Source organism: Frankia sp. CeCAU1 (assembly GCF_977971845.1).
In genome coordinates, this window is record NZ_CDWWXA010000007.1 from 1 (window position 1) to 57,461 (window position 57,461).

Annotated in this window: 52 protein-coding genes, 1 tRNA gene and 1 riboswitch (1 of these 54 running past the window's edge); of the genes, 33 read left to right on the forward strand and 20 right to left on the reverse strand. The window is 71.1% G+C overall.

Translation table 11 applies throughout. From position 1 onward, the window contains the following. On the reverse strand, window positions 1-1,316 hold a 1,316-nt coding region (locus tag AC08OO_RS02480), incomplete at its 3' end, for a DUF5667 domain-containing protein (protein WP_476618193.1). Between the two features lie 90 nt (window positions 1,317-1,406). After that, the gene (pknB, locus tag AC08OO_RS02485) at window positions 1,407-3,533 is read right to left on the reverse strand and encodes a Stk1 family PASTA domain-containing Ser/Thr kinase (RefSeq protein WP_476608807.1); all 2,127 of its coding nucleotides are present in this window, start codon (window positions 3,531-3,533) and stop codon (window positions 1,407-1,409) included. A 257-nt stretch (window positions 3,534-3,790) separates the two neighbouring features. Continuing rightward, a riboswitch (TPP riboswitch) is annotated at window positions 3,791-3,904 on the forward strand. Between pknB and AC08OO_RS02490 the strand changes: the two genes are divergently transcribed. From AC08OO_RS02490 to AC08OO_RS02545, 12 genes are all read left to right on the forward strand, one after another. After that, complete coding sequence (locus AC08OO_RS02490; protein WP_476608806.1) at window positions 3,900-4,901, forward strand: thiazole synthase; 1,002 nt, start codon at window positions 3,900-3,902, stop codon at window positions 4,899-4,901. Its footprint overlaps the riboswitch before it by 5 nt. After that, the gene (gene thiH, locus AC08OO_RS02495) at window positions 4,898-6,064 is read left to right on the forward strand and encodes a 2-iminoacetate synthase ThiH (protein WP_476608805.1); all 1,167 of its coding nucleotides are present in this window, start codon (window positions 4,898-4,900) and stop codon (window positions 6,062-6,064) included. The genes AC08OO_RS02490 and thiH overlap by 4 nt, the downstream gene beginning before the upstream one ends. A 39-nt stretch (window positions 6,065-6,103) precedes the next feature. After that, complete coding sequence (locus AC08OO_RS02500; RefSeq protein WP_476608804.1) at window positions 6,104-7,339, forward strand: NAD(P)/FAD-dependent oxidoreductase; 1,236 nt, start codon at window positions 6,104-6,106, stop codon at window positions 7,337-7,339. Between the two features lie 243 nt (window positions 7,340-7,582). Next, window positions 7,583-9,253 (forward strand): Gfo/Idh/MocA family protein, encoded by a 1,671-nt coding sequence (locus AC08OO_RS02505; RefSeq protein ID WP_476608803.1) that lies wholly within the window; start codon window positions 7,583-7,585, stop codon window positions 9,251-9,253. A gap of 127 nt (window positions 9,254-9,380) precedes the next feature. Beyond that, entirely contained in the window at window positions 9,381-9,704 is a 324-nt protein-coding gene (locus AC08OO_RS02510; protein ID WP_476606575.1) for an Rv2175c family DNA-binding protein, read from the forward strand. A 65-nt stretch (window positions 9,705-9,769) separates the two neighbouring features. After that, a complete protein-coding gene (gene thiS / locus AC08OO_RS02515; protein ID WP_011437456.1) occupies window positions 9,770-10,027 on the forward strand; it encodes a sulfur carrier protein ThiS in 258 nt (85 codons plus the stop codon). Continuing rightward, window positions 10,008-10,721, forward strand: a complete 714-nt coding sequence (locus tag AC08OO_RS02520) for a thiamine phosphate synthase (RefSeq protein WP_476608802.1) — start codon at window positions 10,008-10,010, stop codon at window positions 10,719-10,721. Before thiS ends, AC08OO_RS02520 begins: the two co-directional genes overlap by 20 nt. A gap of 40 nt (window positions 10,722-10,761) precedes the next feature. Then, entirely contained in the window at window positions 10,762-11,142 is a 381-nt protein-coding gene (locus AC08OO_RS02525; protein WP_011437454.1) for a lycopene cyclase domain-containing protein, read from the forward strand. Further along, window positions 11,139-11,603 carry a lycopene cyclase domain-containing protein gene (locus AC08OO_RS02530; protein ID WP_476608801.1) on the forward strand — a complete coding sequence of 155 codons (465 nt, stop codon included), beginning with the start codon at window positions 11,139-11,141 and terminating at the stop codon, window positions 11,601-11,603. Before AC08OO_RS02525 ends, AC08OO_RS02530 begins: the two co-directional genes overlap by 4 nt. 163 nt (window positions 11,604-11,766) lie before the next feature. After that, the gene (locus AC08OO_RS02535) at window positions 11,767-12,774 is read left to right on the forward strand and encodes a hypothetical protein (RefSeq protein ID WP_476608800.1); all 1,008 of its coding nucleotides are present in this window, start codon (window positions 11,767-11,769) and stop codon (window positions 12,772-12,774) included. Between the two features lie 200 nt (window positions 12,775-12,974). Next, window positions 12,975-14,066: an MBL fold metallo-hydrolase gene (locus AC08OO_RS02540; protein ID WP_476608799.1), complete on the forward strand. Its 1,092-nt coding sequence runs from the start codon at window positions 12,975-12,977 to the stop codon at window positions 14,064-14,066. 47 nt (window positions 14,067-14,113) lie between these two features. Continuing rightward, window positions 14,114-14,695: a TerD family protein gene (locus tag AC08OO_RS02545; RefSeq protein WP_476608798.1), complete on the forward strand. Its 582-nt coding sequence runs from the start codon at window positions 14,114-14,116 to the stop codon at window positions 14,693-14,695. Window positions 14,696-14,722: 27 nt separating this feature from the next. On the opposite strand, the gene AC08OO_RS02550 is transcribed toward AC08OO_RS02545, so the two are convergent. Then, the gene (locus tag AC08OO_RS02550; protein WP_011437449.1) at window positions 14,723-15,040 is read right to left on the reverse strand and encodes a type II toxin-antitoxin system RelE family toxin; all 318 of its coding nucleotides are present in this window, start codon (window positions 15,038-15,040) and stop codon (window positions 14,723-14,725) included. A gap of 200 nt (window positions 15,041-15,240) precedes the next feature. Here AC08OO_RS02550 and AC08OO_RS02555 point away from each other — a divergent pair, with 200 nt between their 5' ends. Then, window positions 15,241-15,681, forward strand: coding sequence for a CoA-binding protein (locus AC08OO_RS02555; protein WP_476608797.1), 441 nt, complete (start codon window positions 15,241-15,243; stop codon window positions 15,679-15,681). On the opposite strand, the gene AC08OO_RS02560 is transcribed toward AC08OO_RS02555, so the two are convergent. Further along, window positions 15,623-17,386, reverse strand: a complete 1,764-nt coding sequence (locus AC08OO_RS02560) for a hypothetical protein (RefSeq protein ID WP_476608796.1) — start codon at window positions 17,384-17,386, stop codon at window positions 15,623-15,625. The two genes, AC08OO_RS02555 and AC08OO_RS02560, sit on opposite strands and share 59 nt — an antisense overlap. Window positions 17,387-17,404: 18 nt before the next feature. Beyond that, a complete protein-coding gene (locus tag AC08OO_RS02565) occupies window positions 17,405-18,829 on the reverse strand; it encodes a glycosyltransferase family 2 protein (protein ID WP_476608809.1) in 1,425 nt (474 codons plus the stop codon). 448 nt (window positions 18,830-19,277) lie between these two features. On the opposite strand from AC08OO_RS02565, the gene AC08OO_RS02570 reads away from it, so the two are divergent. Further along, window positions 19,278-19,616 carry a DUF5999 family protein gene (locus AC08OO_RS02570; RefSeq protein WP_476618194.1) on the forward strand — a complete coding sequence of 113 codons (339 nt, stop codon included), beginning with the start codon at window positions 19,278-19,280 and terminating at the stop codon, window positions 19,614-19,616. A 140-nt stretch (window positions 19,617-19,756) separates the two neighbouring features. Further along, entirely contained in the window at window positions 19,757-21,358 is a 1,602-nt protein-coding gene (locus AC08OO_RS02575) for a phosphatase PAP2 family protein (protein WP_476618195.1), read from the forward strand. Window positions 21,359-21,399: 41 nt separating this feature from the next. On the opposite strand, the gene AC08OO_RS02580 is transcribed toward AC08OO_RS02575, so the two are convergent. Beyond that, window positions 21,400-22,236 carry an alpha-amylase family protein gene (locus tag AC08OO_RS02580; protein WP_476606559.1) on the reverse strand — a complete coding sequence of 279 codons (837 nt, stop codon included), beginning with the start codon at window positions 22,234-22,236 and terminating at the stop codon, window positions 21,400-21,402. A gap of 1,196 nt (window positions 22,237-23,432) precedes the next feature. After that, window positions 23,433-26,270, reverse strand: a complete 2,838-nt coding sequence (aceE, locus tag AC08OO_RS02585; RefSeq protein WP_476618196.1) for a pyruvate dehydrogenase (acetyl-transferring), homodimeric type — start codon at window positions 26,268-26,270, stop codon at window positions 23,433-23,435. A 388-nt stretch (window positions 26,271-26,658) separates the two neighbouring features. On the opposite strand from aceE, the gene AC08OO_RS02590 reads away from it, so the two are divergent. Together AC08OO_RS02590 and AC08OO_RS02595 are read left to right on the forward strand one after the other, a co-directional pair. Then, window positions 26,659-27,063, forward strand: a complete 405-nt coding sequence (locus AC08OO_RS02590) for a secondary thiamine-phosphate synthase enzyme YjbQ (RefSeq protein ID WP_476618197.1) — start codon at window positions 26,659-26,661, stop codon at window positions 27,061-27,063. 219 nt (window positions 27,064-27,282) lie between these two features. Continuing rightward, a complete protein-coding gene (locus tag AC08OO_RS02595; protein WP_011437440.1) occupies window positions 27,283-27,720 on the forward strand; it encodes a DUF3052 domain-containing protein in 438 nt (145 codons plus the stop codon). 249 nt (window positions 27,721-27,969) lie between these two features. On the opposite strand, the gene AC08OO_RS02600 is transcribed toward AC08OO_RS02595, so the two are convergent. Next, window positions 27,970-28,572 (reverse strand): DUF4234 domain-containing protein, encoded by a 603-nt coding sequence (locus AC08OO_RS02600; protein WP_476618198.1) that lies wholly within the window; start codon window positions 28,570-28,572, stop codon window positions 27,970-27,972. Window positions 28,573-29,032: 460 nt separating this feature from the next. On the opposite strand from AC08OO_RS02600, the gene AC08OO_RS02605 reads away from it, so the two are divergent. From AC08OO_RS02605 to AC08OO_RS02615, 3 genes are all read left to right on the forward strand, one after another. Continuing rightward, the gene (locus tag AC08OO_RS02605; RefSeq protein WP_476607812.1) at window positions 29,033-29,491 is read left to right on the forward strand and encodes a peroxiredoxin; all 459 of its coding nucleotides are present in this window, start codon (window positions 29,033-29,035) and stop codon (window positions 29,489-29,491) included. Window positions 29,492-29,592: 101 nt separating this feature from the next. Next, a tRNA-Val gene (locus AC08OO_RS02610) sits at window positions 29,593-29,664 on the forward strand. Window positions 29,665-30,088: 424 nt separating this feature from the next. Next, on the forward strand, window positions 30,089-30,733 hold the full coding sequence (locus tag AC08OO_RS02615; protein WP_476618212.1) for a tyrosine-type recombinase/integrase: 645 nt from the start codon (window positions 30,089-30,091) through the stop codon (window positions 30,731-30,733). Between the two features lie 51 nt (window positions 30,734-30,784). Here AC08OO_RS02615 and AC08OO_RS02620 read toward each other — a convergent pair whose 3' ends face one another. After that, window positions 30,785-31,369 (reverse strand): GNAT family N-acetyltransferase, encoded by a 585-nt coding sequence (locus tag AC08OO_RS02620; RefSeq protein ID WP_011437436.1) that lies wholly within the window; start codon window positions 31,367-31,369, stop codon window positions 30,785-30,787. Next, window positions 31,369-32,700, reverse strand: coding sequence for a transcriptional regulator (locus AC08OO_RS02625; protein ID WP_476618199.1), 1,332 nt, complete (start codon window positions 32,698-32,700; stop codon window positions 31,369-31,371). The genes AC08OO_RS02620 and AC08OO_RS02625 overlap by 1 nt, the downstream gene beginning before the upstream one ends. Window positions 32,701-33,078: 378 nt before the next feature. Here AC08OO_RS02625 and AC08OO_RS02630 point away from each other — a divergent pair, with 378 nt between their 5' ends. From AC08OO_RS02630 to AC08OO_RS02645, 4 genes are all read left to right on the forward strand, one after another. Continuing rightward, a complete protein-coding gene (locus AC08OO_RS02630; RefSeq protein WP_476618200.1) occupies window positions 33,079-33,342 on the forward strand; it encodes a hypothetical protein in 264 nt (87 codons plus the stop codon). A 195-nt stretch (window positions 33,343-33,537) separates the two neighbouring features. Continuing rightward, window positions 33,538-33,750, forward strand: a complete 213-nt coding sequence (locus AC08OO_RS02635; protein WP_011437433.1) for a DUF397 domain-containing protein — start codon at window positions 33,538-33,540, stop codon at window positions 33,748-33,750. A gap of 54 nt (window positions 33,751-33,804) precedes the next feature. Beyond that, entirely contained in the window at window positions 33,805-34,695 is an 891-nt protein-coding gene (locus AC08OO_RS02640) for a radical SAM/SPASM domain-containing protein (RefSeq protein ID WP_476618201.1), read from the forward strand. 7 nt (window positions 34,696-34,702) lie between these two features. Continuing rightward, window positions 34,703-35,551, forward strand: coding sequence for a hypothetical protein (locus tag AC08OO_RS02645; RefSeq protein WP_011437430.1), 849 nt, complete (start codon window positions 34,703-34,705; stop codon window positions 35,549-35,551). A gap of 267 nt (window positions 35,552-35,818) precedes the next feature. Here the strand turns inward: AC08OO_RS02645 and AC08OO_RS02650 are convergent, their stop codons facing one another. After that, the gene (locus AC08OO_RS02650; RefSeq protein WP_476618202.1) at window positions 35,819-36,643 is read right to left on the reverse strand and encodes a hypothetical protein; all 825 of its coding nucleotides are present in this window, start codon (window positions 36,641-36,643) and stop codon (window positions 35,819-35,821) included. 471 nt (window positions 36,644-37,114) lie between these two features. Between AC08OO_RS02650 and AC08OO_RS02655 the strand changes: the two genes are divergently transcribed. After that, window positions 37,115-39,025, forward strand: a complete 1,911-nt coding sequence (locus tag AC08OO_RS02655; protein ID WP_476618203.1) for an acyl-CoA dehydrogenase family protein — start codon at window positions 37,115-37,117, stop codon at window positions 39,023-39,025. Window positions 39,026-39,112: 87 nt separating this feature from the next. Here the strand turns inward: AC08OO_RS02655 and AC08OO_RS02660 are convergent, their stop codons facing one another. After that, the gene (locus AC08OO_RS02660; RefSeq protein ID WP_011437426.1) at window positions 39,113-39,535 is read right to left on the reverse strand and encodes a MarR family winged helix-turn-helix transcriptional regulator; all 423 of its coding nucleotides are present in this window, start codon (window positions 39,533-39,535) and stop codon (window positions 39,113-39,115) included. 87 nt (window positions 39,536-39,622) lie between these two features. Between AC08OO_RS02660 and AC08OO_RS02665 the strand changes: the two genes are divergently transcribed. After that, complete coding sequence (locus tag AC08OO_RS02665) at window positions 39,623-40,429, forward strand: alpha/beta fold hydrolase (protein WP_476618204.1); 807 nt, start codon at window positions 39,623-39,625, stop codon at window positions 40,427-40,429. A 193-nt stretch (window positions 40,430-40,622) separates the two neighbouring features. Here the strand turns inward: AC08OO_RS02665 and AC08OO_RS02670 are convergent, their stop codons facing one another. Both AC08OO_RS02670 and AC08OO_RS02675 read right to left on the reverse strand, forming a co-directional pair. After that, window positions 40,623-41,039 carry a Dabb family protein gene (locus tag AC08OO_RS02670; RefSeq protein WP_476608092.1) on the reverse strand — a complete coding sequence of 139 codons (417 nt, stop codon included), beginning with the start codon at window positions 41,037-41,039 and terminating at the stop codon, window positions 40,623-40,625. Next, window positions 41,036-41,206, reverse strand: a complete 171-nt coding sequence (locus AC08OO_RS02675; protein WP_476608091.1) for a hypothetical protein — start codon at window positions 41,204-41,206, stop codon at window positions 41,036-41,038. The genes AC08OO_RS02670 and AC08OO_RS02675 overlap by 4 nt, the downstream gene beginning before the upstream one ends. 93 nt (window positions 41,207-41,299) lie before the next feature. On the opposite strand from AC08OO_RS02675, the gene AC08OO_RS02680 reads away from it, so the two are divergent. The 3 genes from AC08OO_RS02680 (at window position 41,300) to AC08OO_RS02690 (ending at window position 46,443) form a co-directional block, all read left to right on the forward strand. Further along, complete coding sequence (locus AC08OO_RS02680; protein ID WP_476618205.1) at window positions 41,300-44,008, forward strand: AAA family ATPase; 2,709 nt, start codon at window positions 41,300-41,302, stop codon at window positions 44,006-44,008. Between the two features lie 99 nt (window positions 44,009-44,107). Continuing rightward, window positions 44,108-45,409 carry a YncE family protein gene (locus AC08OO_RS02685; RefSeq protein WP_476618206.1) on the forward strand — a complete coding sequence of 434 codons (1,302 nt, stop codon included), beginning with the start codon at window positions 44,108-44,110 and terminating at the stop codon, window positions 45,407-45,409. Window positions 45,410-45,573: 164 nt separating this feature from the next. After that, window positions 45,574-46,443: a MurR/RpiR family transcriptional regulator gene (locus AC08OO_RS02690; RefSeq protein WP_476608784.1), complete on the forward strand. Its 870-nt coding sequence runs from the start codon at window positions 45,574-45,576 to the stop codon at window positions 46,441-46,443. 127 nt (window positions 46,444-46,570) lie between these two features. Here the strand turns inward: AC08OO_RS02690 and AC08OO_RS02695 are convergent, their stop codons facing one another. Continuing rightward, entirely contained in the window at window positions 46,571-47,284 is a 714-nt protein-coding gene (locus tag AC08OO_RS02695) for a VIT1/CCC1 transporter family protein (protein WP_476608783.1), read from the reverse strand. A gap of 272 nt (window positions 47,285-47,556) precedes the next feature. Between AC08OO_RS02695 and AC08OO_RS02700 the strand changes: the two genes are divergently transcribed. Both AC08OO_RS02700 and AC08OO_RS02705 read left to right on the forward strand, forming a co-directional pair. Next, window positions 47,557-48,156 (forward strand): hypothetical protein, encoded by a 600-nt coding sequence (locus AC08OO_RS02700; RefSeq protein WP_476608782.1) that lies wholly within the window; start codon window positions 47,557-47,559, stop codon window positions 48,154-48,156. Between the two features lie 490 nt (window positions 48,157-48,646). Continuing rightward, entirely contained in the window at window positions 48,647-48,982 is a 336-nt protein-coding gene (locus AC08OO_RS02705) for an indolepyruvate ferredoxin oxidoreductase subunit alpha (RefSeq protein WP_011437418.1), read from the forward strand. A gap of 269 nt (window positions 48,983-49,251) precedes the next feature. On the opposite strand, the gene AC08OO_RS02710 is transcribed toward AC08OO_RS02705, so the two are convergent. From AC08OO_RS02710 to AC08OO_RS02730, 5 genes are all read right to left on the reverse strand, one after another. Continuing rightward, complete coding sequence (locus AC08OO_RS02710; protein WP_476606031.1) at window positions 49,252-49,683, reverse strand: RrF2 family transcriptional regulator; 432 nt, start codon at window positions 49,681-49,683, stop codon at window positions 49,252-49,254. Between the two features lie 192 nt (window positions 49,684-49,875). Continuing rightward, complete coding sequence (locus AC08OO_RS02715; RefSeq protein WP_476608781.1) at window positions 49,876-50,667, reverse strand: O-methyltransferase; 792 nt, start codon at window positions 50,665-50,667, stop codon at window positions 49,876-49,878. 145 nt (window positions 50,668-50,812) lie between these two features. After that, on the reverse strand, window positions 50,813-52,528 hold the full coding sequence (locus tag AC08OO_RS02720; RefSeq protein WP_476608780.1) for a sensor histidine kinase: 1,716 nt from the start codon (window positions 52,526-52,528) through the stop codon (window positions 50,813-50,815). Between the two features lie 13 nt (window positions 52,529-52,541). After that, window positions 52,542-53,375, reverse strand: coding sequence for a response regulator transcription factor (locus tag AC08OO_RS02725; RefSeq protein WP_476608779.1), 834 nt, complete (start codon window positions 53,373-53,375; stop codon window positions 52,542-52,544). A 92-nt stretch (window positions 53,376-53,467) separates the two neighbouring features. Continuing rightward, a complete protein-coding gene (locus AC08OO_RS02730; RefSeq protein WP_476618207.1) occupies window positions 53,468-55,300 on the reverse strand; it encodes a bis-aminopropyl spermidine synthase family protein in 1,833 nt (610 codons plus the stop codon). A gap of 70 nt (window positions 55,301-55,370) precedes the next feature. Here AC08OO_RS02730 and hisD point away from each other — a divergent pair, with 70 nt between their 5' ends. Together hisD and AC08OO_RS02740 are read left to right on the forward strand one after the other, a co-directional pair. Beyond that, window positions 55,371-56,666, forward strand: coding sequence for a histidinol dehydrogenase (hisD, locus tag AC08OO_RS02735; RefSeq protein ID WP_476608777.1), 1,296 nt, complete (start codon window positions 55,371-55,373; stop codon window positions 56,664-56,666). Further along, window positions 56,663-57,461, forward strand: the 5' portion of a protein-coding gene (locus AC08OO_RS02740; RefSeq protein ID WP_476608776.1) for a histidinol-phosphate transaminase. The gene runs 395 nt beyond the window's last position; the window shows 799 of its 1,194 coding nt (coding positions 1-799); it begins with the start codon at window positions 56,663-56,665; its stop codon lies beyond the right edge, outside the window. The genes hisD and AC08OO_RS02740 overlap by 4 nt, the downstream gene beginning before the upstream one ends.

Sequence of the window (57,461 nt, forward strand, 5' to 3'; positions counted from 1 at the left end):
GCGTCACCGGTCGGCACGATCGGAGAGATCGGGCGGACGGGTGAGGGGGCCCGGACCGGCGCTGGTGCCCGCGGGCCGAGCCTGCGCCTGACGTCGTCGATGAGATCCAGAGCCGCATGCGCCGGTCCGACCGAGCCCACGGGAAGCGATCTCAGCAGGTTCTTCAGCCTGCGGGACTGCTCGGTGGTGAAGGCGTTCACCGTGGTCCAGGCGTCCGTGTCCCCGGCGGCGACCCGGGCCAGCAGTACCTGCGTGCCGGCGCGCACCTCGGCGATCCAGTCCCGCAGCAGCGCGTTGACCAGCTCGGGGTCGGGGCGGTCCCCGTTGCCGGGGCCGGGCGGGTCGCTCGGCGCGTCGGGGCCATCGGATCCGCCGGCGTCGCCGGAGACGGCGGGTGTGCGGGGACCGGGAGGCCACGTTCCCGCAGCGGGTGACACCGCAGCGGGTGACACCGCGATGGTCGGTGGTGCGGCGATGGTCGGTGGTGCGGCGATGGCCGTGGGGTTCACCACCGGCGCCCGCAGGCTCGTCTCCGGAGCGCCGGCACCGGTTTCCGGGGCGATCACCCCGCCGTCGTTCACCGTGATCGTGCGCAGTTCGCTCATCCGCGTGCCGGCCATGCCTAGCCGGGTCTTCGCCCGCTCGACCGGATCGCGGACCAGCGACACCTGGAGGTCTTCGACCTGTCGTTTGACGCCGTACAGGGTATCGCCGGGTAGCGAGTCCCCCGAGCTGACCGCGAGGGCCGCCGTGGTGACGGCGGCGGTGAGTGCTCCGGCCAGCAGCGGCCGGGCGGCCCGGGTCATCCTGCCCCGGCCGGAGACACCGGAGGCAGAGACACCGCAGGCACCGGTCCGGCGTACCCACCGCGCGTCGACCGGGTAGTTTCCCGGCGGGTCAGGATCGGCGCCTTCGGGAGACGTGCGTGCGGGACGGGTTCTCGTGGGACGGGCCTCGGTCTCGTGGCCCTTCACGGAGATGCCGGGGGAACCGGCGGCGGGGGAACGGACGGGATCGCATGCCGGGGAGCCGGTGACGGCGGCGAACAGCTGTCCGCGCAGGGCGGCGTGCCGTGCCGGATGCAGCCGCGGTGACGGCAGGTCCCGGAGGGCCGCCACGGTGTCGATCAGCCGCGCGTCGGTCTCGTCATACGGGGGGCGCTGTCCGTCCAGCAGGCCGGCGACCCGCTCGGCCCGCCGTCCACCGCCGGCCATGCCCCGCCAGGACGACTCCCGCCACCACGACGACTCCCGCCGCGGGCCGGCGGGCCACCGGCCACGACCACGACCACGACCACGACCACGCGCTGCCTTCACGCCGTCGTCTCCCCGGGGAAGCGGTCGCGGATCTTTCGCCCATCGCGCGATTCGTCGCACAATATGATCAACCTGGTGGAGGATGGCGGCTCAGCCGAGGGGGTCCCACGTTGTGTTGACGTGCACGGTACTTCCTTTTTCGATTTTGCTCCCGGCCTTGGCGGACTGCGATGTCACCCGGTCGCCCGGCCCGCCGATCCAGCCGATACGGTCAATCTTCAACCCCCGGCGTTGCAGGATGTTCTCGGCTTCCCGGTAGCTCTTCCCGATCACGTTCGGCACGGGGACCTGGATCCCGCTGCCGTCGCCCCCGGAACCGTCACCGTTGTCGAACCCGTCGGCCTCGGCTACGGTGAGGGTGACGGTGCCGCCGGGTGAGATCGGCTGCCCCACGTCGGGAGAGACCCCGAAGACCTCACCGGGCTGCACGGCGTCGTTCATGGCGTCGGTGCGCTGCACCACGAGGCCGATGTTCAGGCCGACGAGCTCGGCCTTGGCCTCCTCGAACGACTTGCCGATGATGTCGGCCGGCACCGGCTTCGCCGCGGGGCCCGTCGAAGTGATCACGATGACCTGGTCCTTCGGCTTGAGCGCGGTGCCGGCCCCGGGGTTCGTACCGATCACATGGCCCGCCGGCACCGTGTCACTGGACTGTGGGCTCAGGCCGCCGAGGGTCAGGTCCACTTCGGCCAGCCGGGCCTTGGCCTGGGTCTCGGTGAGGTTCGCCAGGTCCGGCACGCGTACCGTCGCGGGCCCGGAGCTCAGCCGCAGGGTGATGAGCGCGCCCTTGTCGACCTTCGATCCGTCCCGGGGATCCTGCTGGGCGACGTGGCCGACCGGTACCGTGGCGCTGGCGACCGGGTCGAGGTAGGTGAACTGGAAGCCGGCGTCGCGCAGCATTTTCTCGGCGTCGGATCTGCTCAGGTTCGTCAGCAGCGGGACCTCGGTCCCTCCGCCGGACAGGGAACGGAACGCGAGGATCCCGAGCAGCAGGACCAGGACGGCCACGCCACCGACGACGACCGGGATGGGCCCTCGGGAGCGTGGCGATGCGGCGGCCCGCCGCCGCCCGCGCCCGCCACCGCCCCCGAGATAGGCCGTGGCGGTCGGCGAGGGCGGGGAGGCGGATCGATAGAGCGCGCCGGTGCCTGGCCGGCCCGGCCCGGCAGCGGCGAACGCGCGCTCCGCGGCGGCCCCCGGCCCGGCGCCCCGGGAGTCGTCGTAGTCCTCAGCCTGGAACGGCTGGGTGTACCCGGGATCCTGGGTGTACCCGGGCTCCCGAGCCCCTGAAGGCCGCTCGGCCAACCCGATCCGTTCGATCTCGCCGGTGAACCCGCTCGGGTAGGCGTCCTGCGGGGGCAGGAACGGCTCGATGCGCCGCAGCTCCGCCAGCAGTGCCGCACCATCGACCGGCCGGCGCGCCGGGTCGCGGGCGGTGGCCCGGAGAACAAGACCGTCCAGCTCGGCGGGAATGCCCTCGATCATGGTGGACGGCGCCGGCACGTCGCCGTGGACCGACTGGTAGGCCACCGACATCGGGGTGGCGCCGCTGTGCGGGAGCTGCCCGGTCAGGGATTCGAAGAGCACCACACCGGCGGCGTAGACGTCGCTGCGGGTGTCCGCGACGCCGTGGGTGACCTGCTCGGGGGCGAGGTACCCGACAGTGCCCATCACCACGCCGCCGGTGAGTGCCTGGGTGGGCTGGCTCACCGGACGGGCGAGGCCGAAGTCCGCGACCTTCACCTGGCCGTCGTCACCGAGCAGGATGTTCTCGGGCTTGATGTCGCGGTGGATGATGCCGGCGGCATGCGCGGCGGCGAGGGCCTCGATCACGGGCTCGATGATCTCGATGGCCTCGGTGACCGGGAGCCGACCCCGGGCGCCCAGGTGCTGGCGCAGCGACCGGCCGCGCACCAGCTCCATCACCAGGTAGTTGACCAGACCGGCGGGGATGTGGTCGGAACCCTGGTCGAGGATGGAGACGACGCGCGGGGTGTTGAGCCGTGCCACGGCCTTGGCCTCGCGATGGAAACGGGCGACGAACTCCGGGTCGTGATTGAGAGTGGGATGCATGACCTTGAGGGCGACGAGCCGGTCCAGCCGGTTGTCGTGCGCGACGTACACCGTCGCCATCCCACCGACGGCGAGCCGTTCCTGCGCCGTGTAGCGGCCGTCGAGAAGCCGACCTACGACGGGGTCGGCCACGGTGGCATCCACGAGGGAGAGTTTACGATCGTTGTCGAAGGATGCCGCTACCGAGCTCCGCGAGGTTAACCCGGATACGTCGTTCGAGCGAGAAGTACCTCGTCGCGCAGCATGGTGTCCACCGGGTGAAACCCGGGTGCCCACATTGAATCGGTTCTCAAGGTCGCGATGATCGTCGACGGGCGTGGATCAGTGTCGCAGATCGGCGTCGCAGACCGGCGTCGCGGCGGGACACCCGAAGCCGCGGTCAGGAAGCAGCGGTTACACTGTCGATTGCTCCGGGGAGCCCACGGACGTGGGCTGAGAGGCTGGCCAGTATCCCGTCGGCGACCCGTATACCCGATCGCGGTCATGCGCGCGTGGGGAGGATGAAAGATCGTGTCGCAGCACCCCCTACGTCCTGCCGGCTCCCGTCCCGGCGATTCTCCCCCCGCGGGTTCCTGTCCCGATGGCCTCGCGGGTGAAGGTGCCGCCGTCGGCGGCGGGGGTGGTGGTGAGGCCGGACCCGGTGCCGCGGGGGCGGACGATCTCGTCATCGCCGGGCGGGCCTACGGCAGCCGGCTGCTGATCGGCACCGGGAAGTTCGCGAGTCACCAGGTGATGCGGGACAGCCTCGTCGCATCCGGTGCCACCATCGTCACCGTGGCGCTGCGCCGGGTCGACATCGGCCGGATCGGTGACGGCGACGTTCTCGACTTCATCCCGCCGTCGATGACCCTGCTGCCCAACACCTCGGGCGCGGTGGACGCGGCCGAGGCGCTGCGGCTGGCCCGCCTCGGGCGGGCGGCGACGGGCACCGGTCTGGTCAAGCTGGAGGTCACCCCGGATCCGCGCACCCTGGCGCCGGATCCGCTGGAGACCCTGCGCGCCGCCGAGCTCATGGTGGCCGACGGCTTCACGGTCCTGCCCTACTGTTCGGCCGACCCGGTGCTGGCCCGCCGGCTGGAGGAGGTCGGCTGCGCCACCGTGATGCCGCTGGGCAGCTGGATCGGCTCGAACCGCGGGCTGCGCACCCGGGACGCGATCGAGGCAATCGTGGCGAGCGCCGGGGTGCCGGTGGTCGTGGACGCCGGGCTCGGGGTGCCCTCGGACGCGGCCGAGGCGATGGAGATCGGCGCGGCCGCGGTGCTGGTCAACACCGCTATCGCGGTGGCCGCCGATCCGGCGCGCATGGCGCGGGCCTTCGCGCTCGCCACCGCCGCCGGCCGGTTGGGTTTCCTGGCCGGCCGCGGGGCCGCCGGCCCGGCCACGGTGGCGTCCGCCTCCTCCCCGCTCACCGGGTTCCTCGGCGCCCACCCGTCACCGGCGTCCCACCCGTCACCGGCGTCGCCCGTGCCATCGGCGTCCCCGGCGGCGGTGGTGGGCGAGGCGTCCAGGTGAGCGCCCCGCCAGGGGAGTTCGCGCGCGAACTTGCCGGTCACGACCTGGCCGGGCTGTCCGCGATGTCGAGGCGGGCCACGTCCGCCGAGGTGGACACGGTGCTGCGGCGGGTTCGGCCCGGATCCGGTGGGTCGGCCACCCCCCGGATCGGCCTCGCGGAGCTGGCGATCCTGCTCTCACCCGCGGCCACCGCCCGGTTGGAGGAGCTGGCGATTGCCGCCCGGGAGGCGACCCTGCTCCGGTTCGGTCGGGCGGTCCGGCTGTTTGCCCCGATGTACGTGTCGAACGCCTGCCTGTCGTCCTGCACCTACTGCGGCTTCGCCAAGGGCCTGCCGGTGGTGCGCCGCACGCTGGACCTCGAGGAGGTGGTGGCGGAGGGACGCCTGCTGGCCGACCGGGGGTTCCGTCATCTGCTGCTCGTCTCCGGCGAGCATCGCGTCGAGGTATCGGCCGACTACCTCGTCGCGGTGGTCGAGCAGCTACGGCCGATGTTCCCCTCGATCAGCATCGAGACCCAGACCTGGTCGGACGACACCTATGCCCGGCTGGTGCGTGCCGGGTTGGAGGGAGTCGTCCATTACCAGGAGACCTACGACCGGGCCCGCTACGCCGAGGTGCACGTCGCCGGCTGGAAGCGTGACTACGACCGGCGGCTGTCCTCGTTCGAACGGGCCGCGCGGGCCGGGGTGCGCCGGCTCGGGATCGGCGCGCTGCTCGGGCTCGCCCCGGACTGGCGCGCTGACGTGCTCGCGCTGGCCGCGCACGCCTCCTTTCTCTCCCGTCGCTACTGGCGGACCGAGGTCTCGATCGCGCTGCCGCGCATCAAGCCGAGTGCCAGCGGGTTCCCGCCGGTCGTCGTCGTTGGCGACGCGGAGTTCGTCCAGGCGTACGCGGCCCTGCGCCTGTTCGAGCCGGACCTCGCGCTGTCGCTGTCGACCCGGGAGCCGGCGGTGCTGCGCGACGGGCTCGTCCGCATCGCCGTGACCACCATGAGCGCCGGCTCCTCCACCGAACCCGGCGGCTACACCACGCCCGGCACGGCCCAGGAACAGTTCTCGATCTCCGACGAGCGTTCGCCGGCACAGATCGCCGCGATGCTCGCCGAAGCCGGGTACGAGCCGGTGTGGAAGGACGCCTTTCCGCTTGTCGACCCGGTGCGGTGACGGCGGCCCGGCGTCGCGGGTCGTCGATAGTCTGCTCGAATGCAGCGAATAGTCGTCGTGGGCGCGGGAATGGCGGGGGGCCGGGCCGCCGCCGAGGTGCGCGCGCGCGGTTTCGCGGGAGAGGTGATCCTGCTCGGGGCGGAGCCGCACCGGCCCTACGATCGTCCGCCTCTGTCCAAGGCCGTGCTCTCCGGCCGCATCGACGACACGACGTTGCCCTTCGACCTCGACGGGGTCGAGGTGCGCCTCGGACGGCAGGCGACGGGCCTGCGACCGGGCACTGTGGAGACCGACGCGGGGCCGCTGGAGTACGACGGCCTGGTGCTGGCGACGGGAGCCGACCCGGTAACCCTGCCGGGCGACGGCCCACAGCGGGTCCTGCGTTCCATTGACGACGCCCGGGGTCTGCGTGGCGCCCTGCGTCCCGGCGTCCGGCTCGTCATCGTTGGTGCCGGCTGGATCGGCGCGGAGGTCGCCACGGCGGCGGCAGCGATCGGTGCCGAGGTCACCGTCGTGGAGGCGGCCGCCTCGCCGCTGTTCGCCGCGCTCGGCGCGCAGGTGGGCCGGTGCACGATCGCGTGGTACGCCCGGGCCGGGGTCACCCTGCGCCTGGCCACGGCCGTGGAGCGGGTCACCCCCGACGGGCTGGTGCTGGCCGGCGGTGAGGAGCTGATTGCGGACGAGGTTGTCGTCGGCGTCGGGGTGCGGCCCGGCACCGCCTGGCTCGCCGGTTCCGGGCTCGCCCTCGACCGGGGAGTCGTGGTTGACGAGCATCTCGCCGCCCGGTGGACCCATGGTGCCGACGGTGCCGACGGCGACCGGCCGCCGGTGGTCGCGATCGGTGACTGTGCCGCTTGGTGGTCGCGTCGCTACGGTCGGCGGCTGCGGGTCGAGCACTGGGACTGCGCCCAGCAGTCGCCCGCGGTCGCGGTCAGCACGCTGCTTGGCGGGGAGGCCGTCTATGACCCGGTGCCCTACTTCTGGTCGGAACAGTTCGGCCGCATGGTGCAGTTCGCGGGACTCCCTTCGGCAGAGGCTGCCCCGGTGTTCCGGGGCGATCCGGGCGTCGTCGTGCCGCCCGACGGCGGGCGTCCGTCTGGCTGGTCGGCCGGGTGGTTCGCCCCGGACGGCCGTCTCGAAGCGCTGGTCACTGTGGGGCGCCCGATGGACATGGTCGCCGGTCGCCGGTTGATGGCGGCCGACGGTATCCCGGATCGGGAGCGTTTCGCCGATATCTCCGTGTCGATGAAGGAACTGGCCGCGGCAAGTCGATGACGCCCGGTGACGACCCGGTGTTCCCGGTGTTTCGGATTTTCCAGGCGTTCCAGGCGTTCCAGGCGTTCCAGGCGTTCCAGGCGTTCCGGTCGGCCGGACGGCGGGATTTCTGGATATCAGGATCATTGGTACCCCTGCCCGGCATTGCGTTATGTATGCATCCTTGTGTAGATCTTTGCGCGGATCTTTGTTTGATGACCCCAATCTCCGGAACGTCGGGAACGGTCACTAGAGTGCGGAGACGTGCCTCGCATTCACCTGGTGTCGAACCTGGCCGGTGTGAACGCGCTCGGCGACCATTTGCGGGCAGCGGGTCTCGGCCCGACCTCGGCACGGTCGGCCGACGCGCTTCTCGTGCTCATCGACCGTCCGCTCGACCACGTCGAGCAGGAGTTGCTGGACCGGGCCCGGCAGACCGTCCCGGTCCTGCTCGCCGGGCCGACCATGCGGGCGCTGCCGCCGGGAAGTCCGCTCATCGAGGCGTCCGGTCTCGTCCCGGGGCGGACTACCGCGCCCTACGACCTGCGGTTGACCGTCGGGCCGCAGGGCGGCGCGGTCATGGCCCGGTCCGCGGACTTCCGCCCCCGGGAGAGCTGGATCATCCCCGACAAGATTGCCGATGACGTGGAGCGGCTGCTCCTGGTCCGGCACGAGATGGGCGAGCATCCCGTCTGCACCTGGCGGCCCTCCACGGGCCTCGGCATATTCACCCTGGGTACCGGTCCCGCCGTGCTCGCCGATCCCGCCTACCAGCGGCTCGTGGGACGTTGGCTACGGCACTGCCTCGGCGTGCTCGACGCCGCGCCGGCCAGGGTCGGGCTGCTGGGCACCCCGGACATCACCGGGACGCACCACTCGGCGGTGGACGCGACCGAGGGCCTGGAACTCGCCGCCCTCTGCGACGGCGGTGCCGGCCGGCTCCCGGCGCACGCGGCGGGTCGCCCGCCGCGCCGCGTCGACGACCCGGACGACCTGGTCAACGATCCGGATCTCGGGGTCGTCATCGTGGCCACACCGACCCACACCCGTCTCGAATGGGCTGGTCGTGCGCTGGAGGCCGGCAAGCACGTCGTCGTGCACGCCCCGCTCTGCCTGTCGACCCCGGACGCCGACCAGCTCGCGGAGCTCGCGGAGGACCGGTCCCTGGTGCTCGCGGTGTATCCGGAGGGTCGGGACGACCCGGGCTACCGGGCGGTCCGCGCTGTCGTGCACCGCGGCGCCGTCGGCGAGCCGCTGCGGCTGGACGCCCACCGGGGCGGCTTTCGCCGGCCAGCCGGCACCTGGCACGACGACGAGCGGATCAGTGGTGGGCAGCTCCATGACCGGGGCAGCGCCTGCGTCGACCAGATCCTCGCCCTCGTTGACGAGCCCGTCGAATGGGTCAGCGCGTCCACCGTCAAGCGGGTCTGGCACCACGTCAGCAACGCTGACCACAGCCGGCTGCTGCTGCGTTTCGCGAGTGGGGCCGAGGCGCAGGTCACGGTCTCCGATCTGACGGTGGCCCGGCGCCCGCGGTTCGAGGTGCTCGGGTCCACCGGCTCGCTGATCCTGGACGGGGCTTTCCGGGACGGCGGGGCTTTCCGGGACGGCGGGGCTTTCCGGGACGGGGAGGGGAAGCTGGTGCCGCGGTTGGGACGGCACGCCGGTCGCCGGTCCGAGGCCGAGGTGCTCGAGGCGGAGATGCTCGAGGCGGAGGCGGGGTCGCTCGTGCTGATCACCCATGACGGGGTGCGCAGCCACATCCCGCTGGCACCCACCTCGGGCAGTACGTTTCACCGGGACCTGGCGGACTGTCTCGTCTCGGGCTGGCCGCTGTCCGGCTACGGTGTGCAGACCGCCCGTCCGGTGGTCGCGGTGTTGGAGGCGGCGGTGCGCTCGGCGGCCGCGGGCGGCGCCCAGGTGGCTGCGCTCTGACCCGTTCCGGCCGGACCGTCCCGGCCGGAAACCGCCTGGTCATCCCCTCGTCGAGGGGCGCGGCCAACGTCCGTGGCCGCGCCGGCACCATACGACGCCATCGAGACTTGGGTGTTTACTCTTGACCATGGACTGGCTGACCCTGCCTGACGTCGCCGATCAGCTGCAGGTTCCCGTGACCCGTGTCCGGCAGATGGTGCGCGACCGGACGCTACTGGCCCGGCGGGAGGGGGGCGTCCTGCGGGTGCCTGCCGATTTCATCCGGGACGGCGCCGTCGTCAAGGGGCTGCCCGGCTTGCTCACGGTGCTGGCCGACGCGGGGTTCACCGATGAGGATGCGCTCGACTGGATCTTCCGGGAGGATCCGAGTCTGCCGGGCACCCCCATACAGGCACTTATCGAGAACCGTGGCAAGGAGGTCAAACGGCGGGCCCAGGCGTCGGCCTTCTAGCCCCGGCCCGGTCCCGGCCGTACCCACCGCCCGCACGGCGGGCGCTGCTCCCGTAGGGTCGAAAAATGGTCGATCGTCCGCCGCACTTGCACCCGCGTGCGCACCCGGAGCCGCTTGCCCGGGCGCGGGTCGTCGTCAATGGTGCGCCGCGGGGCATCCCGGGTGGCCAGCCGCTGCCCGACCTGCTCGCCGAGCTGGGCCTGCCGTCCGGTTCGGTGGTGGTCGAGCACAATGGCGTGGCCCTGACGCCGTCCGAGATTCCCGCCGTCCGGCTCGCCGACGGCGACATTCTGGAGATCGTGCGTGCTGTCGCCGGAGGTTGAGGGATCGTCGCCGCGCGCCGGTGGGCCGGCCCGGGCGGACCGGTTGCGGCGGCTGGCCGACGCCCGCCTGTACCTGTGCACGCCGCGTCGGGCCGAGTTCGACGCCTTCCTGAGCGCCGTGGTCGGCACGCCCGAGGCCCCCGGGGTCGATCTGGTCCAGTTCCGGGAGAAGGGGCTCGAATGGGACGAGGAGCTCGGCGGGCTGCGGCGGGTGCAGGCCGCCGCCGACGCCAGGGGAGTGCTGGTCAGCGCGAATGACCGCGCCGACCTCGCCGCCTTCGCCGGGGTCGACATCCTGCACGTCGGTCAGGGCGACATCCCGCCGCGGTTTGCCCGGCGCCTGGTGGGCCCGGACGTGCTGATCGGACAGTCGACGCACGATCCCGACCAGTTCCTCGCGGCGCTCGCCGACCCCGACGTCGACTACGTGTGCGTGGGGCCGGTGCACGCCACGCCCACCAAGGAGGGCCGGCCGCCGGTCGGCCTGGGTCTGCCCCGGCTGGCCGCGCGGCACGCTCCTCCGTTCGTCCCGGGCGTGAAGCCGTGGTTCGTCACCGGTGGCGTCGGTCCGGATACCCTGGATCAGATTCTTGCGACGGGAGCGCGCCGCGTGGTGGTCGTGCGGAGCCTCACCGGGGTCGAGGATCCGGCCGCGAGTGCTGTTGCCCTCGCTCGGCGTCTGAGAGCCGTCTGAGAGCCGTCTGAGAGTTGTCGATACGCCGTCCGAGTCGCCGATGCGCCATCTGAGCTACCTCGCGGTCCTGGCGGGATGCCTGCTCGGAACGGCGCCGCTTGAGGTGTTTCTGGGCACCCGGGTGTACGCCCGGCCGGTTCGGCTGCTGCTGACCCTCGCCCCCGTCATCGTGATCTTCGTTGTCTGGGACCTGTTCGCCGTCTCCGCGGGGCACTGGAGCTTCGACCGGCGCCGCATCACCGGGATCCTGCTTCCGGGGGGCCTTCCCCTGGAGGAGCTGCTGTTCTTCGCCGTGGTGCCGATGTGCGCGATCCTGACGCTGGAGGCCGTGCGCGCGGTGCGGGGCTGGGACGTCGGCGACGAGCCCGCCCACCCGAGCGCGACGCGTTCCGATGGGACTCCCGATGGTGATCGGCCGTGAGCTACACGGCCCTGGCGGTCGTCGGGGTCGCGTTGGCGATCGCGATGGACCTGTGGGTCCTGCGGACCCGGCTGCTTACCCGGCGGGTTTTCTGGACTTCCTATGCGATCATCGCATTGTTCCAGTTGATCTCCAACGGGATCCTCACCGGGTTCGGCATCGTCGTCTACGACCCCCGCCGGATCCTCGGCCCGCGGATCGCGCACGCTCCGGTCGAGGATCTGCTGTTCGGCTTCGCGTTGGTGACCCAGACGTTGGCATGGTGGGTCTGGTGGGGGCGCCGGCTGCGGGGCGGGCCGCCCGGCCGGCCTCGCAGCCGGCGGGCCGGGAAGAGCCGGGCTGCCGGGGAGAGCCGGGCTGCCGGGGAGAGCCGGGAGGCCGGCGACAACGGGGGCAACGGGGAGAATCGAGGCATCCCGTCTCGACCCGAGGGTCGAGAGAGATCTCGGCGTACTTCGTGACGGAAACGAGCGAATTGGTCCCCTAGCGAGAATCCGTCGGCTTAATCTCGTCACGATGACGCATGATGGTGCAGGGGGCCCGGGATCGCCGGGACGCCACCGTTCTCCCTGGGGGCGTTCAGGCCGGATCCTGCCGATCCGGTGGGGACGCATCATCGCTGTGGTGGCTGTGTTGGTCGTCATCGTTGCGGGTCTGGTGGTTGTGCGTGGGCGGATGGCCGGCGACCATCGTGCGGGTTCCTCCGGAGGCAGGCCGGGTGCGCCGGTCGCAGCGCCGGCACCCACGCCCGGTGACGAGGACGGGCCGGCGAACGTGACGGCGGCCCCGGTCACTGCCCGGCCGGGTGCCGGTCCGGCCCTTTCCACCGCGTCCGCGGCCTCCCCGAGCGCCGGCATCGGGTCGGTTTTGCCACGGGTCGCCCCGACCGCCGCGAGGCCGCGGACCGGACCGCCGCCCGGGTCACCGGCCCTCCCGGTCGCTGCGCGGCCCTCCGGCCCGGCCCTCAGCCTGAGTTCGACCAGGGTCGACCTGGGTGACGTCGACTCCGTCTGGCGGCTTGACCTGCGTGGCGAGGGCACGGCGCCGGTCGACGTCGTGATCGGCGCCAGCCCGTCCTGGCTCACCGTGGTGCCCGGCCGGTCGCGGATCGATCCGGGGGCCGTCGTCCCCCTGGTGATCACTCTTGATCGGGCGGCGGCACCGTCCGGACCGATCGATGTGATCGTTCCGGTCAGGCCCCGCAAGGGTGATGGCGGGGGCGACGTGCGGGTTACCGCCAGGGTCGACGGCTCGCCACAGGTGGTGTCGATGGTCGCGGCGCCGGCAACGCTGTACCCGTCCGGCTGCGCGCCGGCCGCGAGGGCGACCGCGTCCCCGGCGGCGGTGTCCCCGGCGGCGGTGTCCCCGGCGGCGGTGTCCACGGTGACGGTGTCCGTCGTGGACGCGACCGGCATCTTCGCCGCGGAGCTCGTGGTGAACCTCCCCGACGGAGGCAGGGCTAGTGTGTCGCTGGTCCTTGACCGGGCGACGGGTAACCGGTCGACGTGGTCCGGCCCGGTGGGCCCGGCCCGTGTGGCCGGGGCGATCACCTACACGGCCACGGTGACCGATCTTGACGGGCGGCGCTCCCGGGCACCGGGATCCCTCACCGTTCTGCCCTGCCCCTCCTGACCGGCGCGGTGACGGCGGTGACGGCGGTGGGAAAGTATGGCGCCGCCCGGTTCAGGGGTACCGGGCGGAACGGTATAGCACGACAGGTTGGCCGGGACGCGCCAAGGTTTCGTCGGGCGGCGCAGGCCCAGAGACGGGTGCCGCAGGCCCGGGGCGCCGCGGTACGCGATGCACGCGCCGTCGGGCGCCGGAGAAAACGGGTGGGTGAGGTCGTGGACGCTGCTCTCGGGGATGTCGGTGTGCCGCGTCAGACCGGGCCGCAGCCGGCCGTGGAGCGGGCCGGCCGGGACGGTGCCGCGCGGTGGCGTCGGCCCCTGCCACCGGTCGAGCAGGTGCGTCCGGGACTGTGGAGTATCCCCGTCCCGTTGCCCTGGGCCAAACCGGCGCACGTGTTCGTGTACGTTTTCGAGACCTCCACGGGCCCGTTCCTGATGGACGCGGGCTGGGAGTTCGACGAGGCGTTCGACGAGCTGCAGGCCGGACTGGCGATGATCGGGATGTCGGTGGCCGACGTGCGGGGCGTTGTGGTGACCCATGCGCACCTGGACCACTACGGCCTGGCGAACCGGATCCGGGAGGCATCCGGGGCGTGGGTCTCGTTGCATCCCCTGGACGAGGCGATGCTCCGGCACTTCGAACATGGTTACGCCGATCGGGTCTCCGAGCTGATGATCCGGGCCGGGGCGCCCGCCGAGATGACCGAGCGGCTGCTGGCGGGCTACCAGCAGCCGGCCCCGGGCCTATCGCGACCCGACATCCTCCTCGAGGACGGCGACCGGCCGGACATCCCGGGCTGGGATCTCACCGCGCTGTGGACACCGGGCCATTCGCCGGGACACCTCTGCTTCTGGGAGCCGACCAACCGGCTGCTGTTCTCCGGGGACCACGTCCTGCCCTCGACGGCGGTCGGGGTATCCGCGCCGGAGGAGGCCGTTCCTGATCCGCTGGGGGACTACCTGCGTTCGCTGGCCCGGCTGCGGAGCCTGCCTGCCGAGGAGGTGCTGCCGGCGCACGAGTACCGGTTCACCGGGCTGGAGCGCCGGCTCGCGAAGCTCGACGCGCATCACGCCGGCAGGCTGTCCGAGGTCGTCGAGGGACTGCGCGCGGGTGCCTCGCGGGTCTGGGACGTCGCCGGATACGTGACCTGGCATCGGCCGTTCCGCAACCTGCGGGGGGTGGCGCTGCAGAACGCCGTGATGGACACGATGTCGTACCTCGCGACGTTGGAGGCAACCGGCGCGGCGCGTTCCGAGCCGGGAACACCAGACCGGTGGCGCCTGATCGAGCCGTAGGGCCCGCCGGTCGGCAGGGCGGGGACCATTCGTACTAAGGTGAGGATATGACCTCCGTGTCGCTGTCCAAAGGCGGCAATGTCTCGCTGAGTAAGGTCGCCCCCAACCTCACTGCCGTGACGGTGGGCCTGGGGTGGCAGGTGCGGCAGACCACCGGTGCCGCCTACGACCTCGACGCCAGCGCGATCATTGTGAATGACGCCGGCCAGGTCCTCTCCGACGGCTATTTCGTGTTCTTCAACAATCTGGTGAGTCCGGACGGTGCGGTGAAGCACCTGGGTGACAACCTGGTCGGTGGCGGCGGCGGTGACGACGAGCAGATCAAAGTCGACCTGCGGATGCTGACCCCGCAGGCGGCGAAGGTCGTGTTCACCGTGTCCATCTACGATGCCGACTCGCGTCGGCAGGCCTTCGGCCAGATCCGCAACGCGTTCATCCGGGTGACGGACGCGACGAACGGCGCGGAGGTGGCCCGCTACGACCTCACCGAGGACGCCTCCACGGAGACAGCGATGATCTTCGGTGAGCTGTACCGCTACGGTGGGGAGTGGAGGTTCCGCGCCGTCGGTCAGGGATACGCCTCCGGGTTGCGCGGGATCGCCTTGGACTTCGGCGTCAACGTCTCGTGACCGCCCGGTCCTCGTGACCGCCCGGGCTCAGACGCGGCGCCATCCGGTGGCGGGGCGGGCGTTGCCGATCGTTGGCACGATCCGGGAGCGGGCACCTCGCGGCGCGACGACCATAACGCGCACAGAGCGTGTGTTGGCGTCGATCCGGTAGAGGATCCGCCAGGTCCGCCCGCTGGCCTCGTGCATGCCGACCTGCTCGCCGGGGATCGGAGTGCCGGCCTTGCGCGGATCGTCGCGCAGGGCACCGTCGAGGAACCGACGGACCTCGCCGCGGGTGAGCTCGGCCAGCTTCGACAGGTCCCGCTCAGCCGAGGCGGACAGCGTCACCTCGTGCTTGTCACTCACCGCCGGCTCCAGCCCCGGCGGCCGGAAGCGGGGAAAGCTCCACGTTCTCCACGTGAAGATCCTATGCGCCCGCCTCCACCGGGGCTCGTGCTTCTCGCCCCCGTTGCCGGGAACCGATCACCATCGTTGCCGGGAACCGTTGCCGGGAACCGTTGCCGGGAACTGAGAAGTCCTTCCGCGGTCCGGATGAACCGGGCGGCATGGGCGGTTATGCGGGTATGCGCTTCGGAGATGACGACACCATTCGCCGCATGCTCACCGACACCGAGGTCTGGGCGGTGGTGGGGCTGTCCAACGACAGCCGCCGGGCCGCCTACAGCATTGCGGACTACCTGCGACGGCACGGCAGGCACGTCGTGCCGGTGCATCCTTCGGCACCCGTGGTCGCGGGGGAGCAGGGATACGCGACGTTGAGCGAGATCCCGTTTCCCGTCGACGTCGTCGACCTGTTCGTCCGGTCGGAGCTGGCCGGCCCGCTCGTCGACGAGGCGGTGAAGATCGGCGCAAAGGGGGTCTGGCTCCAGCTCGGTGTGCGGGACGAGGCTGCCGCGGCGCGTGCGGGCGAGGCCGGACTGGACGTCGTCATGGACACCTGCCCGGCGATGGAGGCACCCCGGCTGGGGCTCGGCTGGAGCCGTTGATCCCCGGCACCTCCGCGGGCGCCCGGCGCGATCGATCGAGCAGCACGAACCGGCGGGTCGCGAGCGCGGCGGCAGGCGGGAAGAGCACGAGGACGGGGAGCAGGTAGCGGTAGTCGAAGCACACCGTCGCGGCCGGGACGATGAGCGTGGCGGCCCCGGCCGCCACGAGGAGGGCCATGTCCGCACGCAGCCGTCGATCTTCGGCGGCCCGGTCCCGCAGGCCTCTCCGGCGCCGGGCGCCACGGTTCCCCGGCGGCGCACGGCGGTCCCGCCCCGGGATCATGATCGCGACGACGGCAACGATCACCATCGCGGCCAGGGCCGGACCGGGCGTGAAGACGAGATGCTGGTAGCTCCGCAGGAAGCCGGCGGACGGCTCGCGGATGACGTGGGTGGGCGCGTCCCCGTGGAAGCCGAGCAGTGGCTCGCCGTTGTGCAGGTAGCGCGGTTCGTTACCGGTCGGGAACCGCCAGGTCGCGTCCGGCCAGTCACGGTGCCCGACCGGTCGGCCCGGGGCGAAGTAGTGCGCGATCTCCCCGCCGACCATCCGGGCGTAGTCACCGAACTGATACCGGATGACCTGGCGGGTGAAGTCGCGCAGCAGCGCGTCCCGCTTGTCGTCGGGCATGTCGAGCCGCCAGCGCGGGCTGTTGCCGTTCCAGGCGTAGTAGCTGGGATCGGGCCGCCCCGCCACCGGATGCGGGGAGCACAGGACGAGCTGGCGCGTGCTCAGGTGTAGGCGATCACATTCGGCGATCGGTGCCACCCGGCCGTACATCCACACCGCGTCCCCACCGGTGAGCGCGTACTTCCCGTGCGCGTGGTGGAACCAGCCCGCGTATCCGACGAGTGGAACGGCGAGCATCACGGCGAAGGCGGCGGACCGGAGCCATCCGACGCGACGAAGAAGCAGGTAGCCCACGGCGAGCACACCCATGGCGACCCCGATGGTGCGGACCAGGCCCGCCCCGCCCAGTAACAGGCCGGCGAACCCGCACGCCCACACCGACGGTCGTGCCGACCAGGTCAGGGCGATCATCGCGGCGACCAGCAGGACCGCGAACAGGGTCTCGGCCATCACGTAGTGTTCGAGGACCAGCTGGTAGGCGTCCAGCAGGACCGGCGCGGCGGCGAGGGCCGCCACCGGGGCCGCCACTCGGCGGTGGACCAGCAGGACGTAGATCCCCACCCCGAGGGCCAGGCCCGCGACGTGCTGGACCACCGTCACCCACCACAGGTCGCCGGTGTGCGACAGCAGGCGCAGGAAGGCCGGGTATCCGGCCGGCCGCATCGGGTCGGGCGCGTGCAGGGTGGAAAGTCGCAGGTAGGCGTAGGAGTCTCCGTTGAACTCGAACGCCGGCCGGTAGGCGTACCCGGTGACCACCCGCAGGGTCATCCCGGCGACCAGGAGAACCGCGAAGGGCAGATGCCGCGCGACCGGCTGGGCGGGTCGGGCCGGCTGGGCGGAGGCCGGACCCGATTCACGGCCCGATTCACGGCGCCGCGCGTTCGGGCCGTAGAGCGGGCCGGGGTGCTCCCCGGACGGCACCCGGCCCGGGGCGGCGAGGTCATCCGCGGGGTCATTCCCGGAGGCGGGGTCATCCCCGAAGACAGCGGGATCGCGTAGGGAGACGGGCGCGGCGTCACCGGGCAGCGGTGGAAAGCGGCGTCTGCCCGAGACGACCATTCTGCCCAGGACGGCCATGATGAATATCCGCCGTTCTCAGAACCTGACGACCTCGGCCGGGTGTTCCGGCGCCTCGAAGCACGGGCCGAGGCCGGGCGTGTCGGCCCGTGGACCGCTCGCCTCGGCCTGGGTGGAGCCCGCGCCGGCACTCGCACTCGCGTCAGGGCCCGTGCCGGTACCCGCGTCAGGGCCCGTGCCGGCACGGGTACCGCGGGCCGACGCCCGCTGATGCCCCCCGCTGGGTCCGGCGGTCAGCAGCCGCAGGAAGAAGGACCCGAAGGCGGTCTGCGCGCCCAGCACCATCAGCGTCATCGCGAGCAGGGCCGGGCGCATCTCGTTGAGCGGTCCGAGATTGTTGACCAGCCAGCGGACGAGGACGACCACGTCCACGACAAATCCGACGATGAACAGGCCCGCGCCGAGCGCAAGCCCGCGTTCGAGGGTGAACAGGCGGTGGATGAGCGGCAGCGGCCAGCGGCGGCGCTCCTGCCAGCCGAGGGCGTGGTTGTGGACGTCGGCGCAGACCCCCAGCAGCACCAGTTGCCAGCCGAGTAGCGCCAGCAGCGCGAACAGGATCGAGAAGTGCAGGTCCAGCCGGTGGAAGCCGAGATTGAGCGAGCCGGGCAGCAGCGCCGCCTGGCCCACGATCCCGAGCGCCAGCAGCACCAGGCCGGGCAGGACGAACAGGTGCCTCGGCGCCAGCAGCAGCATGAACCGCAGGTGTCGCCAACCATCCCGCAGGGAGTGCAGCTTGGAGGCCCCGACCCGCGGATGGTAGGTGATCGGCACCTCCTCGATCCGAAGCTCGGCGCGGCCCGCGGCGATCACCAGTTCGGAGGCGAGCTCCATCCCCTCGCAGCGCAGCTGCATACGCAGGTACGCCTCTCGGCTGAAGGCCCGCATGCCCGAGTGCGCGTCGGAGGAACGGACGTCGAACAGCCGGTTCAGGATGCCGGTGAGCACAGGGTTGCCGACGTAACGGTGCAGCCAGGGCATCGCTCCCGGCAGGATCTCTCCAGCGAAGCGCGACCCGAGCACGTAGTCGGCCCGCCCGGCGCGCAGCGGAGCGAGCAGGACGCCCAGATCCGAGAAGTCGTAGGAGTCGTCGGCGTCGCCCATCACGATCAGCCGGCCTCGGGCGGCGGCGAACCCGGCCAGGTAGGCGTTGCCGTAGCCGCGCCGGGTCTCGCGGACGACCCGGGCACCTGCGGCTGCGGCGACGTCCGCCGACCGGTCCGTGGATCCGTTGTCGACAACGACGACCTCGCCCGCGGCACCCGCGGTGGCCAGGCCCGCAAGGGCCTTGCGCACACAGACGCCGACCGACTCCTGCTCGTTCAGGCACGGCATGACGACCGACACCTCGACCGGCTGTCCGCCGGCACGCGGGCCGGAACCCGCGCCGGTGGGGATGCCCCCGAAGGCGTCGGTACCGGTACCGACACCCGTGGCGCCGTCCATCGTCCGTACCCCCTTGTGGCCGGGCATGTCCGGGTCCGTGGCCGTTCACCGGTGCCTGTCCGTGGCTCTGCCGTGTCGATGCCCGGTCGCCGGGGACAACGGGCGCCGTTCATGCAGGTGGGCGCATCAGCGGAACCGGCCCACGTCATTGTTGCGGTCAGGATGGCGGAACCGCTCGGCCACCGCCCCGTAACCTACCGATCCGATGGTCCGGTCCTGTTACCAGTATCTCGCTGTAGACACCCCGTGGTCCGTCCGGCTGGTTCCCGATGTGCCGCGTTTCGCATCCGCGCTGGTCACGGCCGTTGCCCACGCTGACTTGCGGGTCAGGGTCGCAGACACGTCGGCCCCTTCACACGCGCCTCGGTGTGACGCTTCTTACGGAGAGGCGTAACGTCTGGTGCTCGTGCAAGCTGTTCGCGTTTCAGACCCGGCATCGGCGTCCCCGGTGCCCACCGACGACCCGGAGCCCTCCTCGCCCGAGCCGTCCTCAGTTCCCCTGCCCGCTGACGCCTCACGCGCAGCCGCGCCCCGGCGACGTGGTTGCCCGCACTGTCCGCCCTGCCCCACGGCGGACAGTGCGGATCGCGACGCCGCCCGGGTGGCCAGCCAGCATTGGGACCAGGGCTGGATCCTGCTGTGTAACGGGGTGATTCTGTTCGAGGACACCGGCGAGATCCTGCCGACAGGTCGCACCGTCGAGCCACGACGGGCGCTGCCCCGGCCCGGGGGCGTGGCACGGCCGCCGGCTCCGAGATGGGCGAGCCAGGCCCCGGTCGCGTTCTGACGGTCGCGTTCTGACGGTCGCGGCCTGACGGTCGCGGCCTGACAGCGAGCTCCTTCTGCTCGCTCCTTCCGCGGGGTTCGGGAGGATGTGAAGTTCATCCCAGTTGATCTGGGTGTCCCCGTTACGGGTACGGTGCCGGCGTGGCGTCAAGGTCGGTGACGAGGCCGGGAAACGGGACCGCTCCCCGCTGGCCCGTGGAGAACCGGGTCGGTCGGCGCGTCCGGATCCTCATGCGCCGTGACACCGCGCTGGGCCGGACGTTCCTGCACGCCTTCACCAGTGCGGACCGGTCGCTGTTCGCGGCGCTGGCCGGCGGCAGACCGCTGCTCGACCCGGCGCTGCCGCGGCTGTCCCACGCTGCCGATCATGGTCTGCTCTGGTGGGGGGTGGCCGGGGCGCTCGGTGCGACGAAGGGACGCCGTCGCCCGGCGGCCGTCCGTGGCCTGCTCGCCCTGGGAGTCGCGAGCGTTCTCGCCAACGGGCCGATGAAGGTGGTGTTCCGCCGGGACCGCCCACCGACTCACATGATTCCCCCGCTGCGGCGGCTTCGCGAGGATCTCACGACGTTCTCGTTCCCCTCTGGGCACGCGGCGTCGGCAGCCGCCTTCGCCACCGGAGTCGCGTTGGACGCACCCGGCGCGGCGGTGCCGGTGGCCGTGCTCGCAGCCGCGGTGGCGTTCTCCCGGGTGTACGTCGGGGTGCACTATCCCGGGGACGTGGCCGCCGGCGTGCTGCTGGGGATAGGGGCGGGCCTGGCGACGACGAAGGTGATGCCGCGCCGGCCGTGGGCCCCCGCCCGGGCCAGCCCCGCGTCGGCGTGGGCGCCCGCCCTGCCCGACGGCGACGGCCTCACCGTGGTGGTGAACGCCCGTTCCGGTCCGGGTAACCACACGGACCTGCTCGCCGTGCTGCGGGCCGATCTGCCCAGGGCCCGGGTCGTCGAGGTCGACGCGGGCGGCGACGTAAGAACCGTGCTGAGGTCCGCGGCGGCGCGGTCCCGTGTGCTGGGCGTCGCCGGCGGCGACGGCACCATCAACGCGGCCGCCCAGACCGCGCTGGCGCACGGCGTGCCGCTGGCGGTCTTCCCCGCGGGCACGCTCAACCACTTCGCCGCGGACGTCGGACTCGCCGGGGCGGGTGACTCGGTGCAGGCGATACGGGAGGGTTCGGCGGTCGCCGTCGACATCGGCCGGGCCGAGGGCATCGGCGCGGCGTTCAGTCGGTTCTCCCGCATCTTCGTGAACACCGCGAGCCTCGGCGGTTACCCGGACATGGTCGCCATCCGTGCGCGGTTCGAGCGCCGCATCGGCAAGTGGCCGGCGATGCTCATCGCGCTGAGCTGGGTGCTGCGCCACGAAACGCCGTTCGAGATCGAGATCGACTCCGAGTACCGCCGGGTCTGGCTGATCTTCGTCGGCAACGGGATCTACCAGCCCGACGGGTTCGCCCCCACCTACCGCACCCGCCTCGACGAAGGGCTGCTGGACCTGCGGGTGGTCGACGCCGCAGCGTCGCTTGCCCGGCTCCGGCTGGTGGGGGCGGTGCTGACCGGCCGTCTCGGGCGCAGCCGGGTGTACGAACAACACACGGTCGAACGGGTCACGATCTCATCCCGTCAGCCCGGCCCGCTGCCGTTCGCCTGTGACGGCGAGGTCACGGAGGGAGTGGAACACATCGTCATCACTCCGGGCGGAGCCCGACTGATCGTCTACCGGCCGCGGCGGCCCGGCGCATCCGGCTGAGCCGGGCCGGTGGACCGGCAGCCGGGCGGACCGCGGCGGCGTCAGCGACCGCGACGGTGCTGCAACGGGATGAGCGTGTGCAGCGGGCTGGTCAGCCGGGTGAACTGGTCGGTGTCGAGGAGATCCTCGACGAGCAGCGCGCAGGCCAGGTCGGCGCACAGCTCCATGACCCGCCGGTCCTCGCTCGAATCGGTGCCCCGATGGCCGCGGCAGTACGGGCACAACCGCCAGAAACCCTCGGCGGCGCTGCGCCGGACCAGGGTCCACACCCGGCGACGCCCGGTCACCACGGCGCTCGCGAAGGCGGCGTCCATCGCCATCTGATGCGCGGAGTCGTCGCGGGTGAGTGCGGACACCAGCAGGCCGTCGAAGACCTCGAGGCTGTCCGGATCGTGGCAGCGCCCGGCGAGGACCGGGAGTGCCGCGAGAACCCGCTTCACGTCCGCCGCGGCCGGGCCGAGGTCGGGTTCGTGCGAGCGCGCGCGGGGGTAGACCGTGCGCCACGGGCGCATCAGTGCCGCATACTCCGCGCGGCCGAGGATGGGCCGGGAGTAGGAGGCGGCGACCGCGTCGCGCATCGCGCGCAGAGCCGTGGCGGCGATCGTCGGTTCGACGGTGACGTACTCCGCGCCGGTGAGGTCGTCGGCGTAGATCGCGCTCAACGCGTCGAAGGCGGCCAGCACCTCGACGATCAATGGAGAGTCGGGGGAGAGCGCCTTGTCCCGGGCAGCGGCGAGGTACCCCGAGTTGCGCCAGGCGCCGGCGAGCGAGACGAGCTCCGTGTCGGTGGTGTGGACGAGTTGGGCGAGGATGCCGAGAATGCCGCGGAGGTTGGGATGTTCCTCCAGCCGCTCGATGCGACGGGCCCGCAGGATCATGCCGCCGTCCCGTCCACGCGGCTTGCGACGCCGCACTGGGACCGCCGTGGGCTCACCGCGCTCCCGCCCGTCCGCGGTTCAGGTGATGCCGCCGCGGGTGCGGTGGTCGTCGCCACACCATTCACCTCGTCCTCCTCGACCGTCACAGCAGACGCCGCGCGGGCCTCGTCATGACCCGCAGTCGCGCGCCGGCTGGTCGGCTGGTTATCGGCTGGCCGGCCGGCTCCTGATTGACCTGACAATTGACCTGACAATTGACCTGACAGCGACCTGACAGATGCCTGACCGTACCGGACCGCGACGTGGCCGTGCGGTGATCGGCAGGCGGGTTTTCGTTGCTCTCCGACACTGACGGGGGCCGGGAGCACGTGCCGGAGGGCTTCGCCGCCGGCGGTTTCACAGCTGGTAACGCCGCGTGACCAACCTTTGGACATCACCCTCGAGAGACTAGTGTCCGCGGCGGCGATGCGGAACTCAACGCGTCATCAAGTGGAACACGGGGTACCGCGAAAGACCCGGGGCATAACCGGATCGGGGACGGCGGTGGACTCCGATGAAGCCGAGCGCGGTGGAGTTCATCACGGACAGTGCCGATGCGTTGGGTAACTCCTCCGGGGGTCCGGGTCGGGCCCGCCGGAACCGGGCGCGCCCGGATGCAGGGGGTCAACGCGGTGGGCCCGGAGAATGAAACCCGAGGTCGCGGGGCTGAGATTGGACGCCAAGGGGTTCGGTGCGCGGCCCGCTGCCCGGCCGGGGTGGCCCGGAGGTACCGATCCGCATGCGGTGGGCCGGATGGGCCGGATGGGCGGGCCTGGAGGCGATGGCCCGAACGCGGTGGGCCGGATGGGCCGGATGGGTCGGTCTGGAGGCGGTGATGCGGGCACGGTGGGGCCGGACGGCCCGGCGGCTCCGGTGCCGTGGGATCCGGTCCGGCGGGTGCGGTGTGGTGGGCTCCATCGCGCGGGCCCCACCTTCCGGGCCCCACTTTCCGGACCCAGCCACCCGGGCTCCGCGCCGGGTGGGCCACGCAGGGGTCCGGCCCGGCACCGTGACCTCGGGCCCCGGCGCCGGGGAGCCCGCAGGTGGCTCCGTCGGCGCCGGGGAGGTCCCGGATGGCCCGAAGGCCTGGGCAATCCGGGCAATCCCGGGGGCCGGGCAGTCCGGGGCCTGACTGGTCCGGGGCCTGGGTGGGTCGGTCAGCCCGAGATCGGCCGCTCGTCCTGCTCGACGCCGGCCACGATCCTGATGCCGGCCACGATCGCCTCGGGCCCGTCCAGGCCGGCCTCGTCGGCACGCAGCCCGAATCGCCTGATCGCGTCCCCGACCGTGGTGGCCTTGACCTCACCGGCCCGGACGAGGGCTTCCAGGGTCGCGACGACGATCGACTCGGCGTCGACCTTGAAGTGCCGGCGCAGGGCGGCCCGAGTGTCGGAACGGCCGTACCCGTCGGTGCCCAGCGAGGTGAACGGCTGCGGAACCCACCGGGAGATCTGGTCGGGCACCGCGCGCATCCAGTCGGAGACCGCCACGACCGGGCCGGCGGCCCCTTCGAGGGTACGGGTCACGTACGGCACGGCGTCGTCGGCCTCGGGGTTGAGCAGGTTGGCGCGGTCGCAGTCGAGCGCATCCCGCCGAAGCTCGTTCCACGAGGTCACCGACCACAGGTCGGCGGCGACCCCGAAGTCGGCGGCAAGGATCTCCTGCGCCGCCAGCGCCCAGTGGATGGAAGTCCCGCTGGCCAGCAGTTGCGCCCGCGGCGGGGAGCCCACGCCGGCCCCCGCCGCCGGAAGCCCGCCGGCCAGGTCCTCGGCCGAGCGGAACCGGTACATCCCGGAGATGATCTGCGCCGGGTCGAGACCCGCGGGCTCGGCAGGCTGCGGCACCGGCTCGTTGTAGACAGTGAGGTAGTAGAAGACGTTGTCGTCCCGCTCGCCGTACATTCGGTCGAGCGCGTCCCGGACGATGTGTGTCAGCTCGAAGGCGAAGGCGGGGTCGTAGGCCACGCAGGCCGGGTTAGTCGACGCCAGGAGCAGGGAGTGGCCGTCCTGGTGCTGCAGGCCCTCGCCGTTGAGAGTGGTCCGACCGGCGGTCGCCCCGAGCAGGAACCCGCGGCCGAGCTGGTCGCCGAGCGCCCACATCTGGTCGCCGGTGCGCTGGAAGCCGAACATCGAGTAGAAGACGTAGATTGGGATCATGTGCTGCGCGTGGGTGGCGTACGCCGTGCCAGCGGCGATCACCGAGCCCATCGACCCGGCCTCGCTGATGCCCTCGTGCAGCATCTGACCGGTCTCGGACTCCTGGTAGGACAGCAGCAGTTCGCGGTCGACGGCCTCGTAGCGCTGCCCGTGCGGCGAGTAGATCTTCGCCGTCGGGAACATCGCGTCCATGCCGAAGGTGCGGGCCTCGTCGGGGATGACCGGCACGAAGCGCGCGCCCATCTCCTTGGTCTTCATGAGGTCCTTCAGCAGCCGGACGAAGGCCATCGTCGTGGCGACGGGCTGTTTGCCGGAGCCCTTCCGGAGTTCGTCGAAGATCTTCGCTGGCGGTTGGGGGAGCGGCTTGGCCCGCACGACCCGACGCGGGATCGACCCACCGAGCGCGGCCCGGCGTTCCCGCATGTACGCGATTTCCTCGGAGTCCGGCCCCGGGTGGCAGTAGGGCGGCAGGTCACCCGACAGAGCCGAGTCCGGGATCTCCAGATAGAGCCGGTCGCGGAACTCCTTGAGCTCGCTCTTGGTCAGCTTCTTCATCTGGTGGGTGGCGTTGCGGGCCTCGAAGTCCTTGCCCAGGGTCCAGCCCTTGATGGTGTGCGCGAGGATGACCGTGGGCTGGCCCGCGTGCTCGGTCGCAGCCTTGTAGGCCGCGTAGAGCTTACGGTAGTCGTGGCCACCGCGGGAGAGCTTGCGCAGATCGTCGTCGGAGAGGTCCGCGACCATCCGGCGCAGCCGGGCGTCCGAGCCGAAGAAGTGCTCCCGGATGTATTCGCCCGACGACGTCGAGTAGGTCTGGAACTGCCCGTCCGGCGTGGTGTTCATGCGGTTTACCAGCACGCCGTCGGTGTCCTTGGCCAGCAGCGGGTCCCAGTCGCGGCCCCAGACCACCTTGATGACGTTCCAGCCGGCGCCCCGGAACAGCGACTCCAGCTCCTGCATGATCTTGCCGTTGCCGCGGACCGGGCCGTCGAGGCGCTGCAGGTTGCAGTTGACCACGAAGATGAGGTTGTCGAGCTCCTCGCGGGCGGCCACGCCCAGCGCGCCGATTGACTCCGGCTCGTCCATCTCGCCGTCGCCGAGGAACGCCCATACGCGGCTGCCCGAGGTGTCCTTGATCTGGCGGTTGAGCAGGTAGCGGTTGAACCGGGCCTGGTAGATGGCGCCGATCGGCCCGAGCCCCATCGAAACCGTGGGGAACTCCCAGAAATCAGGCATGAGCCGAGGGTGAGGGTAGGACGACAGGCCGCCCGACTCGCCCTCGCGCCGGAAGGCGTCGAGCTGCTTCTCCGTCAGCCGGCCTTCCAGGAAGGCGCGGGCGTAGATGCCCGGGGACGCGTGACCCTGAATAAAGATCTGGTCACCCGAGGCACTTCCCGGCGAGGAACTGAGATGGTCCTTGCCGCGGAAGAAATGGTTGAAGCCCACCTCGTAGAGGCTCGCGCTTGAGGCGTAGGTCGCGATGTGACCGCCGACATTGAACGCGGGGCGGTTGGCGCGGCTCACCATGATGGCCGCGTTCCACCGGATATAGGCCCGGATGCGGCGTTCGATGTGCTCGTTGCCGGGGAACCAGGGCTCCCGCTCCGGGCTGATGGTGTTGATGTAGTCGGTGCTGGTGAGACCGGGAACACCGACCGCCTTCTCCCGGGCCCGTTCGAGGAGCTTCAACATGAGGAAGCGGGCCCGGCCGCGGCCGGACTCCTCGATGACGGCGTCGAGCGACTCCAGCCACTCGCTGGTCTCGGAGGGATCGATATCCGGCAGCTGACTCGGTAGCCCATCGGTGATGACCGAGAACTTCCGGGGTGTGTCCTGCGCCACGCCTTCTCCTGCTCCTCGAGCTTCCCGGGGCCGTCGAGACCATGCGAAAAGGTCCTGATCGTATGATCGTCGGCCCAGTGGTCACTTTTGCAACGTACCGGGGTGGAAACATGCATGATCAATGCGCCGCCGCATCCCGGCCGCTCGCTCATCCCATACGACGCCTGTGCTCTGGGTGATCGGCCGACCCTCGGTGGCCGAGGGGGGTCACCCGGAGAACGGGCCTGTCATGGACCATCGTGCTCTATCGCAGCTGCCTCGTCACGTACGTCTTGGTTACTTCCGGGTCGGGACCTGGGCGATGTGCGGTGCGTTGTTGGCATGTCGTCCGTAGTGCGGCCGATGCCGGGCCCCGCCGTGGTGGACAATCACCCTGATGGAGACCCGGATGAAGACGACGATGCTGTCCGTGCGCACCGGCCGGCGAGAAAGTGTGGTGGATCTCACGCCCGATGCGCGGCGGTTCCTTGCCGGTTCCGGTGGTGGGTTGCTGTCGGTCTTCGTGCCGCATGCCACGGCCGGCGTGGCCATCCTCGAGTTGGGCTCCGGTAGTGATGCCGACCTGCTCGCGGCGCTCGCGGATCTGCTCCCCGCCGACGGCAGATGGCGCCACGCACATGGAACGCTCGGTCACGGCCGCTCACATGTGATGCCGGCCATCATCCCGCCCTCGTTGACGGTCCCGGTGATCGACGGCCGCCTCGCGCTCGGGGTCTGGCAGTCCATTGCGCTGGTGGACCTCAACGTGGACAACCCCGATCGAACGGTCCGGCTGTCGTTCCTGGCGGGATGATTCCGCTCTCTCCGGGGTACTGGCGGGGAGTCACATCAGGCTGACCACGCCGTCGCCTGTCCACAACCGACGGCGTGGCACTTGCGCAGTCACCGGAAGGTCCGGTGGACTAGGTCGAGGCGCACCGATCGATGAGGATCATCATTGGATGCGTCCACCGAGACGGGACGCCCTCGCGGCTACGCGGAGCGTCGACATACGAGCAGGAGGTAGTGGAGGGTGAGTCCGACCGCGGCGAACGCCGAGGGTCAGCGCCGAGCGGAGCGGCTGGGAGTCTCCGCCGGGACCCAGGTGCAGTCGCTCAACGAGGACGACGACATCGCCCAGGACCTGCTGGACGCCGTCACGAGCGCCAGCGGGACCGAGCTTGTCCCCGAGGACTCCGACGACGTCGTCGACATCGTCCTGCTGTGGTGGCGGGAGGATGACGGGGACCTGGCGAACGCCCTCATCGACGCACGGCGGCAGCTGTCCGACGACGGCGTGATCTGGCTGCTGACGCCCAAGGCCGGGCGTGCCGGCCATGTCGAGCCGAGTGACGTGCTGGACGCGGTGCCCACCGCGGGTCTCGTCCAGACCAGCACGTTGAGCGTCGCCCAGGAGTGGTCCGGCCAGCGGCTGGCGGCGCCGAAGTCGCAGCGGGTGCGTCACCGCTGACCCAGGGTGCCCGGTCCGGCCCAGCTGGGCCTGGTCGGTTCGGTCCGGTCCGGTTCGGCCTGGTCGGTCCGGTTCGGCCGGGCCTGGTCGGTTCGGTCCGGTTCCCCCGGTTTCGGGGTCCGGGTCGAGGCGGGCGCGCACCGCCGTGCTCGCGTGCCTCCGGGACGTACGTGGGGTGTATGGGCGCCTCTCGCCGCCGTGGGCGGCGCTCCAGGTGGGCCGGGCGGCGGGCGGTCACCGGTAGGGCGGTCACCGGTAGAGCGGCACCTGCTGGCCCTCGACCGCCCCGGGGTAGCGGTCCCAGATGCGGTTGATTCCGAACTGCAGGACCAGCGCGCCGCCGCCGATGAGGAAGAGAGCGAAGGCCAGGACCGGATTCGTCTCGGCTACCCCGGCCGCACGCTGGGCGTCGCGGACGCGGGTGCCGAGTCGCCAAGCCGCGACGAACGGCGGGACGATGATTACCCAGCCGATCAGGAAGGCCAGCAGCGACAGCGTCGGGTTCACCGCGATGCGCCGGTCATACTCGGCGAGTTCCTTGTTCGTCCGGTAGATCCAGACGAACGGGTAGACACCCAGGGTGATCAGAGGAAGGCCCAGCCACACCGCGAAGGGGTTGCGCCTCCTCCCGAGTAGGCCGGACCCCTGGAACGTGTCGGGGGAACCAGGTGGTCCGGCCAGGCCCGGTGTCCCGTAGTCGGGGGTGGCGGGGTAGCCTTGCTGCGGTTCATGGTCTGTCAGAGACTCACGAAACGCATAGATCGGAAATCCGCCGGTGGATGTGCCCGGCCCGTCGATCGGGTGGGGTTCCCGGGCGGGGTATCCGTGCGGGGTGGAACTCTGATCGGTCAACGTGGCCCTGTCCTCATCGGTGTCCATACCAGTGGCGGCCGCGGGGCACGGCACCATGCCCCCACGCATGTCCGGCGGGTGCGGCTCCCGCGTCGATCGGCCAGACTAGGGCACTCTGGCCTCGAAAACCCGCACACCCGCCGCATCGGGGTCACCGGACCGGGAAGGACACCCTTCGCCCCGATCTGATCACCGTGATCTGATTGCCGAGCACGCGCGTGAACGTCCAGGTCGGGTGCGGTTCCAGGCGATACGGCGGAGATCCGGAAGGTCGTGTAGGGCACGCCGCGGATGGGTGGCCAGCTTCGAGGTAGCCGGCAATGGCATGCTGGATCGGGACATCCATGCCGATCGGTGAGTACCTTCGCCGGATCTGGCGCGGGGCCCGCCGCCGTAGTGATCACCCGTTGTGGTCACCGGTCCCTGATCAGTTCCCCACCGTTGTGGAGAGGAAGAGCCCATGGCCGTCGAGGTTGGCTCCGTCGCCCCGGACTTCTCGCTGAAGGACCAGAACAACGAGGTTGTCACGCTGTCCGCGTTCCAGGGTAAGCGCAACGTGGTCCTGTTGTTCTACCCGTTGACCTTCACCGGCGTCTGCCAGGGCGAGCTGTGCTCCGTGCGGGACGATCTCGCTTCGTTCCAGAACGACGACGTCCAGGTGCTGGCCGTGTCGGTCGACTCGCCGTTCGCCCACAAGGTCTGGGCCGACCAGCAGGGCTACGAGTTCCCGCTGCTCGCCGACTTCTGGCCGCACGGCGCCGTCGCGAGCGCGTACGGCGTCTTCAACGCGGAGCGGGGCATCTCCCTGCGGGGCACCTTCGTCATCGACAAGGAGGGTGTTGTCCGCTGGAAGGTCGTCAACAACATCCCCGACGCGCGGGACCAGGCCGAGTACCTCAAGGCGCTCGCCATCCTCTAAGATCGTCCTTGCGGGAGTCGGCCTGCGTCTGGGGAGTCGTGGAGGGCCGGCTCCCGCCGGGGCTCGCCGCTGCGTAGTCTTAGTCGACCTCGTCATCTCCCGGGCGCGTAGCTCAGCGGGAGAGCGCTCGCCTTACAAGCGAGTGGTCGCAGGTTCGATCCCTGCCGCGCCCACGGGCTGGTTCCGCATGCTTGTTGATCTGCGATCAACTGCGCCAGCAGCCGCGATGCTAGTCGGGAGACGACCCCCCGACCCCCCGACGGGGCGCCTCTGGGGCCTCTGGGGCCGGGAAATCCGGCCGTTTGTAGCAACCGGTGTAGCCGCCTGCCGGGCCGCCGTCGGGGGGAGTGGGGCATCTCAGCCGCCGATCAGATGATCGTCGAGACGGGTGAGCGCGGCGTGCTTGGCCGCCACCTCGCCGTGAACGACGGCCCGGCTGGCCCGGCCGAGTTGGAACGCTCCCACGCCGAAGCCTTCCTGGCGGGCTACGCGGCCACCCACGCCCCGGCAACCGTGTCCCTCGTCTTCCGGGCGTTGCAGCAGTTCGGCCAGTGGCTCGCCGAGGAAGAGGATCTCGACCGGTCGCCGCTCGACCGGATGCGCCCGCCCGTCGTCCCCGAACAGCCGGTGCCCGTTCTCACCGACGATCAGATCCGGACTTTGCTCGCCGGCTGTGCCGGCCGGGACCTGGTGTCCCGCCGCGACGAGGCGATCATCCGCCTGTTCATGGACACCGGTGCACGTCGCGCCGAGATCGCGAACCTCACCGTCGAAGACGTCGACTTCACCCAGGACGTGATCCACATCGTGGCGAAGGGCCGCCGGGCCCGTGCCGTCCCGTTCGGGACGGGCCAGCGACCCCGGGAGGCCGGGCCGGCACACCACGCACGGAGAATGGGCGGCATGAAGATTCGGCTCGAAGGCGGCGACCGTGCTCGCCGAGGTCATGGATGTGATCAGGGTGTCGTCCCCGGAGGGGGACCGTCGGTACAGCGCCGTCCGGATGCACCTCGAAGTGCGGCTTCGGGCTGGCGGCCGCGGCGAGGCGGAGGACCCGGCCGCGTAAAGCCTGTTCGACACGCTCCGCCAGGCCACGGAGGCGGTCCGGTCTGTGTGCGCCGACCGTGGATGTTGACCTTCCCGGCTCCGCGAAGGTCAACATCGGCCACCCGGGGGTTCTTTCGCAGTTCCTTCGCACTTCTTTCGCAGCGAGGGAAGGCGGGCCGACCGCGGGTGTTCTGAGTGATCTTATGGCCACCCATACGATCACATGCGGCCTCCCGGTTCGGCCGCTCAGCCTGTGTCGGCGGGGGCGCTGGCCTGCCGGCGAGCGGCCCAGTCGTGGCGGGTGATCGCGTAGATGTTCCGGGGTCTCCCGCCCCGGTCTACCGGACCTTCGGCCAGAGCGAGGCCGAGCTTCTCCGCGACACGGATCGAGGCCGCGTTCTCCGGGTGGATGATGCTGATCAGCCGCTCCCGGGCCAACACCTCGAAGGCATACTCCAGGGCCGCAGCGCCGCCTTCGGTAGCGAGGCCCTCGCCCCACCGTTCCCGGCGGATGGTCCAGGCCACCTCGGTGCCGGGCCAGCCGTACTCCTCGTACAGCCCCACCCGGCCCACGAACTCGCCGGTCGTCCGGTCATGCGCGAGCCACATCCCGAACCCCTGCAACGCCCAGTGCCCCACCTGGAAAGCGAACATTCGCCAGACCGCGCCCTCGTCTGCCGGTGAACCGGTGTACGCGCTCATATCCGGGTGGGCTGCCATCGCCGTGTACGCCGGGATGTCCACGGCTGTCCAGCCGCTGAGGCTCAGCCGGCGGGTTGTCACGGTCGGCACGTAGACCTGGGGCGTGGGCTCGGCCAGTTCCAACGTCATCAGCCCATCAAAGCGGGACGCGGGGCGGTAGTGAGCTGTTCCCGGAAAGAGGTCACCTCCGGCACCGAGCCGTACCCGGAGAGATCGTTGACGAGGTGGCCTGCGCGCGTAACGACGGTGTGCGTAGGCCGGTCCGCTACCAGCTCCAATGCGCGGCTGCCAAGCATCGCGGCTTCCGCCGGGTCCGGACGCTCACGGCGAAGCAGAGTAGTCGCCAGGACCATAAGGGCATGGCCGTGGTCCTCGAAGCCTGTGGCCCGGCCGCTATCGAACGCCTCAACAGCCTGACGCGCGAGCGGCTCGGCCTCCGTACCAGCACCCAGCCGGGCGAGCAGCCCGGCGGTGAACCAGTCGGCGTTCGCTCGGCCGAACGGGGAACTCCCCGGCCGTGGTTGTGTCTCGATGACGGCCGCATCCATGCGTGCGAGCGCCTCCCGCGTGGCCGTCGGGTCGCCGAACGCGGCGTAGGCGCGGGCCTCGTAGGCGAACAGGCGGGCCCGGGTGTAGGGGTGATCCGCGACTGCCCCAGCCTTACGGACGATCTTCGCCGCCTCGTCGTACTGCTGCCTGTAGAAGCACAGAGTGGAGTCCATCGCGGCAACAGACGCCGTCAGCACATCGTCATCGATCTGTTCGGCGTGGTCCCGGGCTTGGATCACGAGTTGCTGGGATGCGTCCTGGTCGCCCATGTTGAAGGCAAGCCGGGCGAGCATGTAAGCGGACAACCCAGCCACACGGGTCAACTTCGCGTGTGCGCGTGGCTTGACCCCGGATTCGATGTGCTTCTCCGCAGACTGCCAGGTCCTGAACACCTCGGGCGCGAGCGCGTCGTGAGGCGTGCTCGTGAAGGCGGCTGCGTGACGGTCCACCGCCCCATCAAGGCTGGCGAGGGTCAGCGCATCAGGACCGAGCCGCGCGCGCCGCCGATAGGTGTCAGCTGCAAGGGCCGCGGTGAGCTCGAAGAACGTTCGCCTGTCCGTCCCCCTCACCTCCCCTTCCGACTCTGCGGCCCCTTCCGACTCTGCGGCCTGCGGCTCGGGGATATCTACCCCCGCCGCGGCGGTCAACTCGGTCAGCCGTACCGCCTTCTGCGCCGCGCGGATTCGTTCACCGAGGTCGGTTAGCTCGCTGCGGGTGCCGAACACCTGGTCGTACGCCTGGAGGATGTCGCGGGTCGGGAGCCGGCCGCGGTTGCGGATGGCGGAGGCGTTCTTCCGGTTGTGGGTGGTGCGTTTCTCCAGCTCAGTGCCTGTAAGGCCCTTCTCGGCCTGGAGCTGGCAGAACCGTTCGGCCAACTGCGCCTTCAGTGCCTCGACCCCATCAGCGTGCACGACGTTTCCCCTCGGCCGTCGGTGCGCCATGGGTGAGACATTTTTTCCCACCCATGGGACAGAAGATCTCACCCTCCCATCGAGGTGTCACGCGCTGTGTGATGGGTCGTGCGCGGCGGGACACACGCCGGCCACCTTCCCGGACCAGCAGAGGAGCGCATCGTGACTTCCCCCATGCGGGCGCCAGGCGGGTCCGCCGGCCGGATGCCCTCCGCCTGCCACCGGGTCCGCCTTGGCCTGCCCCTCACCGCCGCGGGGCGTTCCCTGGCCGGGCAGGGCCCCGTGGCCGGGGCGGGAGGAGGGCCAGCCGCAGACGCGAGCGGCGGCCCCCTCCCGCCCCTCCCCACCCGGACACCGCAGGCCGTGTGGGATGCTGCGGTGGCTGACCCGGACGGGCCGCTGCGAACCCGGGTCGTCCGTGGGGTCAGGGTCGCTGAGGCTCGCCGGGCACCAGTCGACCCCGAGGGCGACCGGCTGTGGACGGTGGTCGTCCTCGACCACGACGACGACCCGGTAGAGACTGTCCTCGGCTTCCCCTCGCTGGACGCGGCCGACGACTACGCCGCGCGACACCCGGACATTCTGCGCTGGGTGTCGGTGCCGTCCCGGCCGGCGATCCCCGCCGGACTGCCCGGCCCCTGAGACGAGGGGCCGCCTCGTCGTCCACAAACCTGGCGGTCTCCTCCCGCACGGCCCTTCCACCCGAGGTGGGGCGCCTGTCGGATACAGGCGTCCCGGATTCCGGCCTGCGGGTGGAGGGCCCCACGTTCCCCGTCTGCCCCGGCGCCGACCCGCTCCGCCGCGGCAGGCGGGCCCCACCATGAGAGGACCCGTCCCGTGCAGCCGTCCAGCTTGGCCCCGGCCGACGTGACATCGCCGTGGCGCCGCCCGTCACGGATGAACCGGAACGCGGTCGACGTGGTCGAGGTAGCCCGCGGGGAGCACCGGGTCCTGATCCGCTCGTCCCTCGGCCCCCCGATAAGGATCACGCCGCAGGCGTGGGCCGATCTCGTCGCCGCGGTGAAACGCGGCGAGTACGACGACCTCTGATCGCGCCGCCGGGTAGCCGCCCGGAGGTAAACCTCAACGCGAGGGAGCACGATCATGACTGTTGTTGCTGAGGCCCCGACGTTCTTATGGCTGGAGATCACCGGCCGGTGCCAGCTCGCATGCGGCCACTGCTACGCGGACTCGTCGCCGCTCGGGGACCACGGGACGATGAGTGCGGCCGACTGGCGTGCGGTGATCGACGCCGCGGCCGAGCTCGGTGTGGGGATGGTGCAGCTGATCGGAGGGGAACCGACGCTGCACCCCGGCCTGGCCGGCCTGGTCGGCCATGCGCTGGCCGCCGGACTACAGGTGGAGATCTACACGAACCTGCTGCACGTCACGGCCGCCCTGTGGAAGGTCTTCACCCTGCCCGGGGTGCGGCTGGCGACCAGCTACTACGCGGCCGACCCAGCCGGCCATGAGACGGTCACGGGCCGGCCGGGCTCGCATGCCCGGACCCGCGCGAACATCGCCGAAGCGGTCCGCCGCTCGGTACCGCTGCGTGTCGGCCTGATCGACACCGGTGCGGGTGCGGACATCGACGCCGCACACGCCGACCTGGTCGCCCTCGGGGTCACCGACACCGGCCGCGACCAGGCCCGCGGATTCGGTCGTGCCGCGCCGGCCGGCGTCGACGTGGCCGACACGTGCGGGGGCTGCGGGCACGGCACTGCCGCGGTTCTGCCGGATGGCACGGTGTCTCCGTGTGTGTTCACCCGCCATGCGGTCGCGGGCAACGTCCGGCGGACCGGGCTCGGCGCGATCCTGGCCGGGGAGGCGTTCGGCGCCCAGGTCGAGGCGCTCGACCAGGCCCGCCGGCATGTCGGAGTGCCGATGGCGTGCAAACCGAACCCGAAGTGCGCCCCGGCGTCGTCGTGCGCCCCGTCCTGCACCCCGTCCGATACCGGTAACAAGGGATCGAACTGCCAGCCGAAGGGGAAGTGAGCAGGCGATGAGGTGGGTGCCGGTCCGGGTCGACGACGCCTGGATGGGGTCGGTCTGGCGTGACGGCGCTGCACAGCTCGGGGTGCAGCCGCAGGGCGCGCCGGCCCTCAGCGCGTCCGGGAACGTCATCGGCGGGCCGGTCACCCACCGCGGAGAGACGGCGTGGCTGCGGGTCGCCCCGTTCCTCGAAGACGCCATGGACGTGGAGCCGTGGCACGGTACCCGCGACGCCGGGCCCCTGACCGGGATCTGTAAACCGACGCTGCTCGACAGCGCCGAATGGACCCACCCCGACCCTGTGCCGGTGCCGGTCTGCGCCGAGCTGATGACCTACGTGCCGGACCCGCCCGCCACACCCGGGGATCAGTACCTGGGGCGGCCGCTCGACCTGTCCTCGGCGTGGCTGGCGGACCTGCGTGCATCGTTGGACGCGCTCTCCCGGCAGCCGACCGGGCGGGAGATCTGGGGAAACCGGATCGACCGGTACACCAACCTGCTGCACGCCGTGTTCGGTCGTCCTGCACCGGCCGATGCCGTGCCAGGGTGGGGCAGCACCGAACATCTCGACCTGCACTGGGGCAACGTCACCGTCCCGAACCTGATGATCCTGGACTGGGAGCACTGGGGCACCAACGTCGCCGGCTACGGCGCGGCCCGGCTGTACTGCACCGCCCTGGCCGTCCCTGACGTTGCCTCCCGGATCTACACCACGTTCGCGGACGTGTTGTCGAGCCCGTCCGGCCGGTACGCGATCCTCGTCAACGCCGCCGACATCCTCTCCGACTTCACCCACTACCGGGACGAGGTCGGGCTCTGCCCCGCCCTCCACCGGGTCGCCGCGGAGATCCTGTCCTGATGGCGCCGGAACAGTGGCGGGCTCATGCCCGCGCCCTGGCCGGCCAGGTGACGCATCCCGGCTCCCGCTGGCACGAGCAGATCGCCGACACCCCGCGGCATCTGCTCGTGCCGTCCTGGTGGGAACGTGACGGCGGAGCATGGATGCTGCGCCGGGGTCAGCTCGCCGACGCCTACACGGACCGGTCGCTGGTGACCCGCGTCGGGCCGGCGCACGCCGAGACCACGCCAGCGCCAGTGACCGGCCCGAGGGGCGTCCGATGCCCGTTCACGCGCTGGCCCGGATCCCATCCGGGTGGCACCGGGGGCACGGGATGCCGCGGGGCCGGGCGGTGTCCGTCCGGTACGACGGGTTGGCCTGCATGACGGCCGGGGAGTGACCGGCGTCCCCACCACAGGAGCCACACCACGGAGGCAGGCCCGTGCTGGCCGTACGGGGCGTGGGCGCAGACATCCACGCCGTCCATCCCGGTTCGGCGGTGTGCGTGGCTGCTGGGCGGCATTCCGGGCACGTCCCGTCCGGGTGGAACGTGGCCGTCGGGTGGGTGAGGCATACCAGCTTCGACGGGTCACCGGCCGGACCGGACGCTGTGACCCGGGCCTGCTCGGCCTCGAAGGCGCGGGCGGTCTCCTTCCGGCGCAGCGGGCGTCCACCCGGGTTCATGTCGACCGGCCACCCCGTAGCAGGGTCGATGTCCAGGCCGGTCATGCCACGCGGCTCGTGGATCGTCGCGTTCGGGTCGAAGCCGCGCCGCAGCCGGCTGTGGGCGCTGCCCGCACGCGGCGGGACGAACGTCTCCAGGAACCGTGTGGGCGCCGTCTCGACCGCTGTCCGCAGGTAGGCCACCGGATCCGACACAGGCCGCGGTGTGCCGTCCTTCGCCCGCAGGACCATCGCCACCCCCTTGCCGGCAAGGGGGTGGTCGATCGTCTGCCCGGTCACCTCACGGACCAGGTCGATCAGCGTCTGGACCAGGTCGGCACCGGCGGGTACGGCGGGAGCTGACTCCCCGCATCCCTTGCTGCCTGTGGTGGAGCTGGCCTCGATCGGGTCGGGCGGGGTGGTTTCTGTCCTGTGGTTGGGGTTATCCACATACGGACGTTCCGCTGACGGACCATCCGAAACCGGTAGTTCCGCTGGCGTGTTCGCATCACCACTCTCTGGCATGGCCCGGACCGCCAACGGAGCCCAGATCACCCGACCACCCGGACCCGGAACCCGTCTCCGAACGAGATGCCCGGAGGATTCAAGCTCCTTGAGAGCGGCGGCAACGACCCGCCGACCCCAGCCCCGGAACTCGCGCTTGACAGCGTCCGCGTTGACGGTGGCCAAGTACTCGGGTGTGTGGGAGAGAAGCCAGATCAGGATCATCCGCGCGTACCCGCTCAGCGTTGGGTGGCTGATGATCGTGTTGGGGATGGGGGTCCAGCAGCCCCGATCTACACCGCTCGGTGGGGCTCACCCAGCTCGTGCGGATGGGCGCGGTGCGGGTAGGAGTACGGGTAGGCAGGGACTGCATACCGCTGGCGGGCGGGATACCGCTCACGGACGGGGAGGCGAGACATGGCGCAGGTGGGAGAACGGGAGGCGCGCAGGGTCGCCGAGGCGGCCCGGGAGGCCGAGTGGCGGCTTCCCTCGTTTGGCAAGGAGCTTTTCCTCGGTCATCTCCGGCTCGATCTGATCTCCCCGCACCCACGGCCGAAGGAGGGCGACCGGCGGCGGGGGGAGGCGTTCCTGGCCCAGCTCGAGTCGTTCCTGCGGGAGACGGTGGACCCGTTGCAGATCGAGCGGGACGGGCGGCTACCTGGGCAGGTGATCGACGGGCTGCGGCGGATAGGCGCCCTCGGCATGAAGATCCCCGAGGAGTACGGCGGACTCGGGTTGACCACCGTGTACTACAACCGGGCGCTTGAACTGTCCAGCTCGTGGCATTCGAGCCTGCCCACGCTGCTCTCGGCGCACCAGTCGATCGGCGTGGCCGAGCCGGTCCTGGGGTTCGGTACCGAGGAGCAGAAGCGGACGTATCTGCCGAAGGTGGCCCGCGAGGAGATCAGCGCGTTCCTGCTGACCGAGCCCGACGTGGGCAGCGACCCGGCCCGGATGAGCAGCCAGGCGGTGCCGGTCGAGGGCGGCGCCGCCTACGAGCTGAGCGGCCGCAAGCTGTGGACCACCAACGGTGTGATCGCCGATCGGCTGGTGGTCATGGCGGTCGTCCCGCGCTCGGCCGGTCATCGCGGTGGCATCACGTGTTTCATCGTCGACGCCCACGCACCCGGCGTGAAGGTGGAGCACCGCAACGAGTTCATGGGTCTGCGCGGCATCGAGAACGGGGTGACCAGCTTCGAGCGGGTCCGGGTCCCGGCCGCGGACCGCCTCGGGCGGGAAGGCGATGGGCTCAAGATTGCCCTGACGACGCTGAACACCGGCCGCCTCGCCCTGCCGGCGACCTGCGTGGGCGGTGCCAAGTACGCGCTGCGCATCGCCCGGGAATGGTCGCGGGACCGCGTCCAGTGGGGCCGGCCTATCGGCCAGCACGACGCCATCGCCCAGAAGATCGCGTTCACGGCCGCCACCACGTTCGGGCTGGAGGCGGTGCTGGAGCTGTCCGGCCTGATGGCCGATGAGGGACGCGGGGACATCCGGATCGAGGCTGCCCTGGCCAAGCTGTATGCCAGCGAGATGGCCTGGCTGATCGCCGATGAGCTGGTCCAGATCCGCGGCGGCCGCGGGTACGAGACCGCCCAGTCCCTGGCCAACCGGGGGGAACGACCGGTACCGGCCGAGCAGATGCTACGCGATCTGCGCATCAATCGGATCTTCGAAGGCTCCACCGAGATCATGCGGTTGCTCATCGCGCGGGAGGCGGTGGACACCCACCTCGCGGTGGCCGGCGACATCATTTCCCCGGACGCGCCGGTCGCGGCGAAGGCCCGCAGCGCCGGACGGGCGGCTGCCTTCTACGGCCGCTGGCTGCCCGGCCTCGCCGTCGGCAGTGGGACGTCGCCGCGCTCGTTCCTCGAATTCGGCCGGCTCAGCACGCACCTGCGCTTCGTGGAGCGCTCGGCGCGCAAGCTCGCCCGGTCGACCTTCTACGGGATGGCTCGCTGGCAGGGCGGGCTGGAGAAGAAGCAGGCGTTCCTCGGGCGTCTCGTCGACATCGGCGCCGAACTGTTCGCCATCAGCGCGGCGGTCGTGCGGGCCCGGATGCTCGACGAGGAGGGCGAGCCGACCGCGACCGACCTGGCCGACCTGTTCTGCCGGCAGGCGCGACGCCGGGTCGAGGCGTCCTTCGCGGCGCTGTGGCGCAACGACGACGCCCGCAACTACACGGCGGCGCAGGAGGTGCTTGCGGGCCGCTTCAGCTGGGCCGAGTCCGGCGTGATGGACCCGAGCGGCGAAGGGCCGTTCCTCGCCGCGGAGCGGCAGCGGGCGGTCCCGACTCGACCGGCCGTCGACCTGCTCGCCGCGGGCTGAGCATGTGCGCCTCGCGTGATCATGCCGGGCAGGCGGCGCGGTACCAGAGGGGCGGCGCGGTACCAGAGGGCTTGGGCCGGCCTTCCACTACGCGGTCGGGTCGGGCCCGAGGGCCGCGTCCAGGAGCGCGCCCAGCTGGTCGAGTTGGTCGGCCGACAGGGCGCGGAACGAGGAATCGAAGACGGCGTCCACGGCGTCCTGGCCGGCCGCGCGCAGCCGCGCGCCCTCCTCGGTGAGCCGGTGTCGCACGGCACGGCCCGGCCCCGGAACCCGCTCGATCAGCCCGCGGGCGGCCATCCGGGCCGCCAGGGAGCCGAAGGACTGGTCGGTTTGGAACGTCAGCACTGCGAGGTCGTGCAGCGATGCGTCCGGGTGCCGGTGCAGGTGACGCAGGGTGTCCCACTGCGCGAGTGAGAGTCCCAATGGTGCCAGCGCGCGGCTCAGCGCGCGGTGATGGCGGTACTGCAGGCGTTTGACGGACAAGGCGACGTCCGCGGTGCGGTATCTCACGACCTGAGCCTAGCGTGTCGAGTAAGGTTGCTTGTATCATGAAGCTGATATAAGGTTGCTTATATTCCTGTCAATAAGAGAGGAATCATGAGTACTCCGATCATGGCCGGCTCCCTCCGGCCCACCCACACCCACACCCACACGCTCCAGGTCGGCTCCGCGGGAGCGGTCGAGATCACCGTCCAGGACCGCGACCGCACCCGGCCGTTTCTGCTCCTGCACGGTGGAGGTGGCACGGTCACCATGACCGGCTTCGCCGATCTGCTCGCCGAGCGCACCCACTCCCGGGTACTGCTGCCCACTCACCCCGGCTTCGGCGGTACGCCGAAGGCCGAAGCGCTGACGGGAGTCATCGAGCTCGCCCGGATGTATGTAGCGATGATCGAGCAACTCGACCTCACGGATGTGACCGTCGTCGGCAACTCCTTCGGTGGGTGGCTCGCTGCCGAGATCGCCTTGCAGCAGAGCCCCCGGGTCAGCGGCGTGGTGATCATCGACGGTATTGGTATTGACGTCGACGGCCATCCGATGCTCGATGTCCGCGGTCTCTCGCCTACTGAGATCCGGTCGTTCTCCTTCCATGACCCGAGCAAGATGCCTGCTTCGCCGGGTACTGGCGATGCCGGGCCGAGCCCGGATGTGCGAGCGCTGGTCGGGTACACGGGCCCGGTCATGTCGGACCCGACGCTCGCCGAGCGGCTGGGTGGTCTCGACATCCCAGCCCACGTTCTGTGGGGCGAAAGTGACGGCATCGTTGACCCGGAATACGGCAGGGCCTATGCCGCCGCGATCCCACTGTCGACGTTCACGCTGCTGCCCCGGTCCGGCCACCTGCCGCAGGTCGAGACGCCCGGGGAACTGCTTGGTGCACTGCTCGACGTGGGCAGTTACTGACATCCCAGCTGAACAAGGGAGAACCATCCATGCTCCGGCGGCTTGAGAAGCCGCCGGCTTTAGCCGGCGGAGGAGTCACCAGCAACCGTTCCAGGGGTGCGAACCGCACGTAGTCCACAGGTTCGGTGTCCACAGGTTCGGTGTTGGACGTCAGGGGCTCGGCGGGCCACGGTGTCTCGATTCGTCGGAGCGGTCAGTAGGCGTGCGTGCCGGGAGCACTGCTGCCGGTGTAGGAGGCAAGACCGGATACCAGCTTCGCGAGGGCGGGGTCCTCCTCGTAGCGACGCTTGTGCAGGGCGGCGATCTTCTCGGCGATCTCCGGGTCCTTGTGGTCGGTGACGTCGAACGACACGAACGTGCCGACCAACGGGAGCCCGATCTCGTCGGTATGCCGGTGGGCGGGGTGCTTGAGGTACTCCCAGTATCCGTCGAGGTCCTCGATGACATAGGTCGCGCCCCACTCGAACTCGCCGCCGACGTCGCGGCCGACCACGAACGAGGTCACCGACGGGATGACACGACCTTGGTTGCGCAAGCTCTCGACCGCTTCCTCCACCTTGTCTGCCGGGGCGTCGGGGCGAAGGGTCATGCGGACCGTGTGGTAGATCATCGGGTGTCGTCCTTTCCCTGATGGGGTGAACGGATCAGCAGCGCCGCGGCGATCGCGCCCGCGAGGGCCGCGATCCCGGTCCAGGTGAAGGCTCCGGCGACGCCGGAGACCTCGATGCCGCCGCCGCGAGCACGGTCGCCCGAGCGGCGCGCGTCGGGGACTCGCACAGGTGGCCCGTGGTCATGGACACCGGACTCCCTCCGTCGAGTCGGGTAGTGGCTCGACTCGAGGCTCGCACTGGTCCGGCACCGCCCGCGTCGGTGAAAACCACCTACATCGGCGCGCATACTGTTCCCGTTGTGGGGATACCGGTCCGGACGTTCGTCGGCAGGGGTGAGGAACGCCGCAGGCTCGAGGCGCTGGTCGCGGGCGCCAAGGACGGCGAGGGCGGGGTGCTGGTGCTCCGCGGCGAGGCCGGTATCGGCAAGAGCGCACTGCTCGACCACCTGCGGCGCTCGGCGCAGGGGATGCGGGTCATCGAGGCGACCGGATCCCAGTCTGAGACCGAGTTCCCGTTCGCCGCACTGCACCAGCTGTGCGTCCCGGCCCTGGGCGACCTCGCGGCACTACCCCCGCCACACCGCGCGGCACTGGAGGCGGCGTTCGGCCTCGCCGACGGCACACCAGAAATGTTCCGCATCGGCATGGCAGCCCTGGAACTGCTGGTCACCGCGGCGGGGTCGGAACCGGTGCTGTGCCTCGTCGACGAGGCACACTGGCTCGACGACGCATCGACACGGATACTGACGTTCCTTGCGCGGCGCATCGCGGCCGAACCGGTGGCGATGGTGCTGGCCGCACGGCACGGACTTGACGAGCTACCGAGCGTCGAGGTGACCGGGCTGGCCGACGACGACGCCCGCCGGCTGCTGGCGGACACCCGCGCCACGCTGGACGGGACCGTGCGGGACCGCGTGCTCGCCGAGGCCAGGGGCAACCCGCTCGCGCTGCTCGAACTGCCCGGCGCCGGCGGCTTTGCCCTGCCCGACGCGTCCTCGGTGCCCAGCAGGGTCGAACGCAGTTTCCAGGATCGTCTCGTGCCCCTGCCCGAGGACGTGCGATTGCTGCTGACCGTGGCTAGCGCCGACCCGACCGGTGACCCCGGCCTGTTGTGGGCCGCAGCCGAACGACTCGGTGTCGGCCCGGCGGCTGGCGCGCACGCCGAGGCGTCCGGGCTGGTCGAGCTCGGCCCGCGCGTGCGGTTCTGCCACCCGCTCGCCAGGTCCGCGGTCTACCAGGCCGCCGCCGTCGAGGACCGCCACGCCGCGCACCAGGCGCTCACCGAGGTCACGGACCCGGAACGGGACCCCGACCGGCGGGCCTGGCATCGCGCGCAGGCCGGTGCCGGCCCCGACGAGGACACCGCCGCGGAACTGAACCGTTGCGCCACCCGTGCCGCGGCACGTGGGGGAGTGGCGGCTGCCGCGGCGTTCCTCGCGCGGGCCGCTGCCCTATCCCGTGACCCCGCGCGCCGCACCGAACGCACACTCGCGGCCGCGCAGGCTCACCTCGACTCCGGTGCACTCGACGCGGCGGACGGCCTGCTCACCGCGGTCACGGTGGACGGGACCGACCCCGTCGCGCTGGCCAGGGTGGAGCTGATGCGCGGGCGGATCACGTTCGTGCGCCACCGCGACGGCGACGGTCCGGCGTTCATGCTGCGCGCGGCCCAGCGCCTTGCCGCGACCGACCCACGGTGGTCGCGGGACTGCTTTCTCGACGCCGTCGAGATGGCCCTGGTCGTCGGCCGGGCCAGCGGGGTCATGGACATGGTCGTCGAGGCAGCGCGCTCGGCGCCGCCGGCATCGGGCCCGCCGGACCTCCTGGACGCGCTGCTGCGGCTGGCGACGGAAGGACACCACGCGGCGGCGCGGCCGGTCCGCGAGATCCTCGCCTCCCGTCCACAGTGGACACGGCGACCGGCGCTCGCCGGGATGCTCGCCGTGGAGCTCTGGGACGCCGAGGCACACGGCGTGATCACCGACTGGGTGCTGGCCTCCGCCCGCGAGTCGGGGTCGCCGCTCATGCTCCGCCTCGGTCTTGGCATGGCGGCGGCCGGCGCGGTGCACACCGGTGACTTCGCCGCCGCCACCTCGGCGATCGCCGAGGAGGAGGCGGTGGCGGACGCGGTCGGGGTGGAGCCGCTGGCGTATCCGCAGCTGCACCTCGCCGCCTTGCGTGGCCGGGAGGCGCAGGCGCGGGCGGTGATCGACGGTTTCACCGCCGAGGCGACCGCGAGCGGCACCGGGCAGACGATCGCCAACGCCGACTGGGCAACGGCCGTCCTGAGTAACGGCCTCACCGACTACCCGGCGGCACTTGCCGCCGCCGAGGCGGCCACCCGGCACGGCGACCTGTTCGTCGCCGCGATCGCCCTGCCGGAACTGGTCGAGGCCGCGGTCCGCTGCGGCGAGCACGAGGTGGCCCGGTCGGGTTCGGTATCGCTCACCGAACGCACCGAGGGCAGCGGCACACCGTGGGCGCTGGGCGTCGGCGCCTACGCCCGCGCACTCGTCACCGGCGACGAGGACGACTTCGCCGCGGCCATAGGTCACCTTGAGAGGAGCCCGCTCGCCCCGTATCTGGCCAGGGCGCACCTGCTCTACGGCGAGTGGCTGCGCCGCCAGGGCAGGCGACGCGACGCCCGCCGGCAGCTTCGTACCGCCTACGACCGGTTCGCCGACATCGGCATGGCGGCCTTCACCGACCGCGCCGCCGCCGAGCTGCGTGCGGCCGGCGCCGACGTGCGCGGCCGCACGTCGGGCACCACCGACGACCTCACCGCGCAGGAGACCCACATCGCCTGCCTGGTCGCGGAGGGCGCCACGTCAAAGGAGGTCGCGGCACGGCTGTTCATCAGCCCCCGCACCGTCGACGCCCACCTGCGCAATATCTTCCGCAAGCTCGGCATCACGTCCCGTCGCCAGCTCCGGGACCTGCCCGCACTGCGTACCCCCACCGCCAGATGAGTGTGAGCGTGCCGCGTACCGCGGAGTCCTGGTGGGTCGAGCTGGACGGCCGCGCCGTCGATCGTGGCTTCGCCCGCTCAGGCCTTCTACTCTGGCCGCATGCCGGAGGGGTCGACAGCGCAGCGCCGCCAGCCGGGGACCAGGTCCCGGCGGCGTGGTCTGATCATGTTGGCCGGGTTGGCGGCCCTGGTGGTCGCACTGCTGGTGGTATGGCTGATCCGGGTCAGGAGCGACCAGGCTACGGGGGCCGGTGCCGCCCGCCCTCCGGGTTCCGTTCCCGCGCCGGGCCGGGGAGCCGACTCTGCCCTGCCCCGTGGCGAGGGCGGCGTCGTGGACGTGTACGCGCACGCGCGTGCCGGGATGCTGAGCCCGGTGGTCCGCGACGATCCGCCTCTCGTGTACGTCCCGAACCTGCGCGACGGCACCGTCACGGTCATCGACCAGCGCACGCTGCGGGTCGTGGACACCTACGCCGCCGGCCGCGAGCCGCAGCACGTGGTCCCCTCCTGGGACCTGCGGACCCTGTGGGTGAACAACAACCGCGGCAACAGCCTGTCACCGATCGATCCGCGGACCGGTCGGCCCGCCGGGCCCGCGGTACCGGTCGCGGACCCGTACAACCTGTACTTCACTCCCGACGGGGCCAACGCGATGGTCATCGCCGAGGCGAACCACCACATCGACTTCCGTGATCCGCACACGTTCGCCCTACGGCACAGCCTGGACGTGGGCACGGCCTGCGCGGGCGTCAACCACGTCGACTTCTCCGTCGACGGCTCCTATGCGATCGCCACCTGCGAGTTCGCGGGACGACTCGTCAAGATCGACATCCCGCGTCAGCGGGTCATCGGATATCTGGACCTCGGCCGGGACGCCGCTCCACAGGACATCAAGATCGATCCGGCCGGTCGGATCTGGTACGTGGCGGACATGAACGCCGACGGTGTCCACCTCGTTGACGGGGATCGCTTCACCAGGGTCGATTTCGTCCGGACCGGGCCGGAGACCCACGGCCTTTACCCGAGCCGCGACGGCCGATTCCTGTACGTCGCCAACCGGGGTGGCCACATGGACTCCATGAAGCCGCCGTTCCCGCACTCCGGCGACCAGGGCTCGGTCTCGGTCATCTCCTTCGCCACCCGGACCGTCGTGGCCACCTGGCCGATCCCCGGTGGGGGAACCCCGGACATGGGCAACGTCGATGCCAACGGCTCGCGGCTGTGGCTGTCCGGCCGCCGCAGCAACGTCGTGTACGTGTTCGACACCGGCGGGCCCGGAGGTTCGGAGCCGAAGGCCGGCCGGCTGCTGGCTCGGATCCCCGTCGGCCGTGAGCCGCACGGTCTCGCGGTCTGGCCGCAACCCGGTCGCTACTCCCTCGGCCATACTGGGATCATGCGCTGAGGGTCGGACGAGCTCGGGGCCCCCTCATCCGGGCCGGGAGCGAGCGGGTTGACTGAAACGGATTTTCATGATCCATAATTCCATGGAAGATTCATTCTTAGTTTACCTTTGGGTATCTGACCGTTGTGCCTACGCGCTTAGCGTGACGTGTCGTGACTAGTGACGTGACTGTGAGGGTCGCGGGCGACGCTGCCGCGCCCGCCGTGTTGGAGCGCATTCGGGCTTTGTCGGCGTCGTTGTCGTCGGCGGAGCAGCGGGTGGCGCGGCAGGTCCTCGCGGACCCGGTTGCGATGATCCACCAGTCGGTGAGCGAGCTGGCGCAGGTGTCGGGAAGCTCGCCGGCGACGGTGGTGCGGTTCTGCCAGAGCCTGGGGCTTCGGGGCTATCAGGAACTCAAGCTGGCGCTGATCCGGGAGACGCTGCCGGTGGAGCGGCAGCTGGTGGACGAGGTGTCCGCGGCCGACGGCCCGGATGAGATTGCCGGGAAGGTGCTCGGCGGGGCGGCGAGTGCGCTGACCGAGGCGGCGCGGGGGATCGACGGTGGCGTGCTGGCGACGATCGCCGACCTGGTCGTCGCCGCGCCGCGGACGTTGTTCGTGGCGGTGGGGACGTCGGCGCCGCTGGCGATGGATGCCGCCTACCGGCTGACCACGGTCGGGGTCGATGCGCGGTTCGCCGGGGACGCGCATGTGCAGCACGTCACTGCCCGGATGCTGGCGGCGGGTGATCTGTGTGTTGCGGTCAGCCACACCGGCTCGACGGCGGAGACACTGGCGGCGATGCGGGCGGCCGTGGACGCCGGGGCGCATACCGCCGCGATCACGAGCTTTGCCCGGTCACCGTTGACCGAGCTGGTGCAGCACGCGGTGGTGGTGGGCAGTCGGGAGACGGCGTATCGCATCGAGGCGATGACCAGCCGGATCGTGCACCTGTCGGTGCTCGACGCCCTGTTCGCCCTCGTGGTGGTGCGCAGCCCGCGCAGCCCTGGCGCGCTGGCGATGACCGCCGACGTGATCGTCGAACACCGGATGTAGCCGCCTACCAGACCCGGCGGCGCCGGTGTCGACGGCCCGTGGTTCGCCCCCGCGTCCACCGAGGAACGGTATGAGCCCGCGGACCAGCGGTGGATCGGTGGTGGGCGAGGTACGTCCCGGCGGTCGGTCAGCCGCCGGCCGCGTCGGTGATCAGACCGACCAGCGCGGTGACCAGCATGGCAGCGGCGCCGCCCAGCACGACGCGCAGGGCCGGACGCAGCAGCGCCATACCGGCGGCCCGCGCGGCGAGTATGCCCGCGACGGCGAGACCGATCACCGTAACCACGACGACGAGCATCAGGCGGCCCGCTCCCGCCGGGGCCGACATCCCGAGGAACGGCACCAGCCCGCCGGCCGTGAAGCTGCCCGCCGACGCGACGGCGGCCTGGACCGGGCGCGCCCGGGTGGCCTCACTCTGGCCGAGTTCGTCGCGCAGGTGCGCCTCCAGCGCACCCCGCTCGGTCAGCGTCACGGCGACCTGCGTGGCGAGGTCGTGCGGAAGGCCGCGCCGCTCATAGATGCCGACCAGCTCGGCGAGCTCGGCCACGGGGTCGGCCGCCAGCTCCGCGCTCTCCTTGGCCCGGTCCGCGCGTTCCACGTCGGCCTGGGAGCTTACCGACACGTACTCCCCGGCCGCCATCGACATCGCCCCCGCGGTCAGACCCGCGATCCCGGCGGTCAGGACCGCGCCGGTGGAGGCGCCGCTCGCGGCGACGCCGACGATGAGACTGGAGGTGGAGACCAGGCCGTCGTTCGCGCCGAGGACGGCCGCGCGCAGCCAGCCCGAACGGTTCGTGCTGTGCCGCTCCTGGTGCCGCCGCACCGCACCGAATGTCGCCATGGGGGCATTACAGCACGGTGTTGACGATCGGCATCGTCTCGGCGGCTGTGGCACAACTGTGACAATCACCCGTTCCACCAGGTGACCCGGCCTGTTCGCGCCCGGCCGAGATCGCGGCGATCAGCATGGCACACTCAACGGATCAAGAATCATCTCTGCCCGTTCCTCGAGGTAGACCGCTGGGAATCCGCTGATGAACGGCAATGATGGACAATCAAGGCTGACAGTGATCGCGCGACATGGGATTGGTGACCTTGCCCCGACATCGTCCGATGAGGCCGGGACCGCACACCTCGTACGAGGAGAGTTGGCTGGCCGGCGCGGAACTCGGTGAGGCGCTCACGCGCGGATGGCGTCCGCGGGCACAACCCGTGCAGATCGCGCTGGGTGCGGGTGAAGCCGTGCTGGCCCAGGCACCCGTCCGCGTCTGGCAGTACATCGGCCAGAACGTCACCTACAACCAGGGGTGGTTCGTCGCCTTCGGTAGTCCCCTTCTGCTCGGCGCGTCCCTGCTCGGCAGCGCCCTGTACAACGGCAGCCAGCGCAGGCGCGCCGAGGCGCTCGCCGCGGTCCAGTGGCGCCCTGTCTGCCAGGGGCACCTTTTCCTGACGAACTGGCGCCTCGCGCTGGCGCTCACGACCGGCTGGATCGATATCGGCTACCCGTACCTGCGGGCGTCCGGCGTGGACGGCGACAGCATGGTCATCATGCTTGCCGGCCAACCCCCCGTCCGACTGCAGGTGTGGCCGGCGCACTGGTTCTTCGTGCTCATGAGATTCCTCGCCTACGGCGAGATCGTCCGGATGGAAATTCCGTCCCACCTGCAACGAGCGACTGCCCCCCGGGCCCTCGAACCTCCGCCTGGATCTTGAATCCCCGCCCGGACGGGGTCTGGAGAACGCCGGTGACGTCGCATGATCAGCGGTCTTCCCGGAGTGTGATCAGTGGGTACGCCCGATGGGTACGGCCGGCGGGTACCGGCGTCCGGATTTCTCCCGGGGCTACCCCACTACCCCGCTGCCTCGTGCCGGGTCGGTACCGTGATGGCGTCCTCCGGGAAATGTGGGCGGGTATTCAAGCGTGATTCGGGTCAAGATAATGTTATTGATAAAAATATCCTTGAGATTTTCCTTCGAGTGGATTTCGGGGATATCCATGAGGCCTGCCTCGTGGATAATTTGTTTACATGCCGTTCACGGTGCACGACCTACCGGAGCCCCGTGAACCTATACCATTAATTCGGGTTCGCCGCACGGCCATCTGTCTCGGTCGAAACCAGCCGAGAAGCAGTCGGAGGCCAGCCATGGGATTGACTGCCGTCCGGATGTGGTCCGGTATGGTCGATCGGAAGTGAGGGCTCTCATGCCATTTGTCATCACCGCCGCGTGTATCGATGTCAAGGACGGCTCCTGCCTGGAGGGGTGCCCGGCCGATTGCATCTACGAGGGCGACCGTAAGATGTACATCAATCCGGATGAGTGCACGGAGTGCGGTGCCTGCGCAGTGTCCTGCCCGGTCGGCGCGGCCATCAGCGACGACCGTGTTCCCGCGAAGGACAAGGAGTTCATCGAAAGCGAGGCGCTGTTCTTCAGTGCCGTCCTGCCCGGTCGGGACGCGCCGCTCGGCGAGCCGGGTGGCGCCACGAAGCTCGGCAAGATCAAGGCTGACACGCCCTTCATTGCCGCCTACGGAAACTGACGAGGGTGACCTCGGGTATTCGCCGGGGCGGAGCACGATAAAGCGGAGCAGTAGCGGGAAAAACGAACCGAGGGAATGCGCGGAAGGGCCGGTGCTGGCGGACCTCGGGCCCGAGGCGCCGGCCTGACGCCGAGACGTTGTGGGGGGATCCCTCCCGTAACCGGCCTGCGTTCCAGGCGATTCTATCCCGCAGGTCCGACGGAACGGCGGGGTCCGCTGGTCCAGCCCCGGATAGTTCCAGGGTGGTTCGTGGCGGGCGGGGCCGGGTGTCAGCGGACCGGTGGCGCGAGGGAGCGCAGGAGCTCACCGGCGGGTTCGTCGGTGAGCTCGGCGAGGGTCACCTCGTCGAGCGTGACCAGGAAGTTCTCCTGGGCTTGTCGCAGGAGGGGGCGCAGTCGGCAGGCGCATCGCAGGGGGCACGGGGGACCGTCGCAGGAGACGAACTCGTCCGTGCCCTCGAGGGCACGGACGATGTGCCCGACGGTGACCTGCGTCGCGCCCGGGGCGAGCAGTACCCCGCCGGTGCGCCCGCGCACGGTGACCACGAGGTCGAGCCGCTGGAGGCGTTGCACGATCTTCGCCATGTGGGTGAGCGGAACATCGAGGGCTTTCGAGAGGTCGCGGACGGTGAGGCGATCCTCCCGGGTGGCCGTGAGCATAAGTGCCCGCAGCGCCAGGTCGGTCGACTGGGTCAGGTGCATGGGAGCGCGCCTGTCGAGGTGACGGTCACTCGACCATCTTGCCTTCTACTCTTCGTAGAAGATTGTCCCGACGGCACCTGCGTCCCACGGGTGCCGCCTGCCGAGGTCAGACCTCGGCGGGAGCGCGGCCGGAGTGTGACACCGCGCCGGCACTGGCCGGCACTGGCCGGCACTGGGCCGGTGCCGGTCTCCTCATGGCGACCGCGGACCCCCGGCCGGGGGAGCCTGTACGGGTGTCCGCGGCGAGGGCAGTTTCCGGACGATGGTCAGTCCGTCCGCAATGGGCAGCATGACAACCTGTACCCGGGAGTCGCCGGCGAGAAGCTCGTTGAACTGTTTGACGGCGACGACAGCAGGATTGTCCGAGTGGGCGCGTACCACGTGCCCATACTGCAGCACATTATCGACGATGATGACCCCGTTCGGGTTCATCCGGGGAAAGAGAAGCTCGTAATACCTCCTATACGAGGTCTTGTCCGCGTCGATGAACGCCAGGTCGAAGGTGGGTTCTTCGGGGAGTGTGCCGAGACTGTCCGCCGCCGGTCCGAGGGCGAGGTCGATGTGATCGGAAACACCGGCCCGAGCCCAGTACTGGCGGGCGATCGAGGTCCATTCCGCGCTGATGTCCAGGCAGAGAAGTCGGCCGCCGGCGGGCAGGCCCCGGGCGATGCACAGCGCGGAATAGCCGGTGAAGGTACCGATCTCGACCGCGCGGCGCGGGGCGATCGAGGCCGTCAGGATGGTCAGGAACGTCCCCTGCTCGGCCGGTACCTGCATCTCCGCCTCGGGGAGCGTCGCCGTCACGGCGGAGAGCGCGTCGAGGATCGGATCCGGAGGTGAGCTGTGCTCCGTCAGATAGCTGTGGATCGGATCGGCCAGATAGGCTGATTTCAATCCCTTGCCGTTTTTTGCGCTTTCGCGGCGAAGCGTGCCGACGCCGGTTGTCGCGACTTCACGAATCTTCTGTGCCGGACTTTTTGCCATGATCAGTGGAACTCCATCCCTGGTGGCTCAGTTCGAAAATAACTGGCCCGGGGCGCATTGTGGTTACGGACCGCTCCTCGGCTCGGAAAGAACCAGTAAAGATCATCTAGTGAATCGGGAGTCCGGTGAAGCCGTTGTCCGGTCGTCACGGCCTGTCGTCGGCCATGGCATAATCTGTCGTGACGTAATCCACTACTTCCAGTAGTTCGTGGATGGTGGCCGATGTCCGCCGGGGGCCCGGGCCGTCCGTGCCCCCGGAACCCGGCGCGGCCGCGATGCAGGTGCCGCCCGCCGCGTCCACGGATCTCTGCGCGGGTGCCGGCCGGGCGGCCGTCGGCCGTCGGCCTGGATGTGTCCGGGGCAGGTCGAGGACGACGCACAGACCCCCGTTGTCACTCTCGGCCAGAGTGACCGTCCCGCCGTCGGCGGTCGTCAGGGCATGCACGATGGCGAGCCCGAGGCCGTTCCCGCGCCGATCGGCCCGGCCGGGCACCTCTCCTCGCTGGTCGGCTTCTCGCTGGTCGGCACTGAGGTTGGAGCTGAACCGGCGGAAGGCGGCGGCCCGCTGCTCGGCGCTCATGCCGCGTCCGCTGTCGGCGACCGTGAGCCGCGTCATGCTTTCCGCCGTCATGGTGCTCTGCGGCCCGGTGACGTTCATCTCGTCCAATTCGTACGCGGTGCTCCCCGTCCCGAGGCCCGCCTCCGCGGTGCCTCCGGCGCCCACCGGGCGTGGCTGGGCCGGTGGGTTCGTCCCGGACGTGACGCTGACCCGGCCGCCGGACGGGGTGGCCTCCAGCGCGTTGCTGAGGAGATTGTCGAGGATCTGCTCCAGATGCCCCGGGGTGCACTGGACGACCTGGTCCGCGTCGACGTCGCAGGTCAGCGTCACTCCGGCGGCGGCTGCGACCGGTCGCCAGATCAGGCATCGTTCCTCGGCGGCGACCGCGAGGGGGATCGGCTGGGTCGGGATCGGTGCATGCTCGGCCCGGGAGACCGCCAGCAGCCCGTCGACCATCCGGGAGAGCCGGTGCACCTCGACCAGGGTGCCCGCGACCTCGTCGGTGGTGTCCGCGTCCACGTCCTGTTGCAGCAGCTCCAGGCGCAGGCGCATCGCCGTCAGCGGGGTGCGGATCTGGTGGGAGACGTCGGCGAGGAACCGGCGCTGGCTGTCGACCAGCAACTGGAGCCGTCCCGCCATCGCGTCGAACGTCGTGGCAAGTTTGCGTGCCTCGGGCGGGCCACCGACGGCTCTGGCCCGGATCGTGAGATCACCGGCACCGAGTTCGGTCGCTGCCTGCTCGAGCCGGCGCAGCGGCCGGCCCACCCAGCGGGCCAGCAGTATCGAGATCCCCAATGCGGCCAGCGCGACCAGGACGCCCGCGAGGGCGATCATCGTCCATCGGTGGATGATCGAGGCGCGCAGCCCGGCATCGCTGCGCGCGACGGCCAGGATGCCGACCAGGCCCTGCGCGTTGGACACCGGAGCAATAAGGATCATCCGGTGTCGATTGGCCGCGTTCGGGTTGATGACCACGTTCTCCCGGCGGGCCCGATCCAGATCCCAGGCCATGATCGGGATGTCGTCACCGGTGTCGGCCACGGGCGTACCGTTCGGGTCGAACAGCCGGAGCTCGTCCGGTGGCACGGCCGTACTGTCGCGTACGGGGGCGGGCAGCGGGGCCGCGCCGGCGGACAGCCGCCGCCACTTCACCTCGGCGCAGTAGGCCTGCATCGCGGCCGTGAGCCGCAGGCCGAACAGCGCCCGGTCGTGACGGGTGGCGTCGAGCCCCATCGGGACGCACAGGCCGACAAGCAGCGCCGTCGTGAGCGCGAGCTGGGCGGCCAGGATGCGCCGGGTCATTGGATGTGCCGGGTCATCGGCCGAGGGGTGGCGCGCTCCGGTCACCGGGGGTCGGATCGGTGCCGGGGGTCGGATCGGTGTCGGGGGTCGGATCGGTGCCGGGCGCCGGCGGCCCGCCCAAGCGGAAGCCGACCCCGTACACCGTTTCGATCAGTTCGGGAATCCCGAGCTTGCGGCGGATCGCGCCGATGTGTACGTCGAGGACCTTCGATGAGCCGAACCAGTCGCCCCAGACAGCGGTGAAGATCTCCCGTCGGGTCCGGACCCGGCCGGGATCGCAGGCCAGGAAGGCCAGCAGATCGTACTCCCGCGCCGTCACCTGGACCGGACGGCCGTCGACGGAGATCCGCCGGCTGCGCCGGTCGAGGACGAGCGGTCCGTGCCGGACCACGTCGGAGCTCTCACCGGTGGCCCGGGCGGCGCGCCGCCGCACCGCCCGTATCCGGGCCAGCAGTTCGGCGAATCCGAATGGTTTGACCAGGTAGTCGTCGGAACCGAGGTCCAAGGCCTCGACCCGGTCCGCCTCGTCCCCCCGAGCCGTCACCACGATCACGGGGGTGTCCCCGCGCTCGCGGATGCGCCGGCACACCTCCGCGCCGTCGATGTCGGGCAGTCCCAGGTCCAGGAGCACGAGATCGGGCGGGGACACGCCCTCGACCCGGGCGAGCGCGGCCTCCCCGGTCCGCACCCGGTCGGCGGTGTAGCCGGCCCGGTCCAGACCGCGCACGAGCTGGGTACCGAGGCCGTCGTCGTCCTCGACCACCAGCACCCGGGCGCCGGCGGGATCGGGATACCGCTGCAGGTCTGATGCGTGTGCTCGGGAGCCGTTGCCTGCAAGCGTCGCCATGGCACGACAGTAGGCGGCACCGGGCGCGTCCGGCCGCCGGCCCCGCGGGTGCCACCGCGATTCCGCCGTCGCCAGCTCCGATTCCGTCATATCTACTCGTTTCGCAGCGTCTGCCAATTTTGCCGGATCCAGCCCGGTCTCACCGGCTCGGCCAGCAGCGTGTCGCCGGACGACACCGCGGCGAGGATTCCCCCGAGGGCGTGCCGGGGAAGATCGATCAGCCGGGCGGCCAGCAGGTCGGGATCGCGCGCGGCCCGGGTCACGGCGGCCCGGGCGTCGCGCTGGGAGAGCGTGCGCCCCGAATCCTCCCGGACGATCCGGATGAGCCCGTCCCGCCAGACGTTGCCGATCTTGCCGTGCGGGCGGTCAAGCAGCCACCGGGCGAGCCGGTCGGCGGGGGCGAGCGCCGCCGGGCCGACGGCCGTGAACGTCACGAGCCGCAGGTCCCCGAGGTCCCGGGCGGGGGTGGCGGTCCACTTCGCCCGCAGCTGCCGCAGCGGGTCATCCTGGGCCCGCCGGCGGCGGACGCCCAGATCGGGATGATCGGAGGAGACGACGACGGCGAGCCGGTCCGCGTTGACCGCCAGGAGGAGCCTGGTCAGCCAGGGGCCCGGATCGTCCGACAGGTCGGTGGCCACGCTGACCGTTCCGTCCTCGGTTGAGGCGCCGGGGCCGGTCGAGGCGAACGCGGGCAGCCCCCGGTCGAACACGGTCGCGAGACGCACGTGGACCGCGTCGACCTCCCGCCGCTCGCCAACGAACACGGCGCGACCCGCCGGGCCGGTGGCGAGAAAGGCGGCCACCGCGTCGAGGACCGGGGCGGTCAGGCGCGTCGGCCGACTCTGCGTGGACTGCCGGCCCCGGGTGTAGATGGCGGCCGTCGCGGTTGTGGCCGCCGTGACCGCCGTGGCCGCCGTGACCGAGCGGTCCAGCTGCTTCCAGGTGGCCGGGGTCGGCTGGCAGACGTACATGTCGGCTCTGGCGCCCACCGCCTCCGCGCCCTCGTAGACGTGGAAGCCTGGCCAGACGGCCTCGAACACGAAGCCCTGATCGATCAGTGCCCGCTGCACCTTCCAACCCAGCGTCGGTACCCGGTCGCTGAACCCGTAGGCCAGCAGGACGCGACCATGTTCGCGGTCCGCGAGACCCTGCGCGCCGCGCCCGGTGAACAGCGCCACGCCCTCCGGGGTGTAGGGCGGATCGGTGAACGCCAGATCGGCCGTGCCCACCACCGCCGGCGGCAGGCCGAAGCGCAGGTCGGCGTAGAGGCACCGCAGCCGGACGCCCAACGACCGGGCCGAGCTGTCCAGGTAGGCGAGCAGCTCGTCGTCGATGTCGACGACGGTCACGGTGAGCCCGTCGATCAACGAGACCGCCGCCAGCGAGGTGAGATCATGATCACCTATGCACAGCAGATGCGCGCCGCGCAGGTCGTAACGTGTCTGCAGCCAGACGGCCCGGCGCACGACGGTCGTCGCCGTCGCGGGTACGTGGTCGAGGTCGGCCCGCGGTCGGGGCGCGGCAGCGATGAGATCATGCATGGTCGTGACCAGCGGACCGTGGCGGGCGATCACGGCGGCGAGGGGATCGAGCGGGGTCTGTCCGCTCAGCTCGTCATAGCGGATCAGGCCGCGGTAGCGGTCGATCGACGCCGGGCGCAGCACGTGACGCCCGTCGGGGCCGGTCCGCAGATCGTCGCCGAGGCTGGCGAGGATCTCCTCCACGCTCCGTCGGGGCAGGCCCGAACTCTGGACCAGTTGGCGCAGGGTGCGTGGCTGCTCGGTCAGCGCCGCCACCGCCGCGCGAGGCGCCCGGGCATGCACCCGGTAGCCCGCCAGCAGGGTCGCCAACGACTCGCCGGATTCGGCTGGACCCGGCGCCCGGCCCGGGTGATCCGGTCCTGACAGGGTATGTGGAGGGGACACGCAACCAGCGTCGCACCTGCGGCGGACACACGATTCTACCGGTCCCGCCGAGGCCAGCTAATCTCTTGTCGTGCTCAGAAGGCTTGATCTGCGTGGCGCGGTGCCTGCCGCAGCCGAGATCCGACGGCTACTGCCGCGGGCCGACGTCGACGTCGACGTCGCCGTCGATGCGGTCCGGCCGGTCTGTGCGGACGTGCGGGACCGCGGCGACGCGGCCGTCCTCGCCGCCGCGGAGCGGTTCGACGGGGTCCGCCCGCCGAGCCTGCGGGTGCCCGCCCAGGTTCTCGCCGCCGCCGCGGATGCCCTGGATCCGGCCGTGCGCGACGCGCTGACCGAGGCGATCCGCCGGACTCGGCTGGTGCACCGTGCGCAGCTGCGGGAGCCGGTGGCGATCGAGGTCGCGCCCGGCACCACGGTGACGCAGCGCTGGGTGCCGGTGGAGCGGGTCGGCCTGTACGTGCCGGGCGGGCGGGTCGCCTACCCCAGCAGCGTCGTGATGAACGTCGTGCCCGCCCAGGAGGCCGGGGTCGGCTCGCTCGCGGTCTTCTCCCCGCCGCAGAAGGACAACGGCGGGCTGCCGCATCCGGTGATCCTCGCCGCCTGCGCGCTGCTCGGTGTCGAGGAGGTCTACGCGGCAGGCGGAGCCCAGGCCGTGGCGATGGCCGCCTACGGGACCACGAGCTGCCCGCCGGTCGATGTGATCACCGGGCCCGGCAACGTCTATGTCACGGCGGCCAAGCGCCTGCTGCGTGGGGTCGTCGGGGTGGACGCCGAGGCGGGCCCGACCGAGGTCGCGATCCTCGCCGACGCCACCGCGGATCCGGCCTTCGTCGCCGCCGACCTCATCGCCCAGGCCGAGCACGATCCGATGGCCGCCTGCCTGCTGATCACCCCGTCGGTGGAACTCGCCGACGCGGTCGACGTCGAGCTCGGCAAGCAGGTGCCCGTCACCCGCCACCGGGAGCGGGTGGCGGAGTCGCTCGCCGGCCAGGGGGCGGTTGCGCTCGTCGCGGACGTCGACGCGGGTCTCGCGGTGGCGGACGGCTGGGCCGCCGAGCATCTGGAGATCCACACCGCGGACGCCGCCGCGGTCGCCGCCCGGGTGCGCCACGCCGGAGCGGTCTTCGTCGGCGACTACGCTCCCGTCCCGCTCGGCGACTACCTGGCCGGGTCCAACCACGTCCTGCCCACCGGCGGCACCGCCCGGCATTCCAGCGGTCTGGCGGTCACCGCCTTCCAACGTCAGGTCCAGGTGGTCGAGTGCACGCGGGAGGGGCTCGCCGCCGTCGCCCCGCGTATCGCAGCGCTCGGCGGGGCGGAGGACCTCACAGCTCACGTCGACGCGGTGGAGGTTCGACTCCGATGATATTCAAGGCGGCCGGGAGCGGTGCCGGGGACCGGCCGTGGCGCCCGTGGGACGCTGACGGCCTGCCGCTGCGCGACAGCCTGCGCGGGCTCTCGCCCTACGGCGCTCCGCAGCTCGACGTGCCGGTGCGGCTCAACACCAACGAGAACCCGCACCCGCCGTCGGTCGGGCTGGTCGACGCCATCGGCAAGGCCGCGGCCCTCGCAGCCACCGAGGCGAACCGCTATCCCGACCGGGACGCCGAGGCGCTGCGTGCCGACCTCGCCTACTACCTGACACCCGATGCCGGCTTCGGCGTGCACACCAGTCAGGTCTGGGCCGCCAACGGCTCCAACGAGATCCTCCAGCAGCTCCTCCAGGCGTTCGGCGGGCCCGGTCGGGTGGCGCTCGGGTTCGAGCCGTCCTACTCGATGCACCGCCTCATCGCGCTGGCCACCGCCACCGAGTGGGTGGCCGGGCAGCGAGCGGAGGACTTCACGCTCTCCCCGGCCGTGGTCGCCGACGCGATCGCCCGGCACCGACCCGCCCTGGTCTTCCTCTGCTCACCGAACAATCCGACGGGCACGGCCCTGCCGCCCGAGGTCGTCGTCGCCGCCTGTGAGGCGGTGGAGGCCACCGGCAGCGGCATGGTCGTCGTCGACGAGGCCTACGCCGAGTTCCGCCGGGCCGGCGTGCCCAGCACGCTGACGCTGCTGCCCCGTCATCCGCGGCTCGTCGTCACCCGGACAATGAGCAAGGCGTTCGCGCTGGCCGGTGCCCGGGTAGGCTACCTTGCCGCGCACCCCGCCGTGGTGG

Bases quoted from the DNA above. Each gene is read 5' to 3' on its own strand.
- AC08OO_RS02500 (WP_476608804.1), top strand. From the start codon at position 6,104: ATGCAGCGAATAGTCGTCGTGGGCGCGGGAATGGCGGGGGGCCGGGCC.
- AC08OO_RS02510 (WP_476606575.1), top strand. From the start codon at position 9,381: ATGGACTGGCTGACCCTGCCTGACGTCGCCGATCAGCTGCAGGTTCCC.
- thiS (WP_011437456.1), top strand. From the start codon at position 9,770: ATGGTCGATCGTCCGCCGCACTTGCACCCGCGTGCGCACCCGGAGCCG.
- AC08OO_RS02525 (WP_011437454.1), top strand. From the start codon at position 10,762: ATGCGCCATCTGAGCTACCTCGCGGTCCTGGCGGGATGCCTGCTCGGA.
- AC08OO_RS02545 (WP_476608798.1), top strand. From the start codon at position 14,114: ATGACCTCCGTGTCGCTGTCCAAAGGCGGCAATGTCTCGCTGAGTAAG.
- AC08OO_RS02555 (WP_476608797.1), top strand. From the start codon at position 15,241: ATGGGCGGTTATGCGGGTATGCGCTTCGGAGATGACGACACCATTCGC.
- AC08OO_RS02560 (WP_476608796.1), bottom strand. From the start codon at position 17,386: ATGGCCGTCCTGGGCAGAATGGTCGTCTCGGGCAGACGCCGCTTTCCA.
- AC08OO_RS02565 (WP_476608809.1), bottom strand. From the start codon at position 18,829: ATGGACGGCGCCACGGGTGTCGGTACCGGTACCGACGCCTTCGGGGGC.
- AC08OO_RS02580 (WP_476606559.1), bottom strand. From the start codon at position 22,236: ATGATCCTGCGGGCCCGTCGCATCGAGCGGCTGGAGGAACATCCCAAC.
- AC08OO_RS02590 (WP_476618197.1), top strand. From the start codon at position 26,659: ATGAAGACGACGATGCTGTCCGTGCGCACCGGCCGGCGAGAAAGTGTG.
- AC08OO_RS02605 (WP_476607812.1), top strand. From the start codon at position 29,033: ATGGCCGTCGAGGTTGGCTCCGTCGCCCCGGACTTCTCGCTGAAGGAC.
- AC08OO_RS02615 (WP_476618212.1), top strand. From the start codon at position 30,089: ATGCGCCCGCCCGTCGTCCCCGAACAGCCGGTGCCCGTTCTCACCGAC.
- AC08OO_RS02620 (WP_011437436.1), bottom strand. From the start codon at position 31,369: ATGACGTTGGAACTGGCCGAGCCCACGCCCCAGGTCTACGTGCCGACC.
- AC08OO_RS02640 (WP_476618201.1), top strand. From the start codon at position 33,805: ATGACTGTTGTTGCTGAGGCCCCGACGTTCTTATGGCTGGAGATCACC.
- AC08OO_RS02645 (WP_011437430.1), top strand. From the start codon at position 34,703: ATGAGGTGGGTGCCGGTCCGGGTCGACGACGCCTGGATGGGGTCGGTC.
- AC08OO_RS02655 (WP_476618203.1), top strand. From the start codon at position 37,115: ATGGCGCAGGTGGGAGAACGGGAGGCGCGCAGGGTCGCCGAGGCGGCC.
- AC08OO_RS02665 (WP_476618204.1), top strand. From the start codon at position 39,623: ATGAGTACTCCGATCATGGCCGGCTCCCTCCGGCCCACCCACACCCAC.
- AC08OO_RS02670 (WP_476608092.1), bottom strand. From the start codon at position 41,039: ATGATCTACCACACGGTCCGCATGACCCTTCGCCCCGACGCCCCGGCA.
- AC08OO_RS02685 (WP_476618206.1), top strand. From the start codon at position 44,108: ATGCCGGAGGGGTCGACAGCGCAGCGCCGCCAGCCGGGGACCAGGTCC.
- AC08OO_RS02695 (WP_476608783.1), bottom strand. From the start codon at position 47,284: ATGGCGACATTCGGTGCGGTGCGGCGGCACCAGGAGCGGCACAGCACG.
- AC08OO_RS02700 (WP_476608782.1), top strand. From the start codon at position 47,557: ATGAGGCCGGGACCGCACACCTCGTACGAGGAGAGTTGGCTGGCCGGC.
- AC08OO_RS02705 (WP_011437418.1), top strand. From the start codon at position 48,647: ATGCCATTTGTCATCACCGCCGCGTGTATCGATGTCAAGGACGGCTCC.
- AC08OO_RS02710 (WP_476606031.1), bottom strand. From the start codon at position 49,683: ATGCACCTGACCCAGTCGACCGACCTGGCGCTGCGGGCACTTATGCTC.
- AC08OO_RS02715 (WP_476608781.1), bottom strand. From the start codon at position 50,667: ATGGCAAAAAGTCCGGCACAGAAGATTCGTGAAGTCGCGACAACCGGC.
- AC08OO_RS02720 (WP_476608780.1), bottom strand. From the start codon at position 52,528: ATGACCCGGCGCATCCTGGCCGCCCAGCTCGCGCTCACGACGGCGCTG.
- AC08OO_RS02725 (WP_476608779.1), bottom strand. From the start codon at position 53,375: ATGGCGACGCTTGCAGGCAACGGCTCCCGAGCACACGCATCAGACCTG.